Annotated in this window: 49 protein-coding genes and 1 pseudogene; 41 read left to right on the top strand and 9 right to left on the bottom strand. The window is 49.1% G+C overall.

The annotated features are described in order from the left end of the window. The first annotated feature begins 259 nt into the window (after nt 1-259). The 9 genes from rsmG to guaB all read left to right on the top strand — a co-directional run bounded on the left by rsmG (nt 260) and on the right by guaB (nt 8,847). On the top strand, nt 260-991 hold the full coding sequence (gene rsmG / locus GSO_RS05375) for a 16S rRNA (guanine(527)-N(7))-methyltransferase RsmG (RefSeq protein WP_010489844.1): 732 nt from the start codon (nt 260-262) through the stop codon (nt 989-991). Nucleotides 992-994: 3 nt separating this feature from the next. After that, nucleotides 995-1,822: a nucleoid occlusion protein gene (gene noc / locus GSO_RS05370; protein ID WP_010489842.1), complete on the top strand. Its 828-nt coding sequence runs from the start codon at nt 995-997 to the stop codon at nt 1,820-1,822. A 9-nt stretch (nt 1,823-1,831) separates the two neighbouring features. Then, nucleotides 1,832-2,599, top strand: a complete 768-nt coding sequence (locus GSO_RS05365; protein WP_010489840.1) for a ParA family protein — start codon at nt 1,832-1,834, stop codon at nt 2,597-2,599. Continuing rightward, on the top strand, nt 2,589-3,461 hold the full coding sequence (locus GSO_RS05360; RefSeq protein WP_010489838.1) for a ParB/RepB/Spo0J family partition protein: 873 nt from the start codon (nt 2,589-2,591) through the stop codon (nt 3,459-3,461). Before GSO_RS05365 ends, GSO_RS05360 begins: the two co-directional genes overlap by 11 nt. A gap of 26 nt (nt 3,462-3,487) precedes the next feature. Next, a complete protein-coding gene (locus GSO_RS05355) occupies nt 3,488-3,679 on the top strand; it encodes a DUF951 domain-containing protein (RefSeq protein ID WP_010489835.1) in 192 nt (63 codons plus the stop codon). A gap of 24 nt (nt 3,680-3,703) precedes the next feature. Continuing rightward, the gene (ychF, locus tag GSO_RS05350; protein WP_010489833.1) at nt 3,704-4,810 is read left to right on the top strand and encodes a redox-regulated ATPase YchF; all 1,107 of its coding nucleotides are present in this window, start codon (nt 3,704-3,706) and stop codon (nt 4,808-4,810) included. Nucleotides 4,811-4,865: 55 nt separating this feature from the next. Beyond that, the gene (locus GSO_RS05345; protein WP_010489831.1) at nt 4,866-5,660 is read left to right on the top strand and encodes a DUF1129 domain-containing protein; all 795 of its coding nucleotides are present in this window, start codon (nt 4,866-4,868) and stop codon (nt 5,658-5,660) included. Nucleotides 5,661-5,969: 309 nt separating this feature from the next. Next, complete coding sequence (locus GSO_RS05340; RefSeq protein ID WP_010489830.1) at nt 5,970-7,070, top strand: LPXTG cell wall anchor domain-containing protein; 1,101 nt, start codon at nt 5,970-5,972, stop codon at nt 7,068-7,070. Between the two features lie 289 nt (nt 7,071-7,359). After that, a complete protein-coding gene (guaB, locus tag GSO_RS05335; RefSeq protein WP_010489828.1) occupies nt 7,360-8,847 on the top strand; it encodes an IMP dehydrogenase in 1,488 nt (495 codons plus the stop codon). 413 nt (nt 8,848-9,260) lie between these two features. Here the strand turns inward: guaB and GSO_RS05330 are convergent, their stop codons facing one another. Then, nucleotides 9,261-9,950 (bottom strand): hypothetical protein, encoded by a 690-nt coding sequence (locus tag GSO_RS05330; RefSeq protein WP_010489826.1) that lies wholly within the window; start codon nt 9,948-9,950, stop codon nt 9,261-9,263. Nucleotides 9,951-10,093: 143 nt separating this feature from the next. On the opposite strand from GSO_RS05330, the gene croR reads away from it, so the two are divergent. From croR to GSO_RS05295, 7 genes are all read left to right on the top strand, one after another. Beyond that, entirely contained in the window at nt 10,094-10,780 is a 687-nt protein-coding gene (gene croR / locus GSO_RS05325) for a response regulator transcription factor CroR (RefSeq protein ID WP_010489824.1), read from the top strand. A 3-nt stretch (nt 10,781-10,783) separates the two neighbouring features. Continuing rightward, entirely contained in the window at nt 10,784-11,974 is a 1,191-nt protein-coding gene (locus GSO_RS05320) for a sensor histidine kinase (protein ID WP_010489821.1), read from the top strand. Beyond that, nucleotides 11,971-13,281: a D-alanyl-D-alanine carboxypeptidase family protein gene (locus GSO_RS05315; protein ID WP_010489819.1), complete on the top strand. Its 1,311-nt coding sequence runs from the start codon at nt 11,971-11,973 to the stop codon at nt 13,279-13,281. The genes GSO_RS05320 and GSO_RS05315 overlap by 4 nt, the downstream gene beginning before the upstream one ends. 87 nt (nt 13,282-13,368) lie before the next feature. Next, complete coding sequence (gene greA / locus GSO_RS05310) at nt 13,369-13,848, top strand: transcription elongation factor GreA (RefSeq protein ID WP_010489818.1); 480 nt, start codon at nt 13,369-13,371, stop codon at nt 13,846-13,848. Between the two features lie 122 nt (nt 13,849-13,970). Continuing rightward, nucleotides 13,971-15,524 carry a UDP-N-acetylmuramoyl-L-alanyl-D-glutamate--2,6-diaminopimelate ligase gene (locus tag GSO_RS05305; protein WP_010489816.1) on the top strand — a complete coding sequence of 518 codons (1,554 nt, stop codon included), beginning with the start codon at nt 13,971-13,973 and terminating at the stop codon, nt 15,522-15,524. Nucleotides 15,525-15,529: 5 nt separating this feature from the next. After that, nucleotides 15,530-16,279 (top strand): aspartate/glutamate racemase family protein, encoded by a 750-nt coding sequence (locus GSO_RS05300; protein WP_010489815.1) that lies wholly within the window; start codon nt 15,530-15,532, stop codon nt 16,277-16,279. 132 nt (nt 16,280-16,411) lie between these two features. Continuing rightward, entirely contained in the window at nt 16,412-17,272 is an 861-nt protein-coding gene (locus GSO_RS05295; RefSeq protein ID WP_010489813.1) for an aldo/keto reductase, read from the top strand. Nucleotides 17,273-17,359: 87 nt separating this feature from the next. Here the strand turns inward: GSO_RS05295 and GSO_RS05290 are convergent, their stop codons facing one another. Then, a complete protein-coding gene (locus tag GSO_RS05290) occupies nt 17,360-18,163 on the bottom strand; it encodes a DeoR/GlpR family DNA-binding transcription regulator (protein WP_010489811.1) in 804 nt (267 codons plus the stop codon). Nucleotides 18,164-18,616: 453 nt separating this feature from the next. On the opposite strand from GSO_RS05290, the gene GSO_RS05285 reads away from it, so the two are divergent. The 12 genes from GSO_RS05285 to GSO_RS05230 all read left to right on the top strand — a co-directional run bounded on the left by GSO_RS05285 (nt 18,617) and on the right by GSO_RS05230 (nt 31,811). Beyond that, nucleotides 18,617-20,104, top strand: a complete 1,488-nt coding sequence (locus tag GSO_RS05285) for a sugar porter family MFS transporter (RefSeq protein WP_010489807.1) — start codon at nt 18,617-18,619, stop codon at nt 20,102-20,104. Between the two features lie 78 nt (nt 20,105-20,182). After that, nucleotides 20,183-21,658, top strand: coding sequence for a CoA-acylating methylmalonate-semialdehyde dehydrogenase (locus tag GSO_RS05280; protein WP_010489805.1), 1,476 nt, complete (start codon nt 20,183-20,185; stop codon nt 21,656-21,658). A gap of 33 nt (nt 21,659-21,691) precedes the next feature. Further along, complete coding sequence (iolB, locus tag GSO_RS05275) at nt 21,692-22,507, top strand: 5-deoxy-glucuronate isomerase (protein WP_010489803.1); 816 nt, start codon at nt 21,692-21,694, stop codon at nt 22,505-22,507. A gap of 34 nt (nt 22,508-22,541) precedes the next feature. After that, on the top strand, nt 22,542-23,516 hold the full coding sequence (gene iolC / locus GSO_RS05270) for a 5-dehydro-2-deoxygluconokinase (protein WP_010489801.1): 975 nt from the start codon (nt 22,542-22,544) through the stop codon (nt 23,514-23,516). Nucleotide 23,517: 1 nt separating this feature from the next. Further along, the gene (iolD, locus tag GSO_RS05265; protein WP_010489799.1) at nt 23,518-25,479 is read left to right on the top strand and encodes a 3D-(3,5/4)-trihydroxycyclohexane-1,2-dione acylhydrolase (decyclizing); all 1,962 of its coding nucleotides are present in this window, start codon (nt 23,518-23,520) and stop codon (nt 25,477-25,479) included. A gap of 27 nt (nt 25,480-25,506) precedes the next feature. After that, nucleotides 25,507-26,547, top strand: a complete 1,041-nt coding sequence (locus GSO_RS05260; RefSeq protein WP_010489797.1) for a Gfo/Idh/MocA family protein — start codon at nt 25,507-25,509, stop codon at nt 26,545-26,547. Nucleotides 26,548-26,582: 35 nt separating this feature from the next. Continuing rightward, nucleotides 26,583-27,635 (top strand): inositol 2-dehydrogenase, encoded by a 1,053-nt coding sequence (gene iolG, locus GSO_RS05255; protein WP_010489795.1) that lies wholly within the window; start codon nt 26,583-26,585, stop codon nt 27,633-27,635. Nucleotide 27,636: 1 nt separating this feature from the next. Continuing rightward, nucleotides 27,637-28,533, top strand: a complete 897-nt coding sequence (iolE, locus tag GSO_RS05250) for a myo-inosose-2 dehydratase (RefSeq protein ID WP_010489793.1) — start codon at nt 27,637-27,639, stop codon at nt 28,531-28,533. Nucleotides 28,534-28,563: 30 nt separating this feature from the next. Further along, nucleotides 28,564-29,436: a class II fructose-bisphosphate aldolase gene (locus tag GSO_RS05245; protein WP_010489791.1), complete on the top strand. Its 873-nt coding sequence runs from the start codon at nt 28,564-28,566 to the stop codon at nt 29,434-29,436. A gap of 88 nt (nt 29,437-29,524) precedes the next feature. Beyond that, on the top strand, nt 29,525-29,914 hold the full coding sequence (locus GSO_RS05240; RefSeq protein WP_010489789.1) for a tautomerase family protein: 390 nt from the start codon (nt 29,525-29,527) through the stop codon (nt 29,912-29,914). A gap of 149 nt (nt 29,915-30,063) precedes the next feature. Then, nucleotides 30,064-30,942 (top strand): TIM barrel protein, encoded by an 879-nt coding sequence (locus tag GSO_RS05235; RefSeq protein ID WP_010489786.1) that lies wholly within the window; start codon nt 30,064-30,066, stop codon nt 30,940-30,942. Nucleotides 30,943-30,947: 5 nt separating this feature from the next. After that, entirely contained in the window at nt 30,948-31,811 is an 864-nt protein-coding gene (locus tag GSO_RS05230) for a sugar phosphate isomerase/epimerase family protein (RefSeq protein ID WP_010489784.1), read from the top strand. Between the two features lie 127 nt (nt 31,812-31,938). On the opposite strand, the gene GSO_RS05225 is transcribed toward GSO_RS05230, so the two are convergent. Next, a complete protein-coding gene (locus GSO_RS05225; RefSeq protein ID WP_010489782.1) occupies nt 31,939-32,781 on the bottom strand; it encodes a MurR/RpiR family transcriptional regulator in 843 nt (280 codons plus the stop codon). A 419-nt stretch (nt 32,782-33,200) separates the two neighbouring features. On the opposite strand from GSO_RS05225, the gene gnd reads away from it, so the two are divergent. From gnd to GSO_RS05195, 6 genes are all read left to right on the top strand, one after another. After that, nucleotides 33,201-34,118, top strand: a complete 918-nt coding sequence (gnd, locus tag GSO_RS05220) for a phosphogluconate dehydrogenase (NAD(+)-dependent, decarboxylating) (RefSeq protein ID WP_010489780.1) — start codon at nt 33,201-33,203, stop codon at nt 34,116-34,118. Nucleotides 34,119-34,137: 19 nt separating this feature from the next. Beyond that, entirely contained in the window at nt 34,138-35,706 is a 1,569-nt protein-coding gene (gene gntK / locus GSO_RS05215; RefSeq protein ID WP_010489777.1) for a gluconokinase, read from the top strand. 273 nt (nt 35,707-35,979) lie between these two features. Further along, nucleotides 35,980-37,332 carry a gluconate:H+ symporter gene (locus GSO_RS05210; RefSeq protein WP_010489775.1) on the top strand — a complete coding sequence of 451 codons (1,353 nt, stop codon included), beginning with the start codon at nt 35,980-35,982 and terminating at the stop codon, nt 37,330-37,332. Between the two features lie 133 nt (nt 37,333-37,465). Continuing rightward, nucleotides 37,466-37,810: a hypothetical protein gene (locus tag GSO_RS05205; RefSeq protein WP_010489774.1), complete on the top strand. Its 345-nt coding sequence runs from the start codon at nt 37,466-37,468 to the stop codon at nt 37,808-37,810. 73 nt (nt 37,811-37,883) lie between these two features. Beyond that, a complete protein-coding gene (locus GSO_RS05200) occupies nt 37,884-38,603 on the top strand; it encodes a metal ABC transporter ATP-binding protein (protein WP_010489771.1) in 720 nt (239 codons plus the stop codon). After that, nucleotides 38,600-39,397, top strand: a complete 798-nt coding sequence (locus GSO_RS05195) for a metal ABC transporter permease (RefSeq protein WP_010489770.1) — start codon at nt 38,600-38,602, stop codon at nt 39,395-39,397. Before GSO_RS05200 ends, GSO_RS05195 begins: the two co-directional genes overlap by 4 nt. 80 nt (nt 39,398-39,477) lie before the next feature. Here GSO_RS05195 and GSO_RS15610 read toward each other — a convergent pair. From GSO_RS15610 to pepF, 3 genes and pseudogenes are all read right to left on the bottom strand, one after another. Beyond that, nucleotides 39,478-40,326 (bottom strand): annotated as a pseudogene (locus GSO_RS15610) (metallophosphoesterase family protein). Further along, a complete protein-coding gene (locus GSO_RS05185; RefSeq protein ID WP_010489767.1) occupies nt 40,323-41,204 on the bottom strand; it encodes an NAD(P)-dependent oxidoreductase in 882 nt (293 codons plus the stop codon). Before GSO_RS05185 ends, GSO_RS15610 begins: the two are co-directional and overlap by 4 nt. Then, entirely contained in the window at nt 41,201-43,000 is a 1,800-nt protein-coding gene (pepF, locus tag GSO_RS05180; protein WP_010489766.1) for an oligoendopeptidase F, read from the bottom strand. Before pepF ends, GSO_RS05185 begins: the two co-directional genes overlap by 4 nt. A 128-nt stretch (nt 43,001-43,128) precedes the next feature. Here pepF and GSO_RS05175 point away from each other — a divergent pair, with 128 nt between their 5' ends. Beyond that, complete coding sequence (locus GSO_RS05175; protein WP_010489764.1) at nt 43,129-44,223, top strand: LCP family glycopolymer transferase; 1,095 nt, start codon at nt 43,129-43,131, stop codon at nt 44,221-44,223. A gap of 178 nt (nt 44,224-44,401) precedes the next feature. Here GSO_RS05175 and brnQ read toward each other — a convergent pair whose 3' ends face one another. Continuing rightward, nucleotides 44,402-45,781: a branched-chain amino acid transport system II carrier protein gene (gene brnQ / locus GSO_RS05170; RefSeq protein WP_010489762.1), complete on the bottom strand. Its 1,380-nt coding sequence runs from the start codon at nt 45,779-45,781 to the stop codon at nt 44,402-44,404. A gap of 577 nt (nt 45,782-46,358) precedes the next feature. Next, nucleotides 46,359-47,027 carry a hydrolase gene (locus tag GSO_RS05165; RefSeq protein WP_010489760.1) on the bottom strand — a complete coding sequence of 223 codons (669 nt, stop codon included), beginning with the start codon at nt 47,025-47,027 and terminating at the stop codon, nt 46,359-46,361. 539 nt (nt 47,028-47,566) lie between these two features. Between GSO_RS05165 and GSO_RS05160 the strand changes: the two genes are divergently transcribed. From GSO_RS05160 to GSO_RS05145, 4 genes are all read left to right on the top strand, one after another. Further along, nucleotides 47,567-48,325: a DeoR/GlpR family DNA-binding transcription regulator gene (locus GSO_RS05160; RefSeq protein WP_010489757.1), complete on the top strand. Its 759-nt coding sequence runs from the start codon at nt 47,567-47,569 to the stop codon at nt 48,323-48,325. Between the two features lie 83 nt (nt 48,326-48,408). After that, nucleotides 48,409-49,191 carry a glycosyltransferase family 2 protein gene (locus tag GSO_RS05155; RefSeq protein WP_010489755.1) on the top strand — a complete coding sequence of 261 codons (783 nt, stop codon included), beginning with the start codon at nt 48,409-48,411 and terminating at the stop codon, nt 49,189-49,191. Nucleotides 49,192-49,209: 18 nt separating this feature from the next. Beyond that, the gene (locus GSO_RS05150) at nt 49,210-49,971 is read left to right on the top strand and encodes a DUF975 family protein (RefSeq protein ID WP_010489753.1); all 762 of its coding nucleotides are present in this window, start codon (nt 49,210-49,212) and stop codon (nt 49,969-49,971) included. 82 nt (nt 49,972-50,053) lie between these two features. Further along, the gene (locus GSO_RS05145; RefSeq protein ID WP_010489751.1) at nt 50,054-50,386 is read left to right on the top strand and encodes a hypothetical protein; all 333 of its coding nucleotides are present in this window, start codon (nt 50,054-50,056) and stop codon (nt 50,384-50,386) included. Between the two features lie 157 nt (nt 50,387-50,543). Here GSO_RS05145 and GSO_RS05135 read toward each other — a convergent pair whose 3' ends face one another. Continuing rightward, nucleotides 50,544-50,900 carry a winged helix-turn-helix transcriptional regulator gene (locus GSO_RS05135; RefSeq protein WP_010489748.1) on the bottom strand — a complete coding sequence of 119 codons (357 nt, stop codon included), beginning with the start codon at nt 50,898-50,900 and terminating at the stop codon, nt 50,544-50,546. Between the two features lie 227 nt (nt 50,901-51,127). On the opposite strand from GSO_RS05135, the gene GSO_RS05130 reads away from it, so the two are divergent. Both GSO_RS05130 and GSO_RS17740 read left to right on the top strand, forming a co-directional pair. Continuing rightward, nucleotides 51,128-51,745, top strand: coding sequence for a nitroreductase family protein (locus GSO_RS05130; protein ID WP_010489746.1), 618 nt, complete (start codon nt 51,128-51,130; stop codon nt 51,743-51,745). 18 nt (nt 51,746-51,763) lie between these two features. After that, a partial coding sequence (locus GSO_RS17740; protein ID WP_143445988.1) for a hypothetical protein occupies nt 51,764-51,844 on the top strand: 81 nt, incomplete at its 3' end.

Raw genomic sequence — 51,844 nt, 5'->3', positions numbered from 1 at the left:
ACGAAAACCTGATTGTAGAATTAGTTATGCTTGTGAACTAGTACACCATATCGACAAGTTGATTTGTGGTAAAATGAAGCGCTTGAAAATTGCGGCCACCGTGCGCACTTCATGGCTAAGCACAAGGTGACTCAACGATATTTTTGACCCGTTTTCACGCCAAGAATACGGTTGAGCACACGGCATTTTTACGTTACACTTGACGGGTACGTGAAACCTTGTTTGTTCCACAAAATCAAATCAAAAAACGGAGGCAGACATGGATCCAACAGCTTTTGTCCACGCTCTGGCTGATCACGGCATCGTCTTGGATGACCACCAGCAGGATCAGTTCGCGGCTTATTACCAATATCTGATCAGCGAGAATGAAAAAATGAATCTGACGGGCATCACAGCTGAAGGGGACGTCTACCTCAAGCACTTCTATGACTCATTGACCCTGGGGATGGTGTTGCCTGATTTGCAGCGTCAGCCGTTATCGCTGTGTGATGTCGGTGCCGGTGCGGGATTTCCGTCAATTCCACTCAAAATCGCGTTCCCGCAGTTAAAAATCACGATTGTCGACTCCTTGCAAAAACGGATTGGCTTCTTAGAACGGTTAACGACGCGCCTGGAGCTGACAGATGTTCAGTTATTCCATGATCGTGCCGAGACTTTTGGTGCTAAAAAATCAGCGCATCGCGGCCAGTTTGATCTGGTGACGGCGCGGGCAGTTGCAGCACTCAATGTGTTAGCCGAACTGTGCCTGCCACTGGTGAAACCACAAGGGCGATTTGTGGCCATGAAGGCTGCCGCAACCGCAGAGGAACTCATCGCCGCCAAGCCAGCAATCGGTTTGCTGGGCGGCAAGTTGGTCCAGGATGCGGCGCTAACCTTACCGGAAACCGGCGATCCCCGGCATTTGCTGGTGATCGAAAAAGTGAAGGCAACACCAAATAAATACCCTCGTAAGCCGGGGGTGCCAAATAAACAACCATTGGGAGGTGCATAACGCGTGGCATTATCATTTTTTGGCCATAAAAAGCCAAACGACGAGACCGTTGTGCAACAGTTGCCACTAAACGCCATTACGCCGAATCAGTTTCAGCCGCGGAAGGTCTTTTCCGCTGATTCGATTCAGGAACTGGCGGCCACGATCAAAGAACACGGCTTGTTGCAGCCGATTATCGTGCGTGAATATGCGCCTGACCAATATGAAATCATTGCCGGCGAGCGGCGTTATCGCGCAATGCAGTTGTTGGGATGGGAAAAAGCCCCGGCGATTGTCCAGAAGATGGACGATGATGAAAGTGCGTCCATGGCGCTGGTTGAAAACCTGCAGCGTGAAGGCTTGAGCGCGATTGAAGAAGGCCAGGCGTATGTGGCTTTGATGAAGCTCAACCAGTTAACCCAAGGCGCTTTGGCACAGCAGCTGGGAAAGAGTCAGGCGTTTGTCGCCAATAAGATCCGGTTGCTGAAATTGGATGCACCAGTGCAAGAAGCTATTATGAAAGGCCTCATCAGCGAGCGGCATGGGCGGGAATTGCTGAAGCTTAGTGATGATCAACAGGCACAGGCATTGCACCAAATTGTGGCCGACAAATTGACGGTGAAGGAAACAGCGGCTTTGGTTAATGAATGGCTAAGACCTAAGAAGCCGGAAAAAAAGCCGAAGCCAAAAGTACGCCGGTCAGCGGTTAGCCACGATACCCGCGTTGCTTGGAATACACTGAAGCGTTCAGTCAAAATGATTCGCGATACCGGAATGACCGTCACGGCCAAAGAAGAAGATACCGATGACGCTTACCGCATGATTATCGAGATTCCAAAAGAGAAGAGATAGGGGGAGCTCATGACACATATCATCGCTGTCGCCAATCAAAAAGGCGGGGTTGGCAAGACCACAACGACCATTAATTTGGGGGCCTGTCTGGCAAACCTTGGGAAGAAAGTCCTCATTGTCGACGTTGATGCCCAAGGCAATGCTACAAGTGGGGTGGGCGTTCAAAAAGCCCAAGTTGAAAAGGATATTTACGATGTTTTGGTCAACGAAGATCCGATTACCGAAGCCATTTTGCCAACCAAACATAAAAATTTAGCCATTGTTCCTGCGACCATCCAGTTGGCCGGTGCCGAAATCGAGTTAACCAGTCAAATGGCCCGGGAAATGCGCTTGAAATTGGGTCTTCACCCAATCGAGGATCAGTACGACTACATTTTGATTGATTGCCCGCCTTCATTGGGTCAGCTTTCAATTAATGCGTTTACGGCGAGTGATTCGATTCTGATTCCGGTTCAAAGTGAGTATTATGCATTGGAAGGCCTGAGCCAGTTGCTTAACACGGTTCGGCTTGTCCAGAAGCATTTCAATCCGAATCTGGCGATTGAAGGGGTTCTGCTGACGATGTATGATGCCCGCACGAACCTTGGCGCGCAGGTGATCGATGAAGTGCGCAAGTATTTTGGCGATAAAGTATATGCAACCGTGATTCCGCGGATTACCCGATTGGCTGAGGCGCCGAGTTACGGTCTGCCAATCGTGGATTTTGATCCAAAATCGCGCGGATCCGAAGTTTACGAGGCTTTAGCCAAGGAGGTGCTGGCTGCTCATGGCGAATAAGAATAGTAAGGGATTAGGTCGCGGCATTGACGCCATTTTCAAAGATTTTGAAAGTCCTGATCTGAGTGCTAACAATACCGTTGAAGAACTGCCACTGGTCGATATCCGGCCGAACCCGTACCAACCCCGAAAAACCTTTGATCAAGAAGGCTTAAAAGAACTGGCGGATTCCATCAAGCAAACCGGCGTTTTCCAGCCGATTATTGTGCGCAAAAGTGTTTCCGGTTATGAAATTATCACCGGTGAGCGGCGTTTTCGTGCGTCTAAGCTGGCTGGTAAGGAAACCATTCCGGCGATTGTCCGCGATTTTAACGATCCGGAAATGATGGAAATCGCAGTGTTGGAAAACTTGCAGCGCGAGGATCTGACTCCGTTGGACGAAGCGCAGGCTTATGAAACGTTGATCAAACGCTTAAACTTGACGCAAGCGGAAGTTTCCGCGCGGCTAGGCAAAAGTCGGCCATATATTGCCAACTATTTGCGCTTGTTAACATTGCCGCAGCAAGTCAAACAAATGCTCAGCGCCAATCAGCTCTCAATGGGGCAGGCGCGAACCTTGTTGAGTCTCAAAGATAAAACCAAGATGGTCAGTGTTGCTAAGAAGACTATTAGTGAGAATTTAACGGTTCGCCAACTTGAACGGCTAATCAATCAGATGAACGCCGGGACAAGTCGCTCGACATCGAAGGAAAAGCCAAAATCACCGTATGTCCGAGCAACCGAAAATCAGTTGGGCGAACGTTTCGGCACGAAAGTCAATATTAATGAAGGCAGTAAAGGCAAAGGCAAGATCGAAATCGACTTTACATCCGAGCAAGATCTCAATCGGATCTTAGCGATGCTAGACGTCAATATCGATTAACCGGCCAATCCGCTGGAGGTAGACGAATGTACCAATTACATGATTTGGTTCAAATGAAGAAGCCGCATGCATGTGGAACGAATAAATGGGAAGTCATTCGCCTCGGCGCCGATATTAAAATTCGTTGCACCGGTTGCGGCCACATTGTCATGATGTCGCGCCGTGATTTTGAGAAGCGGCTCAAGAAAGTTTTAGGTCAAGCAGAACAGACAGATTAATCATAGAAAGTGTGAAATAAGCAAATGGCTTTAACAGCAGGTATTGTCGGGCTTCCCAATGTCGGTAAGTCCACGCTTTTTAACGCAATCACAAAAGCAGGCGCCGAAATGGCCAATTATCCGTTTGCGACCATCGATCCCAATGTGGGGATGGTCGAGGTGCCGGATAAACGGTTGGCGCGGATTGATGAATTGATTCCGGCTAAGAAAATTATTCATACGACTTTTGAGTTCACGGATATTGCCGGAATTGTGAAAGGCGCTTCCAAAGGCGAGGGACTTGGCAACAAGTTTCTGGAAAACATTCGCCAGGTAGATGCGATCGTGCACGTTGTTCGGGCATTCGATGACGACAACATTACCAGTGTGACCGGCAAAGTCGATCCGCTGGAAGACATGGCTACGATTAACATGGAACTGGCAATCGCCGATTTGGATTCGGTCAATAAACGCTATGCCAAGGTCGAAAAGGTTGCCCGTACCCAAACCAAAGACAAGGAAGCCCAGGCAGAGTTTAAAGTACTGCAAAAGATCAAGCCGGTCCTTGAAAATGGCGGGATGGTCCGCAGCATTGACTTTGATAAAGATGAACAGAAGATCGTCAAGGGCCTGTTCTTGTTGACGAGTAAACCGGTGCTTTATGTCGCCAATATTGCGGAAGAAGCCATGGCCGACCCGGATTCCGTCGATTATGTCAAACAAATCAAAGCCGAAGCAGCTAAAGAAGGCGCCGAGGTAATTGCTATTTCGGCCAAGACCGAAGAGGAAATTGCCGAATTGGATGATGACGAGAAAGCCGACTTTTTGGCGGCAGAAGGCGTCGATGAATCCGGCTTGGATAAACTCATCAAGGCTAGCTACCATTTGCTGGGCTTAGCAACCTTCTTTACGGCTGGCGGCAAAGAAACCCGCGCGTGGACGTTTAAACGGGGCATGAAGGCGCCTCAAGTTGCCGGGATCATTCATTCGGACTTTGAGCGCGGTTTTATCCGAGCCGAGACAATGTCCTTTACGGATCTTGACAAGTATGGTTCCGTGCAGGCAGTCAAGGAAGCCGGACGTTACCGCTCTGAAGGCAAGGAATATCAAGTGCAAGATGGGGATATCATTGAATTTCGGTTCAATGTTTAACGTGCAAGCCAAAAGCGCGCACGCGACGACGATAACTTTAAGATAGGAGTTACACATGGTAAAGAAGCAAGAAACGGACACGAATCAAACAGCGGGCAGCGCTGCAGTTGATCAACAGCAGACTGCGGCATCGTCAGCGGCTGATACGCAGCAGTCGGCAGCAACGGTGGCAAGCAAGAATGCCCATGTTAAGCAGGAGCGGCCAGCTACAACCGTTCCGGAAATGATTGCAAGACTGACCAATAAGAACAACGAGTATGTCTTCAAGCTGCGGCGTGAATTAAAAGACGGCGGTATGAGTGAGGCAGATGAGGAAACCCTGCTCAAAACGATGCTGCCGGAAATGATTACCGCCCAACGACAAGGCAAACCGGCCACGCAACTTTATGGGCCGGTCACGGTGAAGGCTAATGAAATCCTGCATACACCGAAACCGGAACCTAAAAAGCCGCTGTGGTTATTGGTCGCCGATCAAGGTCTGTTTTTCATGGCCATTCTTGCGGCTGTCTTCGCCGTGATGACTTACATCAATCCGAAATCGCAGAACAACGCTAGCAACAGCTTTGCTTATCTTGTCATGTTAAGCCTCATGGCCGGTCTTTTCTTTGTGTATTACGCCGACTGGATGGAACGGGACAAGAAGAATCGCCGCAGTGCCTGGTTAGTGCTCGGTGGCGGAATCGTGTTGGTTCTTGCGGTCACCTTTATCGGCGGCGCCCTCATGATGCTTGACACACCATTCACCCGAGCAATGCCGTGGTTTGTGGACGTGATCATCGCCGTTGTCGCGTATGGTTCCCACTGGCTTTTGCAACGTCGGTATCATCTCAAGAGCTTTTTCCGGCGGTAGTGGGTTGCGGTTTAAAATAAGTTGATTGGTTGTTGAAGGTCACCTCATTTGCTGGGGTGGCCTTTTTTATAAGGACGCTGGCTCGCGCTCACCATAACGCGCTCGCCAGCCCAGAAACCTGCACATAAGGACCTCAAGTCAAAATAGCCAAAGACCAGCCATTTTGGCTTGAGGCCACTTATGCTCCGGTTTCTAACCGGGCTGGCTCGCGCTCAAAAAAAATAAGTTGACGCCTTGTTTTTCATCCGGTAAACTTCATGTGAGCTTAATCGTAACGGTTACGCTTTAGAAAATTTGGGAGGTTTTTGGATGAATAAGGGGCATCAACAGCAGTACGGACGCGGATTTGTTCTGGCGGCGGTGGCATTGGCAGGTTTTGGCTTGGTGGATGCCCAACCGACTCAGGCGGCAACGACTGCTAACGGTTCCGCTAGTCAGGCAGTTGAGCAGGCATCTGCTGTCAAATCGGTTGCGGCTAAGGACCAAACGCTGGTCTTCGCACTACTGAATGGCATTGCAGCGAATTATCATCAGGCGATCACGGTGCAGATTGTTGCCGCGGATACTGGTCAGGTGGTCGCAACCAAAACGTTAGCATCAACTGATGAGTACGAACCATCAGCATCGATCAGCGGGTTAAGGATCGGTGCCGCTGACGGACTACAGACAGGACACACATACCGACTTCAGGTTGTAGCTTCCGATAACCAAGGATGGAAGGCTGTGCCAGACAGCTTTGTTTACACACCGGGGCAGACAACCAAAATTGAAATGGACAAGTATACTTATCAAAAAGGCGAGCGGGCGTTCCAGCTCATTGACCAGCAGACCAAGCAGCCATTGGCAAACATGAAAGTGGCCGCTATTCCGAACTTGGTTGATGGTGCTAAGTCGGCAATCGTCAAAACAACGGATGCCCAAGGTCGCGTCACTTTTTCAACAGATGATCCGCAATTCAAGCGCAATGTGTTCTATCATTTTGAATTACCGGACAAGCACGTGACAGTGGGCTATAACTGGAACTTAATCGGCGGCGAAAAGGCGGACGATAAGGCAGCGGTCGTTTCAGTGAAAATGCCTGCAATTGCTTCCTCAAGTTCACAGGCGTCTCAGGCGAGTTCGCAAGCGTCGCAAAAGCCATCACAAGCACCATCAGAAAAACCAAGCACTGACCCGTCCGCCCAGTCAAGCCGGCCATCGCTGCGTGCATCCTCATCAGCGGTTGCTTCTCAGAAAGCATCAGTTGAGTCGGTAGCAGCGCAAACGTCTCAGGCGGCTTCGTCCACAGAAAGCGGGTCAACTCACGGATTGCCAAAAACCGGCGAAGCACTGGGTCAATCAGGACTTTTGGCCGGGCTTGCAACGCTGCTATCGGCGTTAGGCGCATGGTTGTGGCGTCGCCAAGGCTAAAGGTGGCCGTTGAAACATTAAGCGGTCCCTGTTTGAAAAATGACAGCAGCTATTAATCCGAACGATAGCCATGACGGCACAAACCCAATGGCTAAAATCCGAACATTAAATTCTCATATCAAGGGTCGCTAATTTTTTGTTCGGATCAGACTGAACAATTATGAGACTTTCTTTCATTTTTAGGCCTATGATACCGGTCTTTTCAAAAAAATTGCGAAACACGTTTGACGTGTTCACATTCCGGTAGTACATTAGTCAACAACTAAAAATTGAAAGAGGGATTTACGCTATGAGTCATTGGGATACAAAGTTTGCCCGGCGTGGTTTTACATTTGATGATGTGTTGTTGATACCTGCAGAAAGTCATGTTTTGCCTCACGATGTCGATCTGTCTGTACAACTTGCGGACAACTTGAAGTTGAATATCCCAATCATCTCGGCGGGGATGGATACGGTGACCGAAAGTGCGATGGCAATTGCCATGGCACGCCAAGGCGGTCTGGGTGTTATTCATAAGAATATGAGCATTGCCGCGCAGGCTGACGAAGTGCTCAAAGTTAAGCGCAGTGAAAATGGCGTCATTGTGGATCCCTTCTATCTTACAGCCGATAAGCCGGTTAGCGATGCAGAAGCATTGATGAAAAAGTATCGTATCAGCGGTGTGCCGATTGTGAACAACACAACCGATCGCAAGCTGACCGGCATTATTACCAACCGTGATTTGCGGTATGTCGATGACAAGAGTGTGCTGATCGACACTGTCATGACCAAAGAAGGTTTAGTGACGGCTCCGGCAGGCACTTCGATTAAGGATGCTGAAGCGATCTTGCAGGCTCGCAAGATTGAGAAGCTCCCGTTAATTGATAAGAATGGTCGGCTCAGTGGCTTGATTACCATTAAAGATATTGAAAAAGTGGTTGAATTCCCGCATGCGGCTAAAGATGCACATGGCCGCTTGTTGGTCGCTGCTGCTGTCGGCGTGACCTCCGATACGTTTGATCGGGCACAGGCTTTGTTAGATGCCGGTGCTGACGCAATTGTCATTGACACCGCCCATGGCCACAGTGCCGGGGTTATTCGCAAGATCAAGGAAATTCGCGAGCATTTTCCACTGGCAACCTTGATTGCCGGTAATGTAGCGACGGCGGAAGCAACGGAAGCGCTGTATGATGCCGGTGTTGATGTTGTTAAAGTCGGGATCGGTCCTGGCTCGATTTGTACCACTCGGATCGTTGCCGGTGTCGGAGTTCCTCAGCTGACGGCGGTTTATGATGCTGCTGGTGTGGCGCGTAAACGTGGCAAAACGATTATTGCCGATGGCGGGATCAAGTATTCCGGCGACATCGTGAAGGCTTTGGCTGCTGGCGGAAATGCGGTTATGTTAGGGTCACTTTTGGCCGGCACCGACGAAGCGCCGGGTCAGTTTGAAATTTATCAAGGCCGGCGCTTCAAGACTTATCGAGGCATGGGTTCATTGGGCGCGATGGCGCAGGCACACGGTTCAAGTGACCGTTACTTCCAAAGTGGCGTGAACGAAGCCAACAAGCTGGTTCCTGAAGGCATTGAAGGCCGGGTTGCTTACAAAGGTAGCCTCGGCGATGTGATCTTCCAGATGCTTGGCGGCATTGAATCCGGCATGGGCTATGTCGGCGCACCGAACTTGAAAGAGCTGCAAGACAACGCCCAGTTCATTCAGATTACCGGAGCCGGCCTACGCGAAAGCCATCCGCATGACGTTCAGATCACGCGTGAAGCACCGAACTATTCTGTTCAATAATTTAAGACGCTATTAAAAAAGTGGCTGAGCCTTAAGCCATGGCGACAATAAAAAAGCGAATGCACTCAACAACAACGAGTGTATTCGCTTTTTGTTTTTCCAAGAGCAATTCGTTAGGAATGTTCAGACATCAGTGCCAAAGCGGAGCAATCGTAGGCCAGATGGGGCTCAGTGGTGAGATTGTACTAGCTGGGCGGTCTTCCCAGCGTAGTACAAGGCCGAGCTTAGAGACTCTGCCGGTTTTGCAGAGGCTCTAAGTCGTGCCCACCACGTTCCAGCCCCCAGCTGGCCGGAGATTGCGCAGTTTGGCACGTCATGGAACTTATTGCCTAAGAATTTTCTGTTTCGACCTGAATTCATTAAACTATAAATGTTCTTCGGAATTGTGTCACAATATCGTTTGTGTTTAAAACTTAACGATACCGCAATCGCGCCTGGTGGAAAACCTCAAGCATCTGCGTTCCAAAAGTCGTTGCCACTGTTATTGACCAGGCACGGGTCGGCGGCATGATCGTCAACATCGTCTGCAACCATTGCGCGGTTGGCAAGAGCTTAATCAAATGATGACCGGAAAATTGCGTAAATAACAGGTTTCGGCTATAAAACTGAATCAAGTGGTGTTGCAGGTGCTGATCAGCGACTGGTAACAACAAATCGTTACTGTTATTCCGATCACCCAGGAAAAGCGGCAAGGGCTCAAGATCCTGATGCAAATCGAATTGGCGGTGCTTGTGGGTGCTGGCCATTGCCGGTGTCAGGCGGAGCATGAATACCAGTTTGCGGGTCGCCGCCCACAGCAGCATGTTAGCAATGGCGATATCGGTTGGCGTGAATGTAAACGCAGCTTGGTGTGCTGCCGGACTCACCAATGCTTGGGTCAAAACCGGTTTGAGTCCCGTAACATCGGGCATATCAGGCCAAATAACCTGTAGTTGCTGCACCCCATTCAACCAATGAACATGCGTGGCAAGCCGCAACGTTAACCAGTCTGGCTGCTGGTACAAAAGCCAATAGGTGCTGCCACTGGTATGCGCGATATTGATACCGGCGATTCGCATGCCCCGAGGCAGACTGGCGGCCACAACATTGGTTAATTTTTCCAAAAATGTCGCCTCCTTTTTAGCATGAATAACGCTGTAACCCGCTTTTTCTTAGGTTTTTCGTAAAGAATTCCCGGTTCAATTTTGGTACAATGGACATTGATGTGACAGTCCTTACCGATCGTTCTATAAATGGAGTTAAAAATATGAAGATATTAATTGTTGACGATGATAAAGAAATCGTTGAATTACTGAGCATTTACGTAAAAAACGAAGGCTATGAACCGATTCAAGCATACTCGGGAAAAGAAGCGATTACCAAACTCGTGACCAATCCGGATATTGCTTTGATGATTTTAGATATTATGATGCCGAATATGTCGGGCATGGACGTGGTGAAAGAAGTCCGCAAAGATTCGCAGATTCCGATCATCATTGTGTCAGCCAAAACGGCGGATATGGACAAGATTCAGGGTCTGATTACTGGCGCTGACGATTACGTAACCAAGCCGTTTAACCCGCTAGAAGTGATGGCGCGCGTCAAGAGTCTGTTGCGTCGGAGTCAAAACGAAGTCACCAATCCGGAACCGGATGTGCTTGAGGTTGGCCCGTTAACCATCAAAAAGGACAGCCATGAAGTGACGACTTTGACCGGCAAACAAATTCAGCTGACCGCGTTGGAATTCGGTATTTTGTATTTACTTGCAAGCCATCCCAACCGAGTTTTTTCGGCTGACGAAATTTTTGAGCGGGTTTGGCAACAGGAATCCATTGTTTCGGCGAAAACCGTCATGGTCCACGTGTCACATCTCCGCGATAAAATTGAAGAGGCAACCGATGGTGAAAAGGTCATTGAAACCGTCTGGGGCGTTGGTTACAAGGTCGAGGCCTAATTCATGAGCGAAAAAGTCAAACTCACCGCAAAGGAAAAATCCGAACTGTGGATTGAAGGCATTGTGACGGTGATTTTGCTACTGATGCTGAATTTTGCGTTGTTAGTGCTGATTAACCAGATGATCGCGCATAATCCTGGATTGGAAAATGCCATCTGGGGTGTGAAAACGAATTTGACTTTTGGTCGCGGCGGTTTTCACCTCTGGAGCTGGTCGAATCTGTTTCTTACCATGATGGCGATTGCTGATGTGATTGTGGTGTATTGGCGCTTGGCACGACGGTATCGGCAAATGCAGATGCGCCACGTCATCGCCGAGCTGCACTATATTGCAGATGGCCATCTTGATCATCGGATTAAGTTTGAAGTGAACACCGAATTGCAAAAGGTTGTCAGCAGCATCAATGCACTGGTTGATTCGACGGTCAATTCGATGGCGGAAGAGCGGCGCATCGAGCAAAGCAAAGACGAGCTGATTACCAACGTCAGTCATGATATTCGAACGCCATTAACGTCCATTATCGGTTATCTGGGATTGATTGAAGACCATCAATACCGCAGTGACGAAGAGTTGCTCAAATATACGCACACCGCTTATTTGAAGGCCAAACAAATGAAGGTGCTGGTTGAAGACTTGTTTGAATATACGAAAGTCAAGTCGACCACCACCAAGCTTAACCCGGTTCGGTTTAACATGATTGCGATGCTGGAACAGCTCGCTGCCAGTTTTGAGCTCGAAGCACATAAGAAACATATGCGGATTCTCGTCAGTGGTGAGCCGAACCCGTTAATGATGGAGGCTGACACTGAGAAACTGGGACGGGTGTTCAACAACCTGATTGTCAATGCGTTGAAGTATGGTCAAGGCGGACGGCATATTTTTCTGGACGCACAGCGCATTGGCAGTGAAGTGGTTGTGAAAGTTTCCAATGATGGCGCCCAGATTCCTAACGACTCGTTGAATCAGCTGTTCGACCGGTTCTATCGAGTTGAAGAAAGTCGTTCGCAGGAAACCGGCGGAACCGGATTGGGACTTGCGATTGCCCAAAGCATTATTGCGTTGCATGGCGGTTATATTTATGCCGATTCCAGTCCGGAGTTGACGAGTTTTGTGATTCATTTACCATTAAAAGTCGGTGCTTCACTGACCGATAACCAAAATCATTCTAATGAGGAAGCAGGAAAGTCAAAATGAAGAAGTTGTTGCGTGGGTTGATTGCCGCGATGGTCGCGGTGTTAATGATTGGTGGTGCTGCTCCGGCGGTCTCGGTTGCTGCTGCGGAAAGTAGCGATACGAATGTGGTTGATGCTAAGGCGGCGGTTGCCATTGAACCCACAACCGGGAAAGTGCTGTACGCCAAGAATGCCGATAGCGTGTTGCCGATTGCATCCATGACCAAGATGTTGAGTATCGAACTGGTGCTGGACGCCATTGATTCGGGAAAAATCAAATGGGACGACAAGGTGACCTTGGATAAGACAATCTGGTCACTTAGTCAGGATCGCGACCTTAGCAATGTGCCATTGCGGAGGGACGGTTCCTACTCGGTACGTGAGTTGTACGATGCCTCGCTGATTTATTCGGCGAACGCCGCCATGATGCTGCTCGCCAAAACGGTGGCCGGCAGTCAGGAAAAATTCGTCAATCAAATGACCGCCAAGCTTAAGAGCTGGGGCATTACGGATGCCAAAATTGTCAACGTGACTGGCCTCAACAACAGCCAATTAAAAGACGCTAAAGTACCCGGCACCGGCGATCAGGCGGAAAACGAAATGTCCGCCAAAGATATGGCCCAAGTTGCGCAACACTTACTTAAAGATCATCCGGAAGTCCTGAAAACCACCAGCATTGCCAAACAGACTTTCCGTAAAGGAACCGATGACGCGATTAATATGGAAAACTGGGACTGGATGTTAAAGGGCCTGGTTTCATATGATAAAAATCTGCCAGTTGACGGACTGAAGACCGGCACATCTGACGCTGCCGGCGACTGTTTCACCGGTACAGTCAAAAAGAACGGCATGCGGATTATCACGGTGGTCTTACACGCCAATGGGGATGCTAAGACTCGACGGTTTGACCAAACCAAGAAGTTGATGAATCATGTTCTGGAAAACTGGAAGACAGTTCAATTGGCTGATGCAGGACAAGGTATCAAAGGTTATCGCAATGTCACGGTTAATCGCGGCAAAGCACGGACAGCACCGATTGCCCCAGTCACCAAGGCTGTCGCAGTGGTTCCGTCAGATACCAGTAAACAGGATCTAAAGTATACTTATACACCTGCAAAAGGGGTCAAGAAGAACACGATTGAAGCACCGGTTAAGAAAGGTGCTACGATCGGCCATCTGGAAGTGACGGCCAAGGGTGATTCGCTTGGATTTGTCGGCGGTGCAAAACGTGAAGGGATCACGCTTAAGACCACCAAGGCAGATCCAAAGGCTAACTTCTTTGTCCTGATCTTCCGCGGGATTGGTGATTTCTTCGGCAATATTTTTTAAGCGACAACAATGATGTTAAGTGGTGAATGTTTTGGACTCCGAAACGGAGATCAACACGTTCACCTTTTTGTTAGGGAGGCGGTCATCATGGTGACTTATCACGAAATTACTCCGGCCGGATTGGCTAGTCTGAAGCAAGAGGTTGAGGATCTGAAAGCGATTCGTCCGGCGAAGATCAAGAATCTTGCCGAAGCCGCAGCGTTAGGCGATCGGTCGGAAAATGCCGAATACAGTGCGGCCAAACGTGAACTGCGGCAATTGGAAGGGCGGCTGCGGTATCTTGATAAGTTGATTCGTTACGCTAAAGTCACGGCGCCGGCTGCAAGCGATATGGCTGATATTGGCAATACAGTCAAGCTTAAGTTTGATGATGACGATGATCAAGCCACCTATGAGTTGGGTGGTCCGGCAGAAGCTGGCATGGGTGCTGACAAGCTTGCTGTCAACTCGCCATTGGGAGCCGCGATTCGGCGCCATCATGCAGGTGATACGGTCACTGTCACTGCCCCAAGCGGCACTTATCAGGTGACGATTCTTGCGATTCAGACAGGAAAAGCGAACGCGTAACGCGTCCCCCCCCATTTGAAGTAGTCTGTCAGTTGATCACATGAACAATCAACCTCAAAGCCACGTCAATGCTTATGCTATAATGAAGCTTGAAATAACGGCATATAAAAAGGAGCAGCCCAATGGCACTATCACTTAGAGCTTGTATTTTATTGTTGAAGGAACACCATTTACTAAAAAGCGCGGCCATCCAAACCACCGAAGACGTCGACATGACCGGCATTGCTTATGACTCGCGGAAAGTGTCTGGCCCGACGCTGTTTTTCTGCAAAGGTGATAAGTTTCGGCCGATTTATTTGTCGATGGCCAAAGACAACGGCGCCAAAACCTATGTTGCGGAAAAACCGTATGTGGAAGGCAATGGACTCAATGCCTTAATTGTCCGGAATATTACCAAAGCCATGGCGATTCTCAGCGCTGCCTTTTTCGACTATCCGCAAGATGACCTGTTTGTGATTGCCTATACAGGTACCAAAGGCAAGACCACGGCGTCGTACTTCACTGAAGCTATTTTGAACGAAGCGCGTCCACGGCATATCGCCTTATTCTCAACGATTGACACGGTTGTCGGCCCGGAACCGAATCAACGCTTCAAATCAAACCTAACCACGCCGGAAAGTTTGGATTTATTCCGCGATATGCGGGAGGCAGTTGAAAACGGCATGACCCATCTGGTGATGGAGGTGTCGAGTCAGGCTTATCTGCGCAATCGCGTTTTCGGGTTGACTTATGATGTCGGATTCTTCTTAAACATCACGCCTGATCATATCGGGCCGAACGAGCATCCAACGTTTGCCAACTATCTGCACAATAAGCTGCAGTTGTTGGTTAATGCGCGCAAAGTCGTGATCAATGCCGAAACCGAGCATTTTGACCAAGTTTATGCTGCAGCGACAACGACGACTTATCCGGAAAGTATTTATTTATTTGCCAGTGCCGGCTTCAAGCCTAAGCGCGACGATATTGACATCGACTTTCGGTTTGACAGTCAGGAAGCGGACGTTGCCGAAAGTCGCTTTACATTAGTGCCGGTAACGGAAAAAGCGGCCGCACTCAATATTGGCGGCCATTATTCGCTTGCGTTAATCGGCGATTTTAATGAAAATAACGCGACCGCAGCGATCATTGGTGCCGGATTGGCAGGCGTTGATGCATCAGCAGCAGTTCCGGGGATTGCTAAGGTTAAAATACCCGGGCGGATGGAACATGTTCAGATTGCTGGTCATGGCACGGTTTATGTTGATTATGCCCATAACTATGCCAGCATGAAGGCACTTTTATCATTTTTGAAGCGTTCATACAAAGATCCGCGGATGCTGGTTGTGGTCGGGTCGCCTGGTGATAAAGGCGTTTCCCGGCGGCCGGGGTTTGCCAAAGTGCTTACTGAACTAGGTACGGAAGCCTATCTCACAACCGATGATCCCGGTTACGAAGATCCTGCTAATATTGTCAACGAAATTGACAGCAAAATCGATCATAGCAAGGTCAAAGTCCACAAGGTGCTTGATCGCAAAGAGGCCATCACCGAAGCGATTAAAGCCAGCGGGCCGCAAGATGTGGTGGTCGTAGCTGGGAAAGGCGCGGATCCTTATCAGAAGATTCGCGGCGTCAATACGCCGTGGCCAACTGACATGGCGGTTGTGAAGGAAGTTGCCAAGTCGTTACAGGAAGGCTGATATTAATGCGTCAATTTTTCACGGTAATCGGAGGCATGGGCACACCCGCAACAGAAAGTTACGTGCGGCTGCTCAATCAACGAACGCATGCCCACAGTGATCAGGAATATCTCAATTATATTCTGGTCAATGATGCCACCGTGCCGGATCGAACCGATTACATTTTGGATCACAGCAAACCAAGTTTTTATCCGGATTTACTTGAGGATATCCAGGCACAAAGCTTGCTGAATCCCGAGTTTATTGTGATTGTTTGCAATACGGCTCATTATTTTTACGATCAGTTGGCGGCTGCAACGCCGATTCCGTTGTTACACATGCCACGACTGGCGATTCGCGACATGTGCGAACGTTTTCCCGATGAAAAACGCATCGGACTCATTGCCACGCAAGGTACCATTAAAGATGGCATCTATAGTCAGGAAATCGAAAACACGGGACGCGAGGTTGTTTTGGGAGATCAGGCCCTCCAGGACATGGTCACGGAACTGATTTACAAGTACGTTAAAGAAAAAGGCGAAGTTAGCGCTGAATTGTATCACCGCATCTTAAAGCGGATGCATGATGATTTTCATGTCAACGTCATCGTGCTCGGCTGCACCGAGCTGTCATTTGCGCAGGAAAAAGCGGGCGATCATCCGTATCACGTTATCGATGCCCAGAGCATTATTGTCGACAAGACGCTGGCATTAGGCAAAGCCTTCCGCAAGAGCGAAGCGGACGGTAAGGCGCTTTTGAATCAACTAATGGTGTGAGCCGAGCGTGAACAGGAGATTTCTGCGACTGCGAACGCGTTATCATTCATTTTTGAGTGGTAGACGGCCATACAAAACGCTACTTACTTGTGGTAAGCTTAAATCAGTTCTCAAGTAAAGGAGATGCAGAATTTGGCACATTTAACCAAATTGACAGACACGTATACTTTAAACAATGGCGTTAAGATTCCAATTGTTGGCTTTGGCACCTGGCAGACACCTGATGGGGAAGTTGCCAAGCACAGTGTGGAAACCGCATTGGCTGCCGGCTACCGGCATATCGACACAGCTGCTGCCTATGGTAACGAAGATAGTGTCGGTGCAGGCATCAAGGCATCCGGAGTTCCGCGCGATCAGATCTTTTTGACCACCAAACTGTGGAATGCCGATCATGGCTATGAAGCAACCAAAGCCGCCATCGATCGCTCATTGCAAAAGCTTGGTGTTGATTACGTCGATCTTTATTTGATTCACTGGCCAAACCCGGTTCAATTCCGTAACAACTGGGAAGAGGCTAATGCCGGTTCGTGGAAAGCCATGGAAGAAGCCTATCAAGCAGGCAAACTGCGGGCGATTGGCGTGTCGAACTTCCGCGCCAAGCATTTGGACGCGTTACTCAAGACCGCTAACGTCAAGCCGATGGTCAATCAGATCTTCCTGAATCCAAGTGATTTGCAGCCGGAAGTCGTGGACTATAACAAGGCACATGATATTTTGAGTGAAGCATATAGCCCACTAGGCACAGGCAAAATCTTTAAAGTCGAAGCCCTTAAGAAGATTGCGGAACGGTACAACAAGAGCGTGGCACAAGTGGTGCTTCGTTGGTCACTGCAACATGGCTTCCTACCGCTGCCAAAGTCAGTGCATGACGAGCGGATCAAAGAAAACGCCCAGCTGTTTGACTTTGAACTGAGTCATCACGACATGACGCTGATTGATGCGTTACATGGCGAAGCCGGTTTGGCGACGGATCCTGATACTACTGATTTCTAGGAGCAAAATGACGATGCAGTCAGCATTGTATGACTGCACAAAACCCCCGCGGGAGACCGCGGGGGTTTTTGTGTGCCGTGACGAAATTTATGAAGGTGAGACTGCCTGCTGCGTTTTGGCATTGATGAGCTGAACATTGTTTTCAGTCAAAAAATCGCAATATTTTGCGTCAACATTGCCATAGGTGACAATCGCATCGATGTCTTGCAAAGCACCATAAGTGAGAAGCGAGACGCGGCCAAACTTGGACTGATCGATGAGCAGGATCTTGCGGTGCGCCTTTTTAAAGATCTCGGCTTTGATGAGATATTCGTTGTACTCCGAGTTGGATAAGCCGCGTGTCAGCGAAATCCCGGTTGCGGCCATGAACGCCTTGCCAATGTTAAACCGGCTGAAGATGTTCATATCATCAATACCGGTAAACGACTGGGTCCGCCGATCAAAATTCATGCCAATGATGACGAGTTTGATGTTCGCAAGCGGTGCGGCTTGATTGATAATCTGCAGATTGTTGGTAACTAAAGTGAACGGAAAATCTGTCGGTAAAAAACCGCCCATCTCAGCAGTCGTGGTTCCGGAGTCAATAAAAATCAAGTCTTCAGGTTCGATGAGTTGGGCCGCAGCGCGCCCGATCTGGCGTTTTTCATTCGGTGCCGCTAATTGACGCTCACTGTAAACGGTGAGTGCGTTGCCTTTCGTGCTGGGAGTCGTGGTGTTATCCGTCACGCCACCATACACTTTTTTAACGGTGCCGGCAGCGATGAGGCTGGCCAGATCGCGACGAAGCGTGCTGGGAGCGATGTCAAACTTATCTTCGAGTTCTTTCATGGAAGCCGTCTTGACGTCGCTGATATAGGCTTGCATGGCATCAATTCGTTCTTTTCTAAGCATGGATGTCACCTTCTTCATTTCTATAAGCATTTCGATTATAGCACTTAATGACAAACTTTTGAACAACTTTTGACTAACTTGCCAGCCGAATCATGATTAATTTCCTGATAAGCAATTGGTCAGCTCCGATTCCCGAAACAATGTACCGATTTTCTCAAGAAAAAATGGCAACATTCAAACATAAAATCTGCTTTGATCTATGCGCAAAGCGGTGAACACAACATTGATTTTCTTTGGCAAAGCCGCTTGTTGTTTGCCTTTATCATACCATCATGGTATAGGAAGATTCATCTTTTTGACCGGTTTTGTGAACAACTGGTCATTTTATGAGCAAATGTTGAATACTTTTTAGTTGACTTTGATCTAGTCTGCTTATATGATGGCAATGTGATCATAAAGTAAGCGCTTAACTTTGTACTAAAAAACTTCAGAAAAGTTTGGAGGCTATGGGAAATGCGCAAAGCAGGAATTGTTAACGACAAAGGCGAGGCTGCGCTTGCTCCGCAGACGTCCGGCGGGATTAAATCTGAAAAGTTGCCTAAGTCGGCACGGCGCCGGTTACGGATTATTTCCGTGATTGCGACATTTGGCGGCATGCTCTTCGGGTATGATACCGGGGTGATCAACGGTGCGTTACCGTTCATGACCAAGGCAGGAGAATTAAATATGTCGCCTTCGATGGAAGGCTTGGTAGCAAGTTCATTAACGTTGGGGGCCGCTTTTGGGGCAGTTTTGACCGGCCGAATTTCCGATCGTAAAGGTCGGCACAAGGTGATTACCGCACTTGCGATGTTGTTTGTTGTCTCGACAATTGCATCGGCATTGTCACCAACGGCACCAATATTGGCGTCAGTTCGATTCGTTTTGGGTCTGGCTGTCGGGGGCGCTTCGGTCATTGTTCCGACCTTCCTCGCCGAGGTTGCACCGTCAAATCTTCGTGGGCGGATTGTGACCCAGAATGAATTCATGATTGTTTCCGGACAACTGCTGGCCTTTGTGTTTAATGCCATTTTAGGAACCACACTGGGTCATATTCCCGGCATCTGGCGGTGGATGTTAGTCCTGGCTACGATTCCGGCGATTATTTTATGGATCGGGATGAATTTTGTTCCCGAATCACCGCGATGGTTAGCGGCCAATGGCAAGTTGGATCAGGCACTGAGCGTTTTGCGAGAAATTCGGACAGAAGAGCAGGCTCGTGACGAAATGGAAAAGATCCAGATTTCCTTAAAATCGGCACAGGAAGTGAAGAGCGCTTCGATTGCCGACTTGAAGATCGGCTGGATCAGACGGCTTGTTTTGATCGGCATTGGCTTAGGCATCATGCAACAGATTGTCGGGATTAACGTCATGATGTACTACGGAACGACAATTCTGCAGACCACCGGCTTTGGCCAGAACGCGGCTTTGATTGCCAATATTCTGAACGGTGTTACATCGGTGGTTGCAACCATTGTGACGATGCATTTGATGAGTAAATTCAAACGGCGTCAAATGTTATTAACCGGTATTTCCGGTACCTTGTTCTCACTTATCGGTATTACACTGACCAGCCACTTTCTGGCAGGCAGTCCGATGTTGCCTTATTTCACGATCTTGTTGACGATTATCTATCTGGCGTTCTTCCAAGGCGCATTAGGACCGCTGACATGGTTGCTGCTATCGGAAATTTATCCGGCGCGGATCCGTGGTTTGGGGATGGGATTTGCCACCTTCTTCCTCTGGATCAGCAACTTCTTCGTCGGTTATTTCTTCCCGGTTATGTTGGCAGGCATCGGTATGTCGAATACCTTCCTTGTCTTCGTGGGAGCCAACATCATTTCATTGATTTTCGCATGGCGATTTGCACCGGAAACAGCCGGTCGTTCGCTCGAAGAAATCGAATTGGACAACAAGTTTGATGACAAGTTCCCGGAAAAGAGCAAGATCAACAAAAATTAAGTTTCCGAAGTCAATTTGTTTGAAAATGTAAGCGCTTCATATCATCCTTAAAAAGAAGCACGAAAGGAGTCAGTTTCAATGACAACGCAACAAGCAGTAAAGACACTCAAGAATTTTATCAATGGTAAGTGGGTAGATGCTAAAACCGATACCTTCGAAGATGTTTACAATCCTGCAACCGGTGAAGTTTTAGCGCGAGTTCCGCATTCAAGTAGCGAAGATGTTGCCGATGCGGTTGCCGCAGCAAGTGCCGCGTTTAAGACCTGGCAGCGGGTATCGATTCCTAAGCGGGCCAAAATTCTATTCAAATACCAGCAGTTATTAGTCGAACACCAGGAAGAATTAGGGCGGATCGTGACTGAAGAAAACGGCAAGAGCCTCAGTGAAGCAGTTGCCGAGGTCGGCCGTGGTATTGAAAATGTCGAATTTGCGGCTGGCGTTCCAACCTTGATGATGGGGGATTCGCTGACAACGGTGGCGACCGATGTCGAGGCGACCAATTATCGTTATCCGGTTGGCGTTGTTGGCGGCATTACCCCCTTCAACTTTCCGATGATGGTGCCATGTTGGATGTTTCCGATGGCAGTGGCAACCGGCAATACGTTTGTGCTGAAGCCATCCGAGAAAACGCCGCTGACAAGCCAGCGACTGGTGGAACTGTTCCAGGAAGCAGGCTTGCCTGATGGGGTGCTGAATATCGTTAATGGGTCAGTGGATGTTGTGAATGGTCTTTTGGATCATCCTGATGTTAAAGCGATTAGTTTTGTGGGTTCCGAGCGGGTCGGCGAATATGTGTACAAGCGCGGCAGTGAACACTTGAAGCGGGTTCAGGCCTTGACCGGGGCAAAGAATCACACCATCGTTTTGGAAGATGCAGACCTTGATGCAGCTGTGAAAGGCATTATTAGTTCGTCATTCGGATCAGCCGGTGAACGCTGCATGGCAACTTCGGTTTTGGTATTGCAAGAAAGCATTGCCGACAAATTCATGGCGAAATTTACGCAGGCAGCTAAGGACATCAAGATTGGCAACGGGCTGGACAAAGGGGTCTTCCTGGGACCGGTTATTCGGAAAGAAAATCAGGAACGGACCTTGAACTATATCAAGACTGGGGTCAAAGAAGGCGCCAAACTGGTTTTGGATGGTTCGGAAGAAGCCAAGGAACGCGATGGTTACTTCGTTGGGCCGACCATTTTTGAAGACGTCAAAACCGATATGACCATTTGGCATGATGAAATGTTCGCGCCGGTGCTTTCGGTGATGCGGGCCAAAGACTTGCCGGAAGCCGTTGCCATTGCCAATAGTTCCGAGCTAGCCAATGGTGCCTGCCTCTTTACGGACTCAGCCGCATCCATCCGCTACTTCAGAGAAAATATCGACGCCGGCATGTTAGGTATTAACCTCGGCGTTCCGGCACCCATCGCAGTCTTCCCGTTTTCTGGGTGGAAGCATTCGTTCTTCGGCACACTGCATGCCAATGGCAAAGACAGCGTGGACTTTTATACGCACAAGAAAGTTGTGACGGCGCGATATGATCAAAGCCGGTTCAAGTAAAAGTTTTGCAGCTTTGAAAAGAGGAGGTTCACGATGAGCTTACTGTATCAAAAGCAAAATCAGGAAATTCGGCCAGGCGTGCATTTGATTCAGGATGTCAATGCAAGTAATTCGCCAATGAAATATACGGCAGTCAAGGTTTTGGCGCTTGATGCGAACGCTTCGTATGATGAAACCTTGGGAGCGTTTGAGGCCGGCATTGTTGTTTTGACCGGAAAAGTAACCGTAACTGCTGACCAACAGCGATTTGAAGGTATTGGTCAGCGGCAGTCGGTTTTTGACAAGATCCCGACTGACAGTGTTTATGTCGGCACCGGGTTGCCGTTCAGTGTCACCGCACAAACAGCAGCCAAGATTTTGATCGCTTATTCGCCAACCACAACGTCCTTCCCGGTTCGTTTGCTTAAAGGCGATATTCATCAAATCGAGCATCGCGGTAAATATCAGAATAAACGACTGGTGCAAAACATTTTGCCAGACGACCTGCCATTTGCGGACAAATTGTTGCTGGTGGAGGTTTATACGGATTCAGGAAACTGGTCGAGTTACCCGCCGCATCGCCATGATCATGACAACCTGCCGACGGAATCGTTACTGGAAGAAATCTACTATCACGAAATGCAACCAAAGCAGGGATTTGTTTTTCAACGTGTCTATACAGACGATCACTCGCTTGATGAAACCATGACCGTTCAAAACCAAGACGTTGTGATTGTTCCTAAAGGCTATCATCCCGTTGGCGTTCCAGACGGGTATGATAGCTACTACCTCAACATTATGGCAGGACCGACCCGGGTTTGGCATTTTCATAATGCCCCGGAACATGCGTGGATTATTGATCGCAAGTAGAAAAGGTTGATGCGCAAGGGAGGAAGCATTTTAAATGTCTAAAAAATTTGATTTGATTGCTATTGGCCGCGCAGCCGTTGATTTAAATGCAGTTGAATATAATCGGCCGTTAGAAGAAACCAAGACCTTCGCGAAGTTTGTTGGCGGCTCGCCAGCCAACATTGCGATCGGATCCGCCAAATTAGGCCAAAAAGTCGGCTTTATTGGCAAAGTGTCAGATGATCAACTGGGACATTATGTGACCCAGTATATGGCTGAAGTGGGCATTGATACTTCACAGATGGTTAAGGATGATGCCGGCCATAAAATCGGACTGACTTTTACCGAAATTATTAGTCCTGAAGAAAGTGACATTTTGATGTACCGTAATGAAGCTGCTGACTTATATTTAGCGGCCGATGAGGTTTCAAAAGACTACTTGGCCCAAGCACAAATGCTCGTCATCTCAGGAACCGGATTAGCGCAGAGCCCGTCACGCGAAGCAATTCTAAAAGCACTTTTGCTGGCGAAGGAGCTTGGTGTCGAGGTTATTTTCGAACTGGATTATCGACCATACACTTGGCAAAATGCCGAGGAAACCAGCCTGTATTACCAACTTGTTGCCCAAAAAGCTGACGTCATCATCGGCACCCGCGATGAATTCGACGTTTTGGAAAATCATCAAGGCAATACCGATGAGCAAACCATCGCAACCTTATTCCAATACGATGCCAATCTGATCGTCATCAAGAGTGGGGTTCAGGGTTCGAATGCTTATACCAAAGCAGGCGACAAGTATCATTTTGGCGTTTTCAAAACGAAGGTGCTAAAGAGCTTTGGCGCAGGTGATTCTTTTGCAGCCGGATTCTTGTATGCGTACAGCCATCATCTGGGGATTGAAACGGCCTTGAAGTATGGGAGTGCTGCGGCATCGATTGTCATTAGCCAGTTAAGTTCTTCGGAAGCCATGCCGAACTTGGCGCAGCTGACCGAGTTTATTCAAAAGGCTGAGACGCAGGAGGTGCATTAAGATGAGCGCAATGGAGTTGGAGCCGCAAACAAAAACATCGCAACGGTCCGCACATGACACTGTCCGGCTGACGACCGCACAGGCGTTGGTTCGCTTTTTAAATCAACAATATATCGACGTGGATGGAGAAGTGACACCTTTTGTCGAAGGCATTTTCGCCATTTTCGGACACGGCAATGTGCTAGGGCTAGGAGAGGCTTTACAGGAAGACCCCGGTCATTTGAATGTTTATCAAGGACACAACGAACAAGGCATGGCCAGCACGGCAATTGCATATAGCCGTCAGTTGTATCGCCATAAGATTTTTGCGGTGACGGCTTCGGCAGGCCCGGGATCGGCAAACTTTGTTACCGCGGCGGGTAATGCTTACGTTAACAACATTCCGATTCTATTTTTGCCAGCTGACACGTTTGCCACACGCCAGCCGGATCCGGTTCTGCAACAGATTGAAGTGGATGGCAGCGCAACGACGACCACTAATGATACGTTGAAGCCGGTATCCAAGTATTGGGATCGGGTTGAGCGGCCGGAGCAATTGATGAGCGCGTTGCTTAAAGCGTTTGAAGTGCTAACCAATCCGGCTATGGCAGGGCCGGTAACCATTGCCTTGCCACAGGATACCGAAGCACAGGCGTTTGATTATCCGCGCAGTTTCTTCAAGAAGCGCGTCCATGTCGTGAAACGTATTCAGCCAAGTGCAGCCGAATTGGCGGAAGCAACCCGGCTGATCAAGGCCAGCAGCTATCCGGTTTTGATTGTTGGCGGCGGCGCGAAGTTTAGCGAAGCCGGACCGGCAATCGAGGCGTTTTCGGATCAATTGAAAATTCCGATTGTTGAAACGCCGACAGGGAAGTCCACCGTTTCATCCGCTTTTGCGAATAACATGGGTGGCACCGGCGTTCTGGGGACAGCCGCTGCCAATGACGTGATTGCCAAAGCTGATCTGATTATTGGGGCGGGCACGCGGTATACGGACTTTACGACGGCATCCAAGACCGCTATTGATCCGGAGAAGACCCACATTATCAATATTAATCTGAATCGCATGCAGTCGTATAAGTTTGATGGGTTCCCAGTGGTTGCCGATGTGCGTGATACTTTAACCCAACTGACAAACGCGTTATCTGGATACGAAAGCGGATTTACCGACTTGGCAGACATCAAGGCGGCTTGGCAAAAAGAACGGAACCGCTTGGCGCACACGAATTATGACGCTCCGGACTTTACGCCTGAAGTTAAAAACCAATTTAGCCCTGAAACCTTGGCAGAGTATGCGGCAAAACTGAAAACCCACTTCACGCAAACCGAAGCAGTCATTGCGGTCAACGACACGATTGATCCAGACAGCATCATGGTTGCAGCAGCCGGTTCACTGCCGGGGGATGTTCAACGTATCTGGGATCCGGTCGAACCGAACACCTACCACATGGAATATGGATATTCCATGATGGGGTATGAAGTTCCAGCAGCCTTGGGCGTCAAGTTGGCGGAGCCGGATAAAGAAAGTTATGCCTTGGTCGGGGATGGCAGCTTTATCATGCTGCATTCGGAACTCGTTACGGCGCTACAGTATCACAAGAAAATCAATATTTTGGTCTTTGATAATTCCGGATTTGCATCGATCAATAATTTACAAATGGCACAAGGCAGCAATAGTTACCTGACTGAATTCCGAACAGCTGATCATGATATTTTGACGATTGACTTTGCCAAAATCGCTGAAGGATACGGGGCGAAAACTTACCACGCTAATGATCGGGAGAGTCTGATCGCCGCTTTGGAAGACGCTAAAAAACAAACTGTTTCAACGTTAATTGACATCAAGGTGCTGCCGAAAACAATGACGCAAGGTTACGGTCAAAGCTGGTGGCGTGTCGGGGTGTCTGAAGTTTCTGACAATCCGAAAGTCCAAAAGGCGTATCGGGCCATTCAAGAAGGTATTGATCAGGCGTTTAAATACTAGGAAAAAACAGCAAAAGGAGCGATCAACATGGTTGTCAAAGTTGGTGTTATCGGAACAGGCGCAATGGGTCGAGCGCATATTGATCGGCTGACGAATGTCTTAACCGGCGCAAAAGTGGTGGCAGTCACTGACATTAATCAAGAAGCGGCTAAAGCTGCGGTGCGTGATTTTAAACTGGATGCAAAAGTTTACCCTGACGACACGAGTCTGTTACAAGATCCGGATATCGATGCGGTCTTTGTTGTCAGTTTTGGTGGGGCACATGAAGCGACGGTTCTTAAAGCCTTGGATACGGACAAATTTATTTTCACGGAGAAGCCATTAGCGACAACCTTGGAAGGCGCCAAGCGCATTGTCGACAAAGAAATGGGTAAACCGCGAAAGGTCATTCAAGTCGGGTTCATGCGGCGCTATGACGAAGGGATTCATGCGTTGAAGACTCAGTTGGATTCAGGCATCATTGGGACTCCGCTGGTTGTTCGGGCCAGTCACATCAATCCGGATGTGGCGGCGAACTATTCCAATGAAATGGCGATTACCGATACTTTGATTCATGAAATCGATGAGATGCACTGGTTGCTTGACGACGATTATGCATCGATTCAGATCACCTATCCGCGGCAGTCAAGCAAAGTGAACAACGAAGGATTGCGGGATCCGCAACTGGCGACGTTGACGACAAAAAAAGGTGTGGTTATTCAAGTGCTGGTTCATGTGACGGCGCAATATGGCTATGAGGTCAAACTTGAAGTGGTTGGGGAAACTGGCGAGTTGAAACTGCCGGATTACGGATTTGCGCCAATTGTGCGAACCCAGGCAACGCAACAGACTGCAATGGAAACAAGTTGGGTCAAGCGCTTCTTGCAGGCTTATAACACCGAAGTACAGGAATTCATTGATCAGGTGGCCAAGAATGAATCGCCAATCGGTCCTAGCGCGTGGGATGGTTATATTGCCGCTGTCACCGCAGAAGCCGGCATTCGCTCGCAGAAAGATCAGGAACCGGTTCTCATTAATGTAGCCGCAACACCGGCGTTTTATCAAAAGAAACAGGCAGTAAAAGCTTAGTGAACCAAATAAATGACTTGAGGAGGATATTGATGATGGCTCAACGGACAGTAAAAATCGGCATTGTGGGGTTAGGCCGACTAGGGAAAATCCATGCGACTAATCTGGCAACCAGCGTTCAGAACGCTAAGCTGCAGGCAGCCACAAGTGTTGTTCCAGAGGAGTTGGCATGGGCGCGCGAAGAACTTGGGGTTGAAGAAACCTATGAAGACTTTGACGATATGGTTCAAAACGCAGATATTGATGCGGTGTTTATTGTGTCGCCTTCAGGTTTTCATTTGCCGCAAATTGAAAGCGCTATGAATGCGGGCAAACACGTTTTTAGCGAAAAACCGATCGGCTTGGATCTTGCGGCGATCAAACACACACAGACCGTGATCAACCAGCATCCTGATTTGAAATTCCAGCTTGGCTTCATGCGGCGCTTCGATGATTCGTATGTTTATGCAAAGCAGCTAGTTGATGAAGGCAAAATTGGCGACATTACACTCATCCGCAGTTACAGCATTGATCCAGCGTCCGGGATGGAGAGCTTCGTTAAGTTTGCGACCTCGGCTAATAGCGGCGGCTTGTTCTTGGACATGTCGATTCATGATATTGATGTGATTCGCTGGTTCACCGGTAAAGAGATTGACAAGGTTTGGGCGATCGGGTTGAATCGCGCTTATCCGGTTCTGGATCAGGCTGGCGAGCTGGAAACCGGGGCTGCGCTGATGCAACTTGAAGATAAGACCATGGCGATCCTGGTAGCCGGGCGCAATGCGGCACATGGCTATCATGTCGAAACCGAAGTCATCGGGACCAAAGGGATGCTGCGGGTCGCCCAGGTTCCAGAGAAGAATCTGGTAACGGTGATGAACGAAGAGGGCATTATCCGACCAACATCCCAGAACTTCCCTGAGCGGTTTGCCCAGGCATTTCTGAGTGAAGAAAAGGCGTTTGTTGACAGCATTTTGAAAGACACTTCAGTCGGAATCACGGCAGAAGATGGCTTGCAAGGTACGAAAGCAGCGCTGGCATTACAGCAGGCATTTGAAAAGAACGATATTGTCAAAGTCGATGACGTAGATAAAAAGGTGGGTGCTTAAATTGACGATTGAGCTAGGAATTGCGCCAATTGGTTGGACAAATGATGATATGCCGGAACTGGGCAAAGAAGTGACATTTGAACAAGCAATTGATGAGATGGCGTTGGCGGGGTACCAAGGAACCGAAGTAGGGAATAAATACCCAAAGGATCCGGCAGTGCTAAAGCATTATCTGGAATTGCGCCATCTGAAGATTGCCAGCGCATGGTTCAGTGCCTTTTTGACGACCAAGCCGTATGAGGAAACCGAAGCGGCCTTCATTAAACACCGGGACTTTCTGCATGCGATGGGCGCCAAAGTGATCGTCGTTGCGGAACAGGGACATAGCGTTCAAGGAATGCTGGACAAAGCTGTTTTTGATGACAAACCGCATTTTACCGATGAGGAGTGGCAGCGACTGGCGACCGGATTGGAACGGTTAGGCGATCGGGCGCATGAAGTAGGGATGCAAATTGTGTATCACCATCACATGGGTACTGGCGTTCAAACGACGGCAGAAATCGATAAATTGATGGCGATGACGGATCCAGACAAGGTGTCGCTTTTGTTTGACACCGGGCATCTGGTTCTATCCGGTGAAGATCCGTTAGACATTTTCAATCGCTACAAAGATCGGATTAAGCATATTCACTTCAAAGATGTTCGGCCGGAGCAAGCTAAGCAGGAACGGGCAGAACACATGAGTTTCTTGGCAGGGGTCAAAAATGGCATGTTTACGGTACCTGGCGATGGCATGATTGATTTCAAGCCAATCTGGCAAGCCATTCAAAAGAGCAACTATAGCGGATGGATTGTGGTTGAAGCCGAGCAAGATCCTGCCAAGGCAAATCCGCTTGAATATGCTTTGAAAGCAAAGCAGTACCTGGATACCATCATGGCAATCCCGCAAACAGTTTAAGGGGTTTGATTTAGAAGGGGTATGGTCCTTATGGCGTTGATACCAGCAACAACATTGATGCAAGCCGCACTGGCTCACCACGCTGCAATTGGTCATTTTAATATTAATGGTCCCGACTGGCTGGAGACGTATCTTAGCGTTGCTGAAGAAACCAAAACGCCGATTATTGTGGCAACTTCCGATCGGATTATGGATTTTCTTGGGGGATTCGACTTCATGTCCCGCTATGTGCGCTTCATGATCCAAGCGTTGGGGATTACCGTGCCGGTTGTGCTTCATCTGGATCATGGTTTGTCTGTCGAGCACGTTTATCAGGCGATTGATGCTGGCTATACATCGGTCATGTTTGACGGCTCAATGTTGCCCATTAATGAAAATGTCGCCTTAACCAAAAAGGTGGTCACCTACGCGCATCAACGTCATGTGTCGGTTGAAGCAGAAGTTGGCAGCGTTGGTGGGAATGAGAATGGCCTGATCAACGGGATTCGTTATGCCAGCGTGGCGGATGCGGTTAAAATGGCTGGCACCGGTATTGATTCGTTGGCTGCAGCGCTGGGTTCGGTTCATGGCGATTATGTTGGGCGGCCCAAGCTTAATTTTGAGCGGATGGCCGAGATCGCCGAAGCAACCAAACTCCCGCTGGTTTTGCACGGCGCATCAGGTATTCCTGACGACCAGATTCAGCAGGCGATTCAAACCGGAACAGCCAAAATCAACATCAATACGGAAGTGAATACTGTGTGGACGGAAGCAGTTGCCAAAGCGCTTCAACAAAAACGCTCCGGTCACGATCCGCAACCAATTCTCACAGCAGGCAAGCAAGCGATGGCGCGCCTGGTCGAAAGTAAAATGAACGACTTTCATATTCTGGGGGAAAGTGCCCGCCTAACTGCGATGGGATAAGTATTTGCCGACATCGCCGTCAGTCATTTATGATGGTGACCGATTGGACAGCTTAAAAGTCGACAGCGTGAATTAGGAGGATGAAGCCATGCCATTGGTTCGGTTTGACATGTTAAAGGGCCGATCACCCGAAACGATTCAACAGATTTTGCAGATCACGCATGAGGTCATGGTGGCAGCTTTTGATGTGCCGGCGCGTGATCGTTATCAAATTGTCCACCAACATGAGCCTTACGAAATGGTTGTTGAAGATACTGGATTAGGGATACCGCGCACGGATAAGGTTGTGGTCATTTCATTAGTCAGCCGCGTGCGTACCGTTCACCAATTAAAGCAATTCTATGCAAATTTGGCAGAGCGGTTATCGGCAGCAGGACTAGTCGATAAAAACGATCTCATGATCAATGTTTCGTTCAACAACGACCAAGGATGGAGTTTCGGCCAAGGAAAAGCGCAATTTCTGGATGGCAGTTTGTAGGTGAATCATAAGATGGATTGAAGATGCCTTGGCCGTTTCTGGAAGTATGCAACGGTCAAGGCATTTTCTGTGCGGCTGCTAGATGTGTTAGAGAAGCTGACAACTAGCAACATCAAAACAGTGTGCGTAAGAAAGTAGAGGCGTTAGATATGACGATTCAAATAGAAAAAATGGCGCTCAATCGAAAAGTGGCGCAGAACCGCTCACTCGAAAGTTTTTTCCAATTAGCGACAGAAGTTGGCATTCATCAGGTGGAGTTGCGCAACGATATGACGGCGTCCGATCATCCCGAGACAGTCATTGATCAAATGCCGATCGCAGCATTTAATGCGTTAAAAGCTAAATACGGCATGAAGATTCTGACCATTAATGCGCTGCAACAATTTAATCAGCCAGCAAAGTTAGTCAAAAATCGGCAACTTTTGACCGGACTGGCCGAGTTAGCGGTTCAAATCGGCAGCCCAGCCATTATTTTCGTGCCGGAAGTTAATTCGCAAGATAGCCGAACGCCGCAACAACGACTGGAAGACGCGGCCCACAATCTGCAAGTGTTTGGCGAGATCTTAGCGACTTATCATCTGACCGGGTTAGTTGAACCGCTGGGCTTTATGGCTAGCACGTTGCGGTATCCGTGGACGGCGCAACAGGCGATCGAATTATCCGGTCGCACGGAATTCAAGTTAACCATTGATACCTTTCACTTCTTCTTGGCACATATAACGGCGGCAAAGTTTAAGACAAATGTTGACGTGAAACGAATCGGACTCGTTCATTTGTCCGGCATCGAACCGATTCATGAGTTGCGCGAAGTTTTGGATGAGGATCGGCTGTTTATTACAGACCGGGATATCATGCAAAACGTTGAACAGGTACAGCTTTTTGAATTAATGGGTTATAAAGGCAACTATTCCTTTGAAGCCTTCTCGACACGGTTAGCTGCCGAAAGCAACAAGCAGCTGGCGGATCAAATCACCGCAAGTATCAATCGGTTAAATCAACCAACGGCGGTTTCAAACTTGGAGGTGTGAAGACCATGAAATTAGCTTACGATCCTTCCATGTTTCGCGACACCATGACGTTGAAGCAAATGTTTGACGAGGTCGCTCGTCTCGGCTATGAATATGTTGAACTGTCACCGCGTAGAGATTTCATTTGGTTCTATGAACATCCGGTAGCGGACACGGCACTGATCAAGCAAGTAAAACGATATGCCCAGGATGCCGGCGTAAAAATTTCTTCGGTACTTCCGGTGCAGCAATGGTCATCACCCGATGAACAGGAGCGTGAATTTGCTGTTCGTAACCTGAAACGCACAATTGAAATCACGGCGGCGCTGGGTGTGAAAGTGTTGAATACCGAATTTTCAGGCGATAAGTTCCAGCCACTGGTATCACAGGGACAGTGGTACAAATCCATGGAAGAGCTGGCGCCAGAATTTGAAAAGAACGGCATCACCTTGGAAATCCAACCGCATCCCAATGACTTTATTGAATCGAACTTGGCCGCTAGCCGCTTAATCCGCTCGTTGGATGTCGACTGGGTCCATCAGGTTTGGTGCAGCTCGCACGCCTTTTATATGGATGACGGGCGCGGCGATATTCGCCAACAGTTTGCTGAATCCGGTGATCTCATTACCCATGTTCTGATTGCGGACACGTTTAATCACAAAGGCAACCAAGGCTTGCGGTACATCATCAATCCGCCAGGCGCCCCGGTGACGATTCACCAGCACTTAAACCCGGGTGAAGGTGAAGTCGATTTTGCCACACTTTATGCTGTGTTGCGGGAACGACATTTTAACGGCATCATCACCAATAACGTGTTTGCCTGGCCTGACAAGGTTGACTGGTCAAATAAAATCACGCTGCAGTCAATCAAAAACGGCTTGCAACTCTGATGGGCGTGGCTGGTGACGGTCAATGCCAGCCAACTAAAAATATTTCCGATCCAAAACGACACCTGATGAATGAATTCTCAGATGTCGTTTTTGTATACTTAAAGTGACATAAGCTGCTGATGATTGATTATCGGCGCGTCGCATCAATGGTGGCGCGGACCCGGCGAAAGAGTGGGGCGGTCTGACTGTTGGTTTGAATGGCACTGATCATAAACAGTGTGTCCATGAGGCTGAGTTCCGCGATTAACGCATGGAGTGCTTCGGTTCGGTAGCGCGATTCTTCGGCAACCGCGACAAAGGCGGCATCGGCCATTTTTGCCAGACGGGAAGCCGGTGCGCCGGTGATCACGATAAGCGGTACCTGTTGCTGCTTGGCCAAGTCGGCTAACGCAATGGCATCTTTATCTTCACCGGAATGCGATGTCAAGATCATGGCGTCATTGGCGCCCAGATGCGTTGCTGCCATGAGCTGCATATGATAATCCGCGGCATAGGAAACGGGGATGGCCGTCCGCAGAAACTTGTGATAGCCATCTAACGCAACGAGATTGCTGGCGCCTAGTCCAAAAAGGCCAAGATGATCCGCGTGGGTAATCCAATTAATCGCTTTAGCCAAAGCAGTCGTGTCCAAGTTGGCCAAAGTGGTTCGGAGCGCATCAATATTGGAGGTGAAGATTTTTTGCGCCAAGGTCTCAACCGAATCGTCCGGGCTCAGTTCCGCAAATAGCGTTTGGTCCGGTTCCGGTGGCGACTGAACCAAGGCCATCCGCAGCGCCTGGAAGTTCGGATAACCCAACGCCTTGGCAAATCGCGAAATCGTGGCCGTACTGACACCCGTTATTGCGCTAAGTTCCGCAATATTTGCCTGACTGGCGCGATCTGGATGCGTTTGAAGAAAATCCGCTAATTTCTTTTCTTGCCGACTCAAGTTTGGTTTATAAATTTGTAGTTGTACCAGAAAATCGTGCATATGCCCCTCCTCCATTTCCTCAAGATGAGTATAGCATTAAATACATGGGTTGAAAATTAATTACGGACAGTTTGCTTGATTTTTGTAATTTTTTTACATACAATGGCACCATGATCACGGAGGAGCGCTTTTGACCCCCCCGGAAAAGTGGTCTTGGCGTTCACATTAACGCGTTCGCAGTCGCAGAAATCTGCGTGTAAGGACCTTGGTCGCAATGGCAAAGACCGCCATCACGTCCAAGGCCACTTACACTCCGATTTCTAAGCGCTCCTGCTCACGCTCACATTAACGCGTTCGCCAGCGCAGAAGCCTGCGTGTAAGGACCTCGGTCGCAATGACCAAGAGCAGGTCATCACGCCCGAGGCCACTTACACTCCGGCTTCTAACCGCGCTGGCTCACGCTCAGGAGGGGATAGCATATGCAAGTAGGTATGGTAGGTTTAGGCAAAATGGGTATGAATCTGGTCGCGAATATGCGCGATCATGATATTGAAGTGGTTGCGTTTGACTTGAATGATCAGGCGCGGACGGAAGTGGGGCAATATCAGGCGAGAGCTGTTGCCAGTCTGGATGCGCTGGTGATGAGTCTGGCATCACCGCGGATCATTTGGAGCATGGTACCGGCGGGAAAACCAACCGATGCAACGATTAATCAGCTGGCCAAGTTACTGCGGCCTGGCGACATCGTGATTGATGGCGGCAATTCTTATTATCAAGATTCTATTAAGCGAAGTCAGTTACTGGCAGAGGAAGGCATTCACTTTTTTGATGTCGGGACGTCCGGCGGCATGGCAGGTGCGCGGGCCAATGGCAATTTCATGATCGGCGGTGACCAAACCCAATTTGCCAAAATCGAACCGCTGTTTGAAGCCATTGCCGCACCTGGTGGCTATCTGTACACCGGCCCGGCTGGTTCAGGGCATTATCTGAAAATGGTTCACAATGGCATTGAATACGGCATGATGCAGGCGATTGGCGAAGGCTTCGATGTTTTGGCTCACAGTCCTTATGATTACGACAATGAAGCAGTGGCAAAAATGTGGAACAACGGCTCCGTGATTCGCAGCTGGTTGATGGAACTGGCCGGTAATGCTTTTAGCGACGATGCCGATCTCGAAAAGATTCAGGGGATCATGCATAGTTCCGGTGAAGGCGCATGGACAGTCGAAGAAGCCTTGCGCCTGCACGTGGCAACGCCGGTGATTGCCAGTGCGTTGATGATGCGCTATCGGTCAGAAGCGGACGACACTATGACCGGTAAAGTAGTGGCTGCTTTACGCAATCAGTTCGGGGGACATGCAGTTGATCCCACGACTGGAAAACATGGTGGCAAGTGAAGTAAAGGAGAAGAACGTGATGTCTATCAAATATATGATCGGGGTTGATTTAGGTACAACGAGTACCAAGGTCGTTTTGTTTGATCTAAAAGGTCAAGCGATTGCAACGGCGAATAACCCTTACCCGTTATATCAAGATACGCCGGATATGGCTGAAGAGGATCCGGAAGAAATTTTTGCGGCGACGGTTGGCGGATTAACCGAAGTCATGCATCGCGGAAATGTTCAGCCCGGTGAATTAGGCGGCGTTTCGTTTTCAGCCGCCATGCATAGTCTGATTTTGATGGATGAGCATGACAAACCGATCACACGGGTTATTACCTGGGCAGACAATCGGGCAGCGGCTTACGCGACGAAGCTGAAGCAAAGTGACCTGGGGATGACGCTGTTTAAGGCGACCGGGGTTCCAACGCACCCGATGTCGCCGCTGGTGAAATTACTGTGGCTCAGTGCCGAGCATCCCGAGCTTGTCGCCCGCACGCGTCATTTTATCGGGATTAAAGATTATATCTTGTTCCGCTTCTTCGGGCGGTATGTTCAAGACTATTCACTGGCAAACGCGACGGGCTTGTTCAATATTCATACGATGGATTGGGATGATCGTGCCCTAGATGTTGCCAATGTCCGGCGCGATCAACTGCCGGAGTTGGTGGATACGAGTTATCAGTTGACCGGGTTAAATGCTAATTACGCCGCCGTGACGGGCATTGACGACCAAACACCGTTCATTCTCGGAGCTAGCGATGGCACGCTAAGTAACCTTGGCGTTGGCGCGATTGATCCTGGCGTTTTGGCGGTCACGATTGGCACTTCAGGCGCCGTTCGTGTGGTGACGGATAAGCCGGTTGTTGATCCGCAAGGGCGGTTGTTCACTTACTACCTAGCGCCTGATAAGTGGGTCGTCGGCGGTCCGGTGAATAATGGCGGCATCGTGTTCCGCTGGGTGCGCGATCAGTTGTTTGCGCCGGAAAAAATTACCGCTGAGCAATTGCAGGTTGATTCATATGAAGTTTTGACCGATATTGCCAGCAAAATTCCTGCCGGTGCGGATGGGCTGTTATTCCACCCCTATCTTGGCGGGGAACGGGCACCGATTTGGGACGCAAATGCGCGCGGCAGTTTCTTCGGCTTAACCCGTCAACACACGCGGGCACACATGGTTCGCGCCGCACTTGAGGGGATTGTTTATAACCTGTATATGGTGATGTTGATGATCGAAGGCATTACCGGTAAACCGCGCGCCATTCAGGCCACAGGTGGGTTCGCCCGCAGCGCATTATGGCGGCAAATGCTGGCCGACGTATTTGAACAGGAAGTCAACATTCCCGAAAGCTTTGAAAGCTCAGCACTGGGAGCCGTAGTGATTGGAATGAAATCGCTAGGGTTGATTGGTGATCTCAGTGTCGTCAAGGATATGATTGGCGTGACCAACACACACGAACCGAATGAAGCTAACTTCCAGGCTTATCGGGAATTATTGCCAATCTGGATTCGGTTAACGCGCAAACTCGGCAGTGAATATCAGGCGATTGCCGATTATCAACGTGCACATCCGGATCCGAGGGCACGTAGCAAAGAACAGGATTAATGAAAAAGCGGTAGCTAATGCTTGCTTATGATACAGTCTATGAAAAAAGTGGTCGACAGACGCGAGACAAACTCAATACGGCTGCCACTTTTTATCGCTAGTTTTGTAAGCGGTTTCTCACCGCGTCGGTTCACACTCATCATAACGCACTCTCCAGCGCAGAAGCCTGCGTGTAAGGACCTTGGTTGCAATGGCAAAGACCGCCATCACGTCCAAGGCCGCTTACACTCCGGCTTCTACCCGCGCTGGCTCACGCTCAGGAGGGGACTTACCATGGATTTACTTGTCTTGGTTCTAGGTATTCTATTACTGTTGGTGTTGATTATTAAGTTTAAGTTCAACACTTATGTTTCTCTGATAATAACAGCTGTTGTTGTGGCGCTGGGGTTGGGGATGGCACCAGCTAAGATCGCCACGAGTATTCAAACCGGTATTGGCTCGCAATTAGGTGAACTTGCGCTGGTGTTTGGTTTTGGTGCGATGCTGGGGCGGCTGGTTGCCGATGCCGGTGGTGCTTATCGCATTGCCCACACGCTGATTAACGCGTTCGGACGCCGGGGTCTTCAATTAGCGGTGGTTTTGGCTTCTTTCATTATCGGCATTGCTTTGTTTTTTGAAGTCGGGATCGTTTTGCTGGTTCCGATCGTCTTTGCCATTGCTGCTGAAGCCGGTGTCCCGATTTTGACACTTGGCATTCCGATGGCAGCAGCTTTGTCGGTCACGCACGGCTTCTTACCGCCACACCCGGCACCCACAGCCATTTCGACGGCGCTGGGTGCTTCAGCTGGACTGGTTCTGGCGTATGGGGTGATCATTGCGGTGCCAACCGTCTACATCGCCGGCCCGCTATTTTCCAAACTTGCCCATCGGCTGGTTCCGGATGCTTTTGAACGGCGTGGGAATTTAAAAGCGTTGGGGCCGCAAAAAACCTTCAAGCTTGATGAAACCCCTGGCTTCGGTATCTCGGTTTTGACTTCCCTGTTCCCGGTTATCCTGATGGCCATTGCGACGGTCTATGAACTGGTTCTGCATGGTGGCAAAACACCAAAAACACCGACCGGCATGGACAATCTGATCGCCTTTATCGGGTCACCGAGTATTGCGATGCTAATCTCACTTCTATTCGCCATGTGGGCCATGGGTTATGCCCGCAAACTGCCGGCCAAGGATATCATGGCTACGCTGGAAGATGCGGTGAAGTCCATTGCGATGCTGCTGTTGGTTATCGGTGGCGGCGGCGCATTCAAGCAGGTCTTAATTGATGGCGGCGTTGGTGATTCCGTGAAAAACCTATTCGTCTCATCGTCCATTTCGCCACTGATTCTTGGCTGGTTAATTGCCGTGGTTTTGCGAATCGCACTCGGCTCGGCAACCGTTGCTGCCATGACCGCTTCTGGACTGGTATTGCCATTGATGCAAAGCGCCGGCATCCAACCAGCTTTGATGGTGCTGGCAATTGGTGCTGGATCATTGGCAGCCAGCCACGTCAACGACGCCGGATTCTGGATGTTCCGTGAATATTTTGATCTCACCATTAAGCAGACCTTGCTGACATGGACTTTGTTAGAAACGATTATCTCCGTTGTCGGACTGGGTGGGGTGCTGCTGTTGAGTTTGTTTGTTTAAAGGCAAAAACATTAAAAAGTCGACGATACGTCGGCTTTTTTGCGTTTGCAGGTTCAAGCCGACCGTCGCAGTCAGCCGCTCAATATGATAAACTTACGCCATTCACAAATACAGAAATGGAGATCGTTAACTTATGTACGAACCAACCAAAAAACGCCGCGTTGCCGAAGATGTTGCCAAGGTTTTTCCCGAAGAAGTGACGAATCAGATCTTTGATGTCATTGCCGTGATGCAGAAGGCCAAGCAACTGGTAACGGCACCGGTGGCAATTGCCTTTTCAGATGATTATACCGATGACGAAATGTATGCGATGATCATTCAAGGTAACCTGGCACCCGCACAGGAATTCCCGTTGACCTATAAGGGGGACAAGCCTTTTCTAGGGCATGGCTATATTCTTGTGGTGAAGGATAAGCCGAAAACGATTCGGATTGACTTTAGTGCCGCTAATCCGTTCAAAGCAGATAAAACCAAATAAAACTGGCCTTTTCATGAAAACTTAGGTAAAATAGTAGATCGTAATCGTTACCGTCTACGATTGGGAGGCAGCTATGAGCGAACCGATTTTGTCTGTGAAGCACCTTAGTTTTGGATTTCGCGATCAACAACTTTATCGCGACCTGAGTTTTCATTTGGATGTTGGCTCGATAACGAGCTTGGTTGGGCCGAATGGGGTGGGGAAGACCACACTGATTCGCCTGTTGATGGCACAGTTAAAGCCGCAAGCCGGTACGATTCAGTTTCGCAAGCAGCCGCCGGTTCGACTGGGCTATGTACCACAATTTCGCAATGTTGACGAAGAATTCCCGCTGTCAATCCGCAGCTTTATTCAATTGCGGCAGCTGGATCATCTTTTCTTCTGGCATACCCCTAAGGAAAAAGCGGCGCTGAACCGGGTTATCGAAGCGACTCACTTAACGCATATTGCTGACACGCGGCTCGGAATGGCGAGCGGCGGTGAAAAGCAGAAGGCTTATTTAGCCCAGGCGCTGTTGGATGATCCCAACTTTTTGATTCTTGACGAATCGACAGCGAGCTTGGATGTGAATACCAAGCATGAGTTGATGGATCTGGTCCAGGAGCTGAACCAGACTCAGAAGCTAACGGTGTTGTTCGTGACGCATGACTTGAGCCTGGCGAAGCAATATACCAAACAATATTTGTTGCTGACTGGCGATCGTTATGAGATGAAGCCGACTGCCGAGATGGATCTGGCTTCAATGCCGGAAGAGTTGCGCAACGATGCCGAGAATCGCGGGGTGATCGCATGAATTTATTTGCTTATGCCTTCATGCAAAATGCTTTTATGGCCAGCACGTTTATCGCTATCACGACCGGTATTGTCGGCGTCTTTGTGGTTGCCCGTAATATGTCTTTCCTGGCGCACACTTTGTCTGAGGTGGGTTTTGCCGGTGCCGCATTTGCGGTGTTTGCTGGCATTAGGCCACTGGATGGGATGTTGATGTTTACGGCCATTAGCAGTATCAGCGTTGGCCGCATGTCGGTTCAGGCCTCGCGCCGGGAAGCGTCGATTAGCGCGGTTTCGAGCTTGTTCATCGGCTTGGGTATTTTGTTTTTATCGCTTTCGAGTGCCAATGCCAGTTATGCGACGACAATTTTGTTCGGCAGTATTATCGGCATTTCGCGCAGTGACGTTTGGCAGCTGGTCGCGTTGGCTGCCGGCGTTCTGTTTACGCTGTATTTTGGCTATCGCCGCCTAGCTTTTGATTCGTTTGATCCGGTGGGCTCTGCCGCACAGGGGTTGAAAAGTAAATACATTTCCATTTACTTTCTGCTCATTCTCGCGGTGTCGGTTTCGATCGGTGCGCAGATTGTCGGTAGTTTGCTAGTATTCATTTTGCTCACGCTACCGCCCAATGTTGCCAAGTATCTGGGAAGGACGCTGCCGCAGATGATCGTGATTTCCGTCATCACGGCGCTCATTGGCGTCTGGAGCGGCCTTTACCTTGGCTTCCTGACGAACTGGCCAGTAACCTTCTTCATCGCTGCCATTGAGTTTATCTTTTATTTCTTGGCACTGTGGTATCACCACCAGACAAATTGATTGAATTGCATTAAAAAATGGCTTTAGAGAGCAGATGCATGCCTCTCTAAAGCCATTTTTTCGTGCTAGTCTAAATCCCACTAGTGCCGCTGACGCTGCTGGCGCAAAAATTCAGCGACCTCTGCCCGATAGTGGTGGGATTGGTCGAACTGGGCAAGGTAGGCGGCATCGTGGGTGCTTGTCGCGCCAGTGTGCCGCAGCTTGGTGTAAACCTCCAGATAAGGTAGCTGGGCTTTCTTGGCCACCGCCAATTCAGCCGCGACGTCATAGGGAACCTGCCGTAAGTTCAAGTCGGTGATGGCACCGTTGTCGAGTTCCAATAATGCGTAATCCGCGTAGGTAGTCGTTTGCAACTTAGCCCGCGGCGAATAGGCTTGGCCAATCGAACCGGGATTGAGAATGACCTGACCGCTGCTGGTATAGCGCAACAATTGCTGATGAGTGTGTCCATAAATCGCGATGTCGATATCCTGATTAGGGGCAATCTGGTCAAAATTTGGTTGCGGCTGATCGGGGTATAAGCGATGGCCGTGATTGCAGTTTGGCAGATTGTGCGCCAGGCTGATCACGAGGCCATCTTGTTCAAAAACGTCATGCAGCGGCCAATGACGGATGGTCGTCAACATGTCGGCCGTCAGCTGCGGCCACAGATACGCCACTAAGCGACTGAAGTAGACATCGGTGGGTTGCGCCAAGTCGACCGGACCATCTAAAACCCAGAATAAATCGTCATCCCAGTTTCCTTTGACGAGATGCGTCAGCGGCAAGGCATGCAGGCCGTGTCAGAGGTTAGCTGCTCCCGGACCTGGTAAGAATAGATCGCCAAGAAACCAATATTCATCTGCATGATGTGCTTGGGCGTCTTTAATAACCGCCGAAAAGGCAGTCATATTGCCGTGAATATCTGATAAAATGGCGATTTTGGTCATGCTTCATCCCACCGTTCGTTCATTGTGACTAACCCTTGCGTGCCTAAATCGCCTTTGCCTGCTGCCACCATTTTGGCATACAGATCTTCGGCCAATTCGGTTGCCGGCAACTGTAAATGCATTTTCTTGGCTTCGTCTAACGCAATGCGGAGGTCTTTGAGAAAATGCTTGGCGAAAAAGCCTGGCGTGTAATCGGCTTGCAGCATGCGCGGACCGTAATTACTGAGACTCCAGTTCGCCGCGGCGCCACTGCCGACGACTTTCAGAATTTCGTTCAGATCCAGTCCGGCAGCTTTCCCATAGACGAGCATTTCGCTCAATCCGGTCATCGTGCCGGCAATCATAATTTGATTGGCCATTTTGGCATGTTGCCCGGAACCAGCCGGGCCAAAATAATTGACGGATGAGGCGATTGGCGCAAACAGCTCTTTGAGTTTTGGCAGCAAGTCTTTTTGACCGCCGATCATAATCGTGAGGGTGCCTTTTTCAGCGCCGATATCTCCACCGGAAACAGGCGCATCAATGGCAATGACGCCTTTTTCTTTGGCTTTTTCGGCAATTTGCTTGGCCAGTGTCGGGGTGCTGGTGGTCATGTCAATCACTAAGTCACCGGCTTGGGTACCGGCAAGAATGCCATCGCAGCCAAAATAGACTGCCTCGACATCTTGTGGGAAGCCGACCATCGACATGACAACATGACATTGTGCAGCAACGGCGTGAGGCGATTCTGCCCAGACCGCACCGGCATCCAAGACTGCCTGTGCATGGGCCTTGGTGCGATTGTAAACGATGACTTCCTGACCGGCTTTAAGAAAGTTCTTGATGATGCCGGTGCCCATCACACCGGTGCCAATAAATCCAAGTTTCAAAGGACTCATCCTTTCTGTAAAAGTTCTTCCAATTCGGTTAACCGTTTTTCAAACATTGAAAATGCCGCTTCCAGATAGTCCGGTTTGGTCATATCGACGCCGGCGGTCTTCATGGTATCGATGGCATATTGCGAGCTGCCTGACTTTAAATAGTCCAAGTAGCGGGACGCGGCGTTGGGTTCGCCACTGCTAATGCCGGCAGCTAGCGTTGATGCTGCGGCAAAACCGGTTGCATACTGATAGACATAATAATTGTAATAGAAATGCGGGATTCGTGCCCATTCGAAGGCAATTTCGGGATCGCGGGCAACATCCGGTCCATAATACCGGGCATTGAGATCGGCGTAGTATGTTGACATACTGGTTGCCGTGAGTGGCTCGCCTTGTTGGTCCTGCTGATGAATCCAGTGTTCAAATTCGGCAAATTGCGTCTGGCGGAAGACGGTACCTTTAAAGCCATCGAGATAGTAATTCAGGATGTAGGCGCGTACCTTGGGGTCATCCGTGTGGGTCAGGAAGTAATCGGTGAGCAGATTTTCGTTGGTGGTCGAAGCAATTTCGGCAACAAAAATCGGGTAATCGCCATACACATAAGGCTGGTTGTGACGCGTGTACCAGCTGTGAACGCTGTGGCCGGTTTCGTGAATCAAAGTATAAAGTTCGTCCACCGCGTCATGCCAGTTCAGCAAAATAAACGGATTCGTATCGTAAGACCCACCTGAATAAGCGCCGGAACGTTTGCCTTTATTTTCGACGACATCAATGTAGCGGTTGTCAAAGATTTCCCGGACATGGCTGAGATAATCATCACCAAGCGGCGCCAAAGCCTTTAATGCCTCGGCTTTGGCCTGGTCAAGCGTGAAGGTCAATGGCGGCTTGCCGGTCAACGGGGTGTAGATGTCATACATGTGCAATTGATTGACGCCCAGGACTTTTTTCCGCAATGTGACATAGCGATGCAGAAGCGGCAGATGGGTGTTGACCTGGTCGATGAGGGTCGTATAAACACTTTCCGGAATATGATTACTTGCCATTGCCGCCGCGCGGGCATTGGCGTAATGATGGGCCTTGGCATTGAAATTGTGCGCCTTGACCTGACCGCTCAGCGTTTGGGCAAACGTGTTCTTCATGCTTTCGTAAGCACGCAGTAACGTTTCAAAGGCTTCTTTGCGCAATTTTCGCTGAGTTGAGCGAATCAACTGGCCATACAAGCCGTTACTGAGTTGCACCGTTTCGCCGTCTTCATTTTCGACGAAACCGAATTGCAGGTCGGAATTATCTAGGACGTTGAAAGTAGCATGGCTGGCGTTCAGCGCATCACCGGCACTGGCAATCAGAGCCTCGGCTGCGGTTGTCAGCACATGTTGGCGATTAACGGTGATCGCATCAATAAAATGCCCAAACGGCTTGAGGCTTTCGGTGTCGCGCCATGCTGTCAGTTTGTCTGCGGGAATTGCCAGAATCTCCGGATCCAAAAAGGCTAACTGACTGGCAAGTTCGGCACCGAGGCTCTCGGCCTTGGCATTCATCGCCTGATAAGTGGCGTTGCCAGTATCCTGATCGCTTTTCAGGCTTGAATAAACATAGACTTTCTCAAATCGTCGAAAGACTGCTAAAACCGCCTTGATGCCGGTGATGAGTGCATCGGCTGAATTGCCTAAAGTTCCTTTGAGCGCGGCTGCTTCTTTGGCCTGTTCACGCACAGCTTCAAAGTCGGCTGTCCAGGCCGCATCATTTGGATAAATGGTGGTTAGATCCCACGTCAGCTTGGTTGGAACATCTTCACGTACCGGTAAATGTTGCATCTGATCAGCTCCAATTTCTAATATTTCTTTAATGTTACCATATCACGCTGATTTTTGAGCTAAATCCCTTCTTTCTTCATAATTATCTGCTACACTACCGTAGAAACTAAAACTGGAGTGAAGAAGTAATGTCTAAGCAACAAGATTCAAATCTGCGAACGACACATGATAAACCCAAGCGGCGCCGTCCGATTCTTCGGGCAGTGGTCGTCATCGCGCTCGTGGCGTTATTCCTTGCGGGCGGCTATGCGGCCAGATTCTACTCCCAAGCGAAGAAAGCCGTGGCGAAAACTTACGATCCCGTCAGCACCAAGGCTGTTGACTCTGACCTTGATGGCAAAAAGCCCATCAGTATTCTCCTGATGGGAACCGACACCGGCGCTTTTGGCCGTAAAGATACCGGTCGATCCGATACCCTCATGTTAGTGACCATTAATCCTAAAGAAAAGAAAACAACGATGGTCAGCATTCCGCGTGACACCCTGGCAGAAATGGTGGGGACCGGCAACGACTCTTCAACCTATGAAAAGATCAATGCAGCGTACTCTTATGGCAAATCAAGCGCAGCTATCAAAACCGTTGAAAAGTTGTTGAATGTTCCAATTAATTATTACGTGACGGTTAATATGGAAGGCCTGCAAAAGATTGTCGATGCTGTCGGCGGTGTGGACGTCAACGTACCATTTACCTGGACAGACGCCAACACCGGTGGTCAGACGTTCAAGAAAGGCAAAGCCCATCTCAATGGCGAACTGGCACTTGCTTACGCGCGGATGCGTGACGAAGATCCGGAAGGTGACTATGGCCGGCAGAAGCGGCAACAGGAAGTCATCAATCAAATTGTCAAGCATCTGTTGTCAGTTAAGTCGTTGACCAATTATCAGAAGGTCATGGATTCCTTATCTTCCAGCATGCGGACGAATCTGACGTTTGATGACATGATGGCGATTGCCCAAAATTACCGGGCTTCAGCGGGCACTATCGAACGTAAGCAACTTCGAGGTATCGGTGTTTACATTGATAATGCTGCCTATCAGGTTATGAAGACCGATACGCTTCAGAAAACGTCAGACGAACTGCGTGAACAACTAGGTTTACAAAGCGAAAAGCTAAGTAACTTCAATACCCGGCAAAATGAAATTAACAATGCGGCCGGTTTTGACTGGACCGCCAACAATCCGGTTTATACGGTCTCACTTGACGGTGCCACTACTGGGCCGTGATGTTCTGAGATATTTAGTGCCTCAAACCTAGGCATAACCGAAAAAAGACGAAAGAATTCTCAAATCGCAGTTTGCGATGGCGAGAATTCTTTCGCCTTTTTGTTTCTGCATCGAGGCGGGCAAGCCAGCGCGGCAAGCATCGTCCCTTTTACACTCCTTTGGTTCATATAAAGCAAGGTTAGTCTGGATCAGGCAGGTCAGGTGCCAATTTTGCCCCGCTAAACTTGGCAGCAATGAAGCCGCAGATAAACCCGATGAGGAGGAATGGTACAAAGTCCATGCCAATGCCAAACAAGGGGATGAAGGTTGAAGCAAAATGTTGAATTGCGGCAAAGAAAGGCAATTGCGCCAAACCGGCAGGCAGCGCGTGAATGGCATCGAGTAAGGCCGGAATCATGGTAAAGGCGATGGTGGTCTTATAGATGCGGGTATTCTTGCCGATCCACGGATGAAGCAGCCCTAACATGATCAAGGCAATGGCCAATGGATAAAGCAGCATCAAAATCGGCGTGGAGTAGGCGATAATCTGATCCAGTCCGAAATTGGCGATGAAAAACGCCCCGATTGTCGTGATCGGTAAGAAGAAATGGTAACCCAGCTTCGGGAAGCGGTGACCAAGATCCTGGGAGAAGGAAGTAACCAAGCCGATCGCGGTTGTCAGACAGGCCAGTAACGTCATGGCACCAAGCAAGGCGGTTCCGATGAGTCCTGTATAATGGGTCATGATCTGATTAAAGGCGGTGCCGCCATTTGCGGTTAATTTAGCAAAACCCAGGCTGATGGCGCCTAACATGATGAGTAGCAGGTAGATGATCGCCTCGAGCCCCATTGCCAAAGAACCCACTTTCGCAACCGCTTTGGCCCGACTGGAAGCGCGATGCAGCCCCATGAGTTTAAGGGCGGTAATAATCGTCACCCCAAAGCCTAAGCCCGCTAAAGCATCCATCGTGTTGTAACCCTGCAAAAAGCCGTTAACGAGATTGCCACTGATTAAGTTGGCGTTACCGGTAAAGCTAATGGTCCGAATGTCACCTTTGATCAAAAGTGCCCAGAAGAAAATGAAGGCTAGTAAAATCAGAAAAAGCGGATTTAGCAGTTTGCCGATATAGGTGGTAATTTTGCTTTCATTCCGGGCAAGAAGAAAAGTTGCCAGGAAGAAAATGAACGAAAAGATCAGTAAGCCGATTTGCTGCTGCGCCTTTCCTAAAAAAGGTGAAATCCCGATCGCATAAGTGACTGTGGCCGTCCGCGGCGAGGCGATGAGTAAGCCAAGGCTGGCGTGAGTCGCAAGCAGGAAGAACAAGGCGAATCCATGACCTGCCGGACGAGCTAGATCATACATACTACTCGCACGAGTGAGGCTGATGGCCATGATGGACAGGAGCGGCAGTAACACCGCTGATAATAAAAAGCCAATGGCGGCAGGCAGCCAGGCACTTCCGGCTAGCTGGCCCATGTGAATCGGGAAAATCAGATTTCCGGCTCCAAAGAACATCCCGAACAACAGGGAGCCAAGGGTAAGGTACTGGCGTTTGGTAAGTTTGGGTTGTGTTGACATTGAGAATCCCTCCATTTTATAAACGATTGCAATCGCGACACTGACTGCAAGAAGCTTATTGAGGCGGGCATGTAGCGCATTGCCCATAACGCGTTCGCAGTCGCAGAAATCTCCTTACACTCCGGCTTCTAAACGCGCCGGCTCACGCTCACATCAAAAAAGCCCTTAACAGTCAGAACTGTTAAGGGCGCGGATCACGCTGTACCACCTTACTTTACCACCAACGTCACCGTCAGCGGCCTCGCCGCGTACGGCCGGATTCCCGGCGATACGCGATTGCTGTAATGGGCGCAATCCCAGCCATTACTCCCGAAGTCGCAATGGCAACTCGTAGACTACTTTCCACCAGGCAATCAGAGGTCTCTTCCCACCAACCGAGACTCGCTGACACTGACAACCTAGGTACTCTTCTACTCATCGTTTTTGAACATTTGTTGAATTGAAACTTATTTTACAAAGAAATCGGTGAATGTCAAGAATTTTAATTTTAAAATCGTAAGAAATGTATGGGAGTGACTTTTTGGAAGGCATAAAAAAACCTCCTCAGGTTTGTGAGGAGGTTTACCGAACTGATGAATTAGCCAACAACTTCAACGGTTGCTGACATCACACCTGCTGAAGGAATCTGGGAGTTAGGCATCGCGACATCCAGTTGGTTAGGGTTGCCCGCCGCAAAACTACCGGTGTCATTGACGGTCCGATACCAAACTGTACCATCAGACAAGGTGATCTTCAGACGTGTGCCTTTAGGGAAGACCGAGAGATTGGCTGCAACGCCATCGTATCCCATGTTTGAGCCGAGGACTGCGGGATCGTAGAAGCTCAACTTAAAGGTTCCCTTGTTGGTTGTTGTCTGGGTTGTTTGTGCAGTGCTCGTTGGTGCTGCACTTGCCGCCGCAGCGTTAGCAGCATTTTGCGCTGCCTGTGCCTGAGCTTGTTGCTCTTGCGCTGCTTTTTCGGCAGCTGCCTGATCTGCAGCTGCTTTTTCGGCAGCGGCTTGTTCTTCGGCAGCCTTGGCAGCAGCCGCTTTTTGATCAGCAATCTGATGTGCTGCTTCGGCAATATCATTTGTGCCGACTGTGATGGTATTTTCATTCTTAGGATTGATCAGTGAATATGCATTCGCCTGTTCAACCTTAGCCTCATTGCTTAACACAATTGACTTGGCACTGACTTTACTGTTGTCACTATCAGATGTGGCATGATCGGCAATCGCTTCAACCTTTTGCGAATGATTGCTTGCCATTCCTAACAAAGGTGCCACGCTGAGTAACGTAATGATCGATAATTTAATTTGCTTAGTAAAGATAAAAATTCACTCCTATATTTTGAATAGCCGTCGTTTTGTTCCCCCGAGAACACAAACGAAGTATATAGGTGTGGTGTGTCAATAAAATACCAGCATCATTACAAAAATAGCTAAATTGGTAATATTGTTACGCTGACGTAACAAAACGAATGTTAAATTTTTTCGTAACAATCACTGAACATTTTTTGAAAAAGTGGGTTCAACCCTTGAAGATTCTGTGATTTGCGGACATTTTCTACCACAATTTGTGAATTTTTCCAAAATTTATGGGAGCCTAAACTTTTAGCGATCAGGAAATGATATGCTAATTTTACGGCTAAAAAGTCAGAATTGTGGGTCGTTACCGAGGGTGGTCAAGACCAAATTGCGGATTATCCACTTGTTGAAATCGAAAATTGGACAATAAATGTTCTTCCATAAACGCGGTTTTCAAGAATCAGGTATAATAAGGCGAGACAAGTAGGGAGGTTTGTGCGGTGGCGATGTATCGGGAAAAACGCTTTGAGGAGATCAAAAGACTGCTGGCAGTCCGTAATGAACTGAGTATTGACGACATTATGAAAGCAGTTGGCGTTTCTCGTGACACAGCACGCCGGGACATTGTGGCTTTGGATGCCCAAGGAATTGCCCGCCGAACCCGTGGTGGCTTGGTATCGTTAAACTTCGGCCACAGTATTCCTAGCTACTCAGCTCGTTTGAAACGGTTTTCGACCCAAAAGACGAAAATGGCTAAGGCAGCATTATCGCTGATCAAACCGGGCGGCGTTTATTTCATTGATGACTCGACCACGCTTTTGAAATTGTCACAGTCCATTCGGCATCCGGTGACCGTCTACACGCACAGCCTCGATAATGCCATTGCCCTTTCAGTAGAAGAACAAGTCAACCTGCATCTTTTTGGCGGCAAGCTTGACCACCACGCGCGGTTCTTCTTTGAGCCGACCATGCTGGAAACTTTGCGCCGGATTGCTTTTGATGCCGCGTTTATCGGCGCAACCGCGATTGCCGAAGACGGCGTGTACTTTTCTTATATGGAAGATGCACAGGTTAAACAAGCAGCAGCGTTATCGGCGCGTCAGGTGGTCGTAGTGTCTGAAACCGAAAAGTTCCAGATTGAAGCGCCTTATCGCGGATTGGAACTAGGTCAGATCAGCACGCTGATTACGGATAAGAAATTATCAGCGCCGCAAAAACGCTGGTTTGCCCCGCAGACAAATTTTATCGTTGGCAGCTGAGCAACACTTACCAAAAAAGGATTGATACGTATTCAACTTAAGCAAACAGCCTATCAGCAACGGATTCACGAGGAGGTGGCGTCATGACAACGCCGCTTGTGACGATTATTGTACCGGTTTATAACCTTGAGGCATACGTGGCACATGGCTTGCAGAGTCTCTTGGCACAAACTTATTCCCATTTACAGATCATCGTGATTGATGACGCTTCCGACGATCGGTCACCGCAGATTGTGAGCCATTTTGCCCGGCTGGATAACCGCATTCATGCCATTTTAAAGTCCGTGAACCAAGGCGTTTCCGCAGCGCGTAATAGCGGTTTGGCGCAGGCACGTGGTGAATTGGTGGCATTCATGGATGGCGATGACTGGTATGAGCCGGACTTTATTGCCCATGCCGTTAAAATGATGAATCAAGGATGGGATCTCATTGCGATGCCGTTTTTCCGGGATGATCCCGCTCCGAGACCGGTGCGACCGGGGTTACGCAAGGCAAAACAATTGACGCGCGACGGATTGATTCGACAGATGCTGCATCCAGTGGGCTATATTCGCGGTTATCTATGGAACAAAGTTTTTCGCCGCGACGTTATTGAACGATTGCAGTTGCGCTTCGACGAGCAAATGTCCATTATGGAAGACGAACTATTTACGGCAACTTACGTGATGGCAACGCACCATTTCCTATATACCGGCCATCCGGCTTATCACCATGTGGTCCGGCGCGATTCAGCCACTCAGTCCTTGGGTGTTTTCGGTGCGATTCCCCAACAACTGTATGCTTTATGGCGCATTCATCGCGTTTTGCGCCACGCACGCCGCCGTGCCAAAGCAAATAAGAAGGAAACCGTTAAAATTGATCATTGATCAGGAGGATCATGGACTTTGGCAGAAAATTTAATGACTTTCCCGCAATTGAAACAAGCAGCCAAGAAACAACTGAAGACGGGAACGAATCGTCGGGATCTTATGCTGGCGTATTTGTTGCCGAGCTTGTTGCAGGCCGCGGCGACGATTACCGTTTATTTGATGATCCAGGCGGTGGTGCAAGGCTTCGGTGCCGAAAAAATGTTCACCGATCCGACTGGCTTTCAGGCTTACTACGCCCAAAGCAGTAATGACAGCGGCATGGTGAATACGATTCAAAGCCTTGTCGTGACGATGTTGGCCCAAGGTGTTAACTTTGCGGTGCTGGATCTCGTCCGCAACCATGAACGTGTACGACCGCTTCAAGCTGTGTTAGGTTTGTTCAACGGTAAATGGTTTTGGGGGTCCATTTCATTGTGGATCTTTATGTATTTTCTGACACTCATCGGGTTCTCTTTTCTGATCTTTCCCGGAGTTATGTTAGCACTAGGATGGCGGCAGGCGTTTTGGGTCTTTAAGGATGGCCACGAAGCCGATCAACGGTTTTCGTCCATCACGGCTTTGATCGGATCATGGCGCCTCATGAAAGGTTTCAAGGGAGATTTACTGGGCTTGTACCTCTCACTGATTGGCTGGTATTTGCTGGAAAATGCCACGTTCCATCTCTTCGACTGGGCCATCAATCCTTATCTGCAGCTGGTTCACGCGAATTACTACGAAAACCGCCGCGCTTACAAAATGGCGGCCTTGCATCGCAATGGTTCTGACGTGCACTTTTAGCACAGGCAGGGTATACTGACAGCGATTGAAGACGGAGTCAGGAATTGTGTGGTGCTAAAAGAAGAAGGTTGGCGCTGTTATTATGGAAACCGAAGCATATATGACCTTGGCAGAAGTCAAAAAGCGGCAGGCCAGTTTAAAAGACAAAATGCCGCTTGATCAGGCGATTGCCGAAAATATTCAAAACTGGGCACAGTGGCTGCTGGACGAAGGATTTGAAGGCAGCTACTTCACGGCCGAACTAAACGGGAATACGATCATGATTAGCGATCTCGATGGCCGGCAAGTCGCAACCATCACCACCGACGCACCTAGTTATGTCGATGCGTTCAAGCAGTCAGATAGGATGACCATGCTGACAATTCAAAGCAAGCTGCGCCGACTGATTGACCAGCACGGCATTAAAACGCAGTGAGCATGAGTGAGTCATAGCGACTGACTGTGCGAAAACAAAATGAAGGACGAATGGATTTCCACATTGTGTGGGAAATCTCATTCGTCCTTTTTGGTGTTGACGATTTGCTGCGTCAGTTTTCAATTAACGGAAATAAAGAAGGGTTCAACAGAAACCCTTAGACGTTGTCGTTTGCCTCAATCTTGTGATCGTTGAAGGCGGATCCCCAAGCGGCCATGGCTTCGATAACCGGTGTTAAGGATCGCCCAAATGAAGTTAAACTGTATTCCAGCGAACGGTTGTCACTAACGGTACCTATTTTTTTCACGATAAGATGATCAGCTTCCAGTTGTGCCAGCTGCAGTGCCAACATTCGTTCGGTAACGGATGGGATCGCGCGATTAAGCGTGCTAAAACGTGTCGCGTCACCTCTCAAAAGATGATATAAAATGACGCTCTTCCATTTTCCGGAAATGAATTGGACTGTGCTTTGGACGGGACAACCTTCAGCGCAATCATAAACTTCGCGTGCCATAGAGAGGACTTCCTTCGAGTTAAAATGACTTACATTTTTCTCACTTACATTAATATAGTGCTAATCGTATCATAATGTTTGCAAGGACAACAGGGGGTCAGACAAAAAACTGATTGATCGTTGGCGGATTATCAGCTTCGGTAGCGACTATCGGCAGACGCTTCCTTTTGTCCCTGCGATCCCGGGATAGGTCATTAACGAATGGATAAGCACACGGAGGTTATAAAATGTTTAACAATCAAATTGTATCTGCTTTAAAAAAACGGCGGTCGATTTACCAACTGGGCAGATCGGTCACGACGCCGACGAATGATATTGTCAAGATAGCGCAAGATGCCATCATTGAATCACCAACGGCCTTTAATGGCCAGACAGTGAAGGCGATTTTTCTCTTTGATGAGCATCACGAACACTTATGGGACCTGACAGCTGAACGTTTGCGCTCAGAGGTTCCATCAGATGAGGCTTACCAAGCAACGTTGAAGAAACTAAATAGTTTTAAGGCTGCATTTGGAACCATTTTGTTTTTTGAAGACAGTGCAACAGTCAGGCAAGAAGAGAAGGATTATCCACTTTACCGCGACAACTTTCAAGATTGGGCTGAACAAGCTCAGGGAGGGGCGCAACAGGCGGTCTGGGTCGCGCTTGCTTTGAATAATATCGGTGCCAGTTTGCAACACTATAATCCCTTGATTGATGAGCAAGTGCGCGAAGCTTTTGCAGTTCCTGCTGAATGGGTGCTCCGGGCTGAAATGCCATTCGGATCCATTGAGGCGCCTGCGGGGGAAAAGTCTTATTTACCTCGGGAGGAACGCTTTGTTGTATTTCAACATAAGGCTGTTTGAGAAAGCAGGGGCGTATACATGCCAGAAGAATCACGCGCTGTGATCATTATTTTTGGAGGGTCAGGGGATCTAGCTTCGCGTAAACTATATCCCGCATTA

The organism is Lacticaseibacillus zeae DSM 20178 = KCTC 3804 (genome assembly GCF_000260435.1).
Classification (GTDB): Bacteria; Bacillota; Bacilli; order Lactobacillales; family Lactobacillaceae; genus Lacticaseibacillus; species Lacticaseibacillus zeae.
This window is presented reverse-complemented; position numbering and strand designations above follow the sequence as displayed.

What these genes read in the sequence shown, in the direction of transcription:
- rsmG (WP_010489844.1), top strand. Translation starts at nt 260, where the DNA reads ATGGATCCAACAGCTTTTGTCCACGCTCTGGCTGATCACGGCATCGTC.
- GSO_RS05365 (WP_010489840.1), top strand. Translation starts at nt 1,832, where the DNA reads ATGACACATATCATCGCTGTCGCCAATCAAAAAGGCGGGGTTGGCAAG.
- GSO_RS05360 (WP_010489838.1), top strand. Translation starts at nt 2,589, where the DNA reads ATGGCGAATAAGAATAGTAAGGGATTAGGTCGCGGCATTGACGCCATT.
- GSO_RS05355 (WP_010489835.1), top strand. Translation starts at nt 3,488, where the DNA reads ATGTACCAATTACATGATTTGGTTCAAATGAAGAAGCCGCATGCATGT.
- ychF (WP_010489833.1), top strand. Translation starts at nt 3,704, where the DNA reads ATGGCTTTAACAGCAGGTATTGTCGGGCTTCCCAATGTCGGTAAGTCC.
- GSO_RS05345 (WP_010489831.1), top strand. Translation starts at nt 4,866, where the DNA reads ATGGTAAAGAAGCAAGAAACGGACACGAATCAAACAGCGGGCAGCGCT.
- GSO_RS05340 (WP_010489830.1), top strand. Translation starts at nt 5,970, where the DNA reads ATGAATAAGGGGCATCAACAGCAGTACGGACGCGGATTTGTTCTGGCG.
- guaB (WP_010489828.1), top strand. Translation starts at nt 7,360, where the DNA reads ATGAGTCATTGGGATACAAAGTTTGCCCGGCGTGGTTTTACATTTGAT.
- croR (WP_010489824.1), top strand. Translation starts at nt 10,094, where the DNA reads ATGAAGATATTAATTGTTGACGATGATAAAGAAATCGTTGAATTACTG.
- GSO_RS05320 (WP_010489821.1), top strand. Translation starts at nt 10,784, where the DNA reads ATGAGCGAAAAAGTCAAACTCACCGCAAAGGAAAAATCCGAACTGTGG.
- GSO_RS05315 (WP_010489819.1), top strand. Translation starts at nt 11,971, where the DNA reads ATGAAGAAGTTGTTGCGTGGGTTGATTGCCGCGATGGTCGCGGTGTTA.
- greA (WP_010489818.1), top strand. Translation starts at nt 13,369, where the DNA reads ATGGTGACTTATCACGAAATTACTCCGGCCGGATTGGCTAGTCTGAAG.
- GSO_RS05305 (WP_010489816.1), top strand. Translation starts at nt 13,971, where the DNA reads ATGGCACTATCACTTAGAGCTTGTATTTTATTGTTGAAGGAACACCAT.
- GSO_RS05300 (WP_010489815.1), top strand. Translation starts at nt 15,530, where the DNA reads ATGCGTCAATTTTTCACGGTAATCGGAGGCATGGGCACACCCGCAACA.
- GSO_RS05290 (WP_010489811.1), bottom strand. Translation starts at nt 18,163, where the DNA reads ATGCTTAGAAAAGAACGAATTGATGCCATGCAAGCCTATATCAGCGAC.
- GSO_RS05285 (WP_010489807.1), top strand. Translation starts at nt 18,617, where the DNA reads ATGCGCAAAGCAGGAATTGTTAACGACAAAGGCGAGGCTGCGCTTGCT.
- GSO_RS05280 (WP_010489805.1), top strand. Translation starts at nt 20,183, where the DNA reads ATGACAACGCAACAAGCAGTAAAGACACTCAAGAATTTTATCAATGGT.
- iolB (WP_010489803.1), top strand. Translation starts at nt 21,692, where the DNA reads ATGAGCTTACTGTATCAAAAGCAAAATCAGGAAATTCGGCCAGGCGTG.
- iolC (WP_010489801.1), top strand. Translation starts at nt 22,542, where the DNA reads ATGTCTAAAAAATTTGATTTGATTGCTATTGGCCGCGCAGCCGTTGAT.
- iolD (WP_010489799.1), top strand. Translation starts at nt 23,518, where the DNA reads ATGAGCGCAATGGAGTTGGAGCCGCAAACAAAAACATCGCAACGGTCC.
- GSO_RS05260 (WP_010489797.1), top strand. Translation starts at nt 25,507, where the DNA reads ATGGTTGTCAAAGTTGGTGTTATCGGAACAGGCGCAATGGGTCGAGCG.
- iolG (WP_010489795.1), top strand. Translation starts at nt 26,583, where the DNA reads ATGGCTCAACGGACAGTAAAAATCGGCATTGTGGGGTTAGGCCGACTA.
- GSO_RS05245 (WP_010489791.1), top strand. Translation starts at nt 28,564, where the DNA reads ATGGCGTTGATACCAGCAACAACATTGATGCAAGCCGCACTGGCTCAC.
- GSO_RS05240 (WP_010489789.1), top strand. Translation starts at nt 29,525, where the DNA reads ATGCCATTGGTTCGGTTTGACATGTTAAAGGGCCGATCACCCGAAACG.
- GSO_RS05235 (WP_010489786.1), top strand. Translation starts at nt 30,064, where the DNA reads ATGACGATTCAAATAGAAAAAATGGCGCTCAATCGAAAAGTGGCGCAG.
- GSO_RS05230 (WP_010489784.1), top strand. Translation starts at nt 30,948, where the DNA reads ATGAAATTAGCTTACGATCCTTCCATGTTTCGCGACACCATGACGTTG.
- GSO_RS05225 (WP_010489782.1), bottom strand. Translation starts at nt 32,781, where the DNA reads ATGCACGATTTTCTGGTACAACTACAAATTTATAAACCAAACTTGAGT.
- gnd (WP_010489780.1), top strand. Translation starts at nt 33,201, where the DNA reads ATGCAAGTAGGTATGGTAGGTTTAGGCAAAATGGGTATGAATCTGGTC.
- gntK (WP_010489777.1), top strand. Translation starts at nt 34,138, where the DNA reads ATGTCTATCAAATATATGATCGGGGTTGATTTAGGTACAACGAGTACC.
- GSO_RS05210 (WP_010489775.1), top strand. Translation starts at nt 35,980, where the DNA reads ATGGATTTACTTGTCTTGGTTCTAGGTATTCTATTACTGTTGGTGTTG.
- GSO_RS05205 (WP_010489774.1), top strand. Translation starts at nt 37,466, where the DNA reads ATGTACGAACCAACCAAAAAACGCCGCGTTGCCGAAGATGTTGCCAAG.
- GSO_RS05200 (WP_010489771.1), top strand. Translation starts at nt 37,884, where the DNA reads ATGAGCGAACCGATTTTGTCTGTGAAGCACCTTAGTTTTGGATTTCGC.
- GSO_RS05195 (WP_010489770.1), top strand. Translation starts at nt 38,600, where the DNA reads ATGAATTTATTTGCTTATGCCTTCATGCAAAATGCTTTTATGGCCAGC.
- GSO_RS05185 (WP_010489767.1), bottom strand. Translation starts at nt 41,204, where the DNA reads ATGAGTCCTTTGAAACTTGGATTTATTGGCACCGGTGTGATGGGCACC.
- pepF (WP_010489766.1), bottom strand. Translation starts at nt 43,000, where the DNA reads ATGCAACATTTACCGGTACGTGAAGATGTTCCAACCAAGCTGACGTGG.
- GSO_RS05175 (WP_010489764.1), top strand. Translation starts at nt 43,129, where the DNA reads ATGTCTAAGCAACAAGATTCAAATCTGCGAACGACACATGATAAACCC.
- brnQ (WP_010489762.1), bottom strand. Translation starts at nt 45,781, where the DNA reads ATGTCAACACAACCCAAACTTACCAAACGCCAGTACCTTACCCTTGGC.
- GSO_RS05165 (WP_010489760.1), bottom strand. Translation starts at nt 47,027, where the DNA reads ATGGCAAGCAATCATTCGCAAAAGGTTGAAGCGATTGCCGATCATGCC.
- GSO_RS05155 (WP_010489755.1), top strand. Translation starts at nt 48,409, where the DNA reads ATGACAACGCCGCTTGTGACGATTATTGTACCGGTTTATAACCTTGAG.
- GSO_RS05145 (WP_010489751.1), top strand. Translation starts at nt 50,054, where the DNA reads ATGGAAACCGAAGCATATATGACCTTGGCAGAAGTCAAAAAGCGGCAG.
- GSO_RS05135 (WP_010489748.1), bottom strand. Translation starts at nt 50,900, where the DNA reads ATGGCACGCGAAGTTTATGATTGCGCTGAAGGTTGTCCCGTCCAAAGC.
- GSO_RS05130 (WP_010489746.1), top strand. Translation starts at nt 51,128, where the DNA reads ATGTTTAACAATCAAATTGTATCTGCTTTAAAAAAACGGCGGTCGATT.